Raw genomic sequence first — 55,306 nt, 5'->3', positions numbered from 1 at the left:
CGCCGCCTCCCGCTCCCCCGCATAGACTGTCGGTCATGGCGAAGTGGACACCCGTACATGAGGCACCCGAGCCCCTGGAGGGGCCCGTAGTCGCCACCGTCACCGGCGGCACGATCATCTGGTTCGTCCTCTTCCTGGGGCAGCTGCCCTTCTACGGCTGGTTCGACGACCATGGGCATCTGTGGTGGCTCTGGACCTGCGCGGCCGGCGGCGCTCTCGGGCTGGTCGGGATCTGGTACGTACGAGGGCGCGACGCCGCGCTCAAGCGGGCGGAAGCCCAGGCGAAGGCCGACGGCGACGGGCCTGACGCCGCGTCCGGGTCCGGGTCCGTACGGCCGTAGAACGAGGCCCGTCCCATCCCGTCTCCTCCCGAGGGCGGATCTTCCGGTATCTCGCCGGGTAATCGTGTGGTTCTGGCCTTACCGTCGGATCCATGACGCAAGGGCCGTATATCGACGCGGGGTCCGAGCTGGACCCCGTCCACCCCGTCGAGCTGCCGCATCCGGCCCGCGCCGCCGGGCTATCCACCGCCGAAGTGGCCGAGCGGGTGGCCAGGGGCGAAGTCAACGATGTGCCCGTACGGTCCAGCCGGTCCACGGCCGACATCGTCCGGGGCAACGTCTTCACCCGGTTCAACGCGATCATCGGGGTGCTCTGGGTGATCATGCTGTTCGTCGCACCGGTCCAGGACAGCCTCTTCGGTTACGTGATCATCGCCAACACCGGTATCGGCATCATCCAGGAGCACCGCGCCAAGAAGACCCTCGACGGACTCGCGGTGATCGGCGAGGCGAAGCCGACCGTACGGCGCGACGGGACAGCCGGTGAGGTCTCCACCTCCGACCTGGTACTCGGCGACCTCATCGAACTGGGCCCGGGCGACAAGGTCGTCGTGGACGGCGAGACCGTCGAGGCCGACGGCCTGGAGATCGACGAGTCGCTGCTCACCGGCGAGGCCGACCCGGTGCACAAGAAGCCCGGCGACCCGATGATGTCGGGGAGTTTCGTCGTCGCGGGCGGCGGGGCGTTCACCGCCACCCGGGTCGGCCGGGAGGCCTACGCGGCGCAGCTCGCCGACGAGGCGTCCCGCTTCACTCTCGTCCACTCCGAGCTGCGCAGCGGTATCTCCACCATCCTCAAGTACGTGACCTGGATGATGATCCCGACCGCGGCCGGGCTCATCATCAGCCAGCTGGTGCATGAGCGGCAGGACCTCAAGGACTCCATCGCCCGGACCGTCGGCGGCATCACCCCGATGATCCCCGAAGGGCTCGTCCTGCTCACCTCCATCGCCTTCGCCATCGGCGTCATCCGGCTCGGCCGCAAGCAGTGCCTCGTGCAGGAACTCCCCGCCATCGAGGGGCTCGCCCGGGTCGACGTGGTCTGCCTGGACAAGACCGGCACGCTCACCGAGGGCGGGATGAACGTCACCGGGCTGCGGATGCTGGACGGGGCGGTCGAGGCGGACGAGGCAGGCAAGGCGGGCGAGGCGTACGTACGGCAGGTGCTCGGCGCGTTCGGCGCGTCCGACCCGCGGCCCAACGCCAGCCTCCAGGCGATCGTCGACGCCTACCCGGACACATCGGGCTGGCGCTGCACCCGTGCGCTGCCCTTCTCGTCGGCCCGCAAGTACAGCGCGGCCGCCTTCAGCGAGGGGGCCGGCGAGTCCTCGGCCTGGCTGCTGGGGGCGCCCGACGTGCTGCTGCCCGAGCGGGATCCGGCGCTCCAGGAGGTCGGCAGGCTCAACGAGGAGGGGCTGCGGGTGCTGCTCCTCGCACGGGCGGCGGGCAGCCTGGACGGCGACGGAGACGTACCCGCGGAAAACGGCGGAGACGCACACCCGGAAGCGGACGACGGCGCCGACCAGGGCAGGGTGGTGGCCGGGGCGCGGCCCATCGCACTGGTGGTGCTCGAACAGCGGCTGCGGCCGGAGGCGGCCGACACGCTGGCGTACTTCGCCGACCAGGACGTCGCCGCCAAGGTGATCTCCGGCGACAACGCGGTGTCGGTGGGCGCGGTGGCCGCGAAGCTGGGCCTGGCCGGCGCCACGCACACCGTCGACGCCCGGCAACTCCCCACCGACCAGGACAAGATGGCGGATTCGCTGGACTCGCACTCGGTCTTCGGCCGGGTCTCGCCGCAGCAGAAGCGCGACATGGTCGCTGCGCTCCAGTCGCGCGGCCACACGGTCGCCATGACCGGGGACGGTGTCAACGACGTACTGGCCCTGAAGGACGCCGACATCGGTGTGAGCATGGGCTCGGGCTCGGAGGCGACGCGGGCGGTCGCGCAGATCGTGCTGCTGAACAACAGCTTCGCGACGCTGCCCTCGGTCGTCGCCGAGGGCCGCCGGGTGATCGGGAACGTCACCCGGGTGGCGACGCTCTTCCTGGTCAAGACGGTCTACTCGGTGCTGCTGGCCATCCTGGTGTCCTGCTTCCAGATCCAGTACCCGTTCCTGCCGCGGCACTTGACGATGCTCTCCACGCTGACGATCGGCATCCCGGCCTTCTTCCTCGCCCTGGCCCCGAACAGGGAACGCGCGAAGCCGCACTTCGTACGGCGGGTGCTGCGGTACTCGATCCCGTGCGGCACCATCGCGGCCGTCGCCACCTTCGTGGCGTACATGATCGCCCGGCACTACTACGTGGGGGCCGGGTCCCTGGACGCCGAGACGAGCGTCGCGACCCTGACCCTGTTCCTGGTCTCGATGTGGGTGCTGGCGATCATCGCACGCCCCTACAACTGGTGGCGGATCTGCCTCGTGCTGGCGATGACCGTGACGTTCCTGCTGGTCATGGCGGTCCCAGCGCTCCAGCACTTCTTCGCGCTGAAGCTGGTGGGGGCGGCCATGCCGTGGATGGGCGTGGGGATCGCGGTGATCGCGTCGGTGGGGATCGAGGTGGTGTGGCGGTGGGTGGACCGGCACCACCCGGGGTGACACGGGGCGAATACGGGGCCGGGCCCGCCCGCAGGGCTGGATGCCACTGCGGACGGACCCGGGCGGACAGGCCCTACTTCACGTCGACGAAGTCACCGGTGGCGATGGCCGCCGGAGTCGTGGTCGTCCCCGCGAAGTTGTAGCGCCAGTAACCGTCCTCGACCGCCTTCACGGTGGTCGTGAGGTTGCCGGTGCTGTTCGTCTTCAGCGTCTTGACGGTGGTGTACGTGTTGCTGTTCTTCTTACGGAACTGCAGCTTCACCGGCTGGCCGACGTAGCCCTGGTACTTGTACGTCTCCCAGTTGGCGCGGGCCAGCTTGCCGGTGACCGTGATGGTCTTGCCCTTCTTCACCGGCTCGGGGGCCGCGTTGACCGTCTGGGTCGACGCGCGCTGGACGTGCTGGGACTTGTACGCGTTGTACTCGACCCACTCCCCGTCCTTGGCCAGTGCGGAGACGTAGACCTTCCACGTGCCGGCGAGGCTGTTCTTGTACAGGTCGTTCTGCGAGCGCGGGTCCACCTTGAAGGAGACCTTGCAGGTGGACGTGGTGGTGTTCGCCTTGGTGCACTTGGAGACCTGCGAGGTGTTGTCGTCCACCTTCGGGCCCAGGTAGCCATCGACGTCGCTGTCGAGGTTGCTGCCGTGCCAGAGGAAGACCACGGCGTCCTGGATACCGGAGTTGTCGGTGGCCGTGACGCTCGCCGTGATGGTCTTCGCGGCGGTGGTACCGAGGACGATGTCCTTGCCGCCGTTCACGGTCACGCTGCTGACCCTGGTGTCGACGGCGGCCCGGGTGACATGGGCCTGCACGCCGTGGGGCGCGGTCTTGAACACGGAGCGGGCGGCATCCACGACACCCGCCCCGGGAGCCCCGTCCGCCTGGGCGGCGGCCGGGACAATGAAAGCGGAGAGAGCCAAGGCACCAGTGACGGCGGCCACTGTGGCACGTATACGCATGTTTTGTTCCCCATGTGGAGAAGGGGACCGGCGGAGGTTTCGACCATCCGCGTGGCCCATGTGGTCTGTGAAGCCTGGTGACTTCACCGACCAGACAAGCGACTTGGGTGAAAGGTTGTGCGTGATGTGAAGATTTTGAAACCGTCTGACACGACCGCGCCGCCGAGGCCCCGCCTCCCCAGCCGAACCAGTCGCCCCACCCCCTCAGTCGAACCAGCGGTCCCGCTCCAGCTCCTCCGTCCGCGACGGGTCCTCGATCAGCGCCGCCACCTCGAAACGGCGCGGCCACTGCCCCGCCGCCCAGGCGAGCCCCGCCGCCACCCCCTCCAGCGTGGCCGCGTGCAGCACCCCGTCACGGGTACGGTGCCAGTCCAGTTCGACGCCGTTCGCGAGCAGTTCCTCGTGCTCGACGTACGTACGCGGAGTGCTCGGCCCGAGCAGCGCCCGTACCGCCTCCGGGACCTGGTGTTCCTCCCCCGCCGTCGTCACCTCGGCCTCCACACTCTCGCTCAGCCGACCGACCTGGAGCAGCTCGGCCAGCTCGGCGGCCCGGTCGGGGGCGACCGGGAGCAGCGCGGCGCCGGACGTCAGCGGAAGCAGGTCGGGGGCGTCGGCGACCAGCGCGTCGGCGGCGTCCACCACCCGTACCTCGCCGTCCACCACGGCCCGCAACTCGTCAGGCAGCGTCACCTGTTCCGGGTCGAGCCGGGCCAACTCCCCGTACAGCGCGTGCAGCCGGCGCGCCGAGACTTCCCGGTCCGGGTCGGCCAGCCGGTTCAGCAGCTCGGCCGCGCCCCCTGGCTCGTCCAGCAGCGCGGCCACGGACGTCCGTACGCCCAGGGCGCGCAGCACCTGCTCGTCGTCAAAACCGGTCGCGTCCGCCTCGTCGTACAGACCGGCCAGCAGCGGGTCTCCGCCCGCGGCCCGCAGCCCGGCCGGGCGCCGGCCGTCGAGCACCGGGTGGCCGCGCAGCCACCAGGCGGTGTACGGGCGTACGGATTCGGTCGTACCGTCCGGCAGCAGCACCCGCACCGGCTGGGTCAGGGCGTCCCGCAGCGGCGGGCGGGAGAGCAGCGCGAGGGCCTGCGGCCAGCTGTCGTCGTCGACCAGTTCCAGATCCCGTACGGCGACGATCTCGGTCGCGACCGGCGGCACCGGGCCCTGCGGCAGCTGGTCGAGCACGTCCTCGCACCAGACGTCCACCGCGTCGAGCAGCCCGGCGTCGTCCGGCTCGGCGAAGTCGCCCTCGCGCGGTTCGAGTTCGTCGGGGTCCAGGACCACATCCGCTGCGCGGACCAGGGCGAACGTGGCGAGCACACCGCAGGCGGTCAGCGGCTGCTCGCCCCAGCGCTCGGCCAGTTCGCTGTCGCACAGGGCCAGTTCGCCGTCGCGCATGATCTCGGCGAACGGGCTGCCGGGCAGCACCAGTTCACCGGCCGGCGCGGACTCGCCGTCCTCGTCGGGGAGGGCGAGCGCCGCGAGCCAGGGCTCGTCGCCGGGCTCCAGCTCCGCCTCGCGCACGAGCGCGAGCACGACGTCGGCGAGGTCGTCGGCGTCCAGTGCGCCTTCGTCCTCCTCGTCGTACCAGATCTCCCCGGCGTCCATCGAAGCGGCGACGGCCGCCCGCACCTGGGGGGTCGTCAGGACAGCGCGTGGTGTCGCGGGCAGGGCGCCCAGCTTCTCCAGGAGCGGATGCGCGGCGTCCGGGTGGGCGACCTTCAGACCGAGGCGGGCCAGCTCGGCGGGGGTGTCGGCCAGCGGCAGCAGGACCTGCCGGGGGCCGACGGCGGTACGGCCCGACGCGAGCGGCACGGGCAGCCCGGAGAGCCGGTCCGGGTCGACCCCGGCCAGGGTCTCGTACAGCCGCCGCCACCAGGACGGCGCACGCTCGGCGCCGCCGATGCGGTCGATGGCGTCGCCGAGCGGCAGCCGGCCGACGCCCAGCGTGCGCAGCTCTGCGCGGCGCTCCAGACCGGCGGGCAGCAGCGTTGGCAGCACTTCGGCCAGCACCCGTACGGTGTCCTCGCCCGCGCCTTCGACGACTTCGGCCTCGAAGGGGCGTAGCGCGTGGCGGGGTTCGCCGCCCTCCTCGTCGGCCTCGCCGCCCACGTCCTCCAGCGGCGCGGCGGGAGCGAGGAACGCCACCCGGGCCAGCCGCTCCAGGATCGCGGCCCGCAGCGCGCCGTCGAGCTCGCCCTTGCCGAGCGGGCCCGGCACCAGGTCGATGGTGGCGACCGAGACGGGCTCCCAGCCGCCGAGCAGCTCCGCGTACGCGTCGGCCGCCCGCTGCACCAGGAAGCCCGTGAGCGGTCCGGGGGCGGGGTGGCGGCGGGTGGTGTCGAGCGGCAGCGAGGCGATGAGCAGCGCGGGTACGCCGAGCGGTTCGTCGGTCGGGGTCGGCGCATGCACGACGGGGGCGGTGGCGGGGCGTACGGGGGCGCCGTCGCCGTCGACCGGGATGGCCCAGGTGACCGACCAGTGCGGGCGCAGCCGCTCCTCGACGGGCCGGTCCGCGAGCAGCGCGCGCTCCAGTGGGCCATGGTGGGCGACGGTGCGCCAGCGATGGATCCCGCCGCCCGCGGCGCTGTCGTCGATGTGGACGTACGCCCCGTGTTCCGAACGGGTCAGGGTGCGGATGCCGTCCGGGGTCTCGACGATGATCTCGGTTAGACCGGGCAGTGTCAGCAGCAGCGCGTCGTCGATCGCGGCGACCAGGCGCCGGGCCAGGTCTTCGGCCCCCGCGTCGCGCAGCGGCAGGATGACGACGGTGTCGTACCCCTCGGGGGCGGTGCCTTCGGCGGGCAGCGGGAGGCGCAGCAGCGGTACGTGCCCCTCGCGGCGCCGCAACTCGTCGGCGAGGCCGTCGGAGGCGGTTCCTTCCGAGGGGGGCGTCGTACCGGCGGCCCGGGCCGCCAGTTCGCGGGCCTCGGTGAGGGACCACCGGACGCCACCGTGCCGGCCGACGACCGCCGGCTCGTCGCTCACCGCGAGGACGGCGGCGAATCCGACCCCGAAACGACCGACAGCGGCGTGTGTGTCGGCTGTTTCGGAGCCGGGTCGCTTGGCCGATGCGCGCAGCGTACTCAGCGACTCGACGCCGGTGGCGTCCAGCGGGGCGCCGGTGTTGGCGGCGACGAGCACGGCGGGGTCGCCGTTCTCGCCCGGGCGCAGCGTGAGCCGGAACCGTCCCGGCACACCGGCGCGGGCCGCCGCGTCGGCGGCGTTCTGGGCGAGCTCGACGACGAGGCGGTCACGGTAACCGCCCAGCGCGAGGTCCTCCTCGGCGTTGGCGTCCTCGCGGAAACGGGCGGGGGTGGTGGCCCAGGCATCGAGCACGCCACGCCGCAGGCGGGCCGTCCCGAAGGGGTCGGCGGCGTCTGTCGCTTCCACGATCACGGCTTGTGCTCCTCTGTGGGGCGGGGGGTGCGGGGGACCGTCCCGGTCCCGGGTGAAGGTACCGCGTGCGGGGGGCGGGGACGGGCGCGGGTGAGGCGGAACACCTGCGACTGGCTTGTTCCGGTCGCCGCCCCCTCCGCCCACTCCCTTCGCCCACTTCCTGCGCCCACTCCTTGTGCGCACTGACGCGCCGCGGGACGGGACTCAGCCCGGTGGAGTACCGGCGGCGTTTCGGGTCGGGAGCCGGGTAAGGACTTGCCGGGGCCCGAACGACCGCGGTCCGCAACAGCTGGGCGGACAACGGCTGTTGAGCTGCCCAGCGACTCCTAGTGGGTGAAGACCGTGCTGGCCGTGATGACGCTGACGGTGGTGCCGCCGAGGATGCTGAGCAGGGCGCTGCGACGCCACAGGTGCAGGCCGATGGTGGTGGCGAGCGCGGTGAGCGGTGCCAGGGCGCGAGCGTCGGTCACCGGGAGGTCGCGCAGGCAGTACACCACCAGGATGATCATGACTCCGGCCGGCATGCGGGTGCTGAGGTACTGCACGGTGGTACTGGCGCGCAGCGGGGCAAGCACGGCGAACGGCAGGGCACGCAGTGCCCAGGTGACGGCGGCGGCGACCACGATCGCGGCGACGGCGTAGGCGGTGTCAGGCATGGCGCGGCTTCCTGCCGTTGGTGAGATGGCGGGCCAGGAGCCCCGCGATGAACAGGGCGAAGGCGGTCGGCAGCATCTGGCCGGGGCAGAGGAGACGGGCGGCCAGGGCGCTCAGTGCGGCGAGCACGGGGGTGGGCAGGTCGCCGCGGAGATCGCGGACGGCGTCGAGCGCCAGGACGGTGAACAGGGCGGTCAGGGCGAAGTCCAGGCCCGTGACGCCGGCCGGGATGAGGGAGCCGAGGAGAGCCCCGGTGATCGCGCTCCCGGCCCAGTACAGGTGCAGGAGGAGCTGGAGCGACAGGATGCGCCGGCCCGACCAGGAGCGGCTCTGTTCGCCGCTGGTCAGTGCGTACGCCTCGTCGCAGAGCGCGAAGGTGCTGTACGTCTTGCCGAGGCGGCCCGACACCCGGTGCAGCGGGAAGGACAGCGCGTAGAAGACGTGCCGGACGTTCACCATGAATGCCGCGACGGCGATCGACGCCAGCGGAGCCGCCGCGACGACCAGGCCGATCAGCAGGAACTCGAACGAGCCGCCAAAGGCCAGCGCGGCGGACAGGCCCGCCCACCACCAGTCCAGACCGGACTGAACGCAGAGCGCCCCGAAGGCGAGGCCGAGCGGAACGAACCCCAGGCCGACGGAGGCGGAGTCCCGGAGCGCGCCACGGACATCGGAGAGCGCTCCGGCTGATGGAGGCGGCGCAGCGACGGCGGCCGTACGTATTCGCATACGGACATTTTAGAAGGATTACCGCCTCATTTGGTTGCGAATTGTGGCTCTATGATCAAGGTGTGAGCAATGAAGTGAGCCTTGATGCGACCGATCGCGAAATCTTGTTTCATCTGCGCCAGGACGGACGACTCACCAACGTCGAGCTCGCCAAGCGGGTCGGCCTGACGCCGCCCCCGTGCCTGCGCCGGGTCAAGCGCCTGGAGGAGGCGGGTGTCATCGCCGGCTATCGGGCCGTCGTCGACCCCGCGGCGACCGGGCGCGAGCTTGAGGTCCTCATCGACGTCGAGATCGCCGCCCAGGACCGCAAGAGTTTCGAGGAGTTCGAGACGACCGTCTCCTCATACGAGGAGGTCATCGAGTTCCGCCGCATGTACGGCCGCCCCGACTACTTCATTCGCGTCGCCGTGGCGGACCACGCCGCGTACGAAGCCTTCCTCACGGACAAGCTCAGTGGCCTGCCCGCCGTCCTGCGCCTCACTTCCCACCTCACGATGAAGAAGATCAAAACCGAGGGCTGAACCCGCGTCACAGACGACAGACGGAATGTGCGGGGATCGCTCGATCCACCGGCGGCGCTCTCAGGCCGAATCCGCCGGCAGTGCACACCACAGGCCGGCGCCACACCACACCCCAAGACACGCTGACGCACACCCGCCGACGCACACACGCCGTCCCGGCGGCGCGACCGGAGCGCCCCCCGCCCGTTCCGCGCCCGGTGGCCGGTGCGGGTGGCGTCCGCGGCCCGACAGGTCGGCGGCCGCAGGTACGTGGGGCCGCACCAGCCGCTACGAATGCCCCAGATCGTCCGCCCCGGACGCCGCCTCCGCCGAGACGGAACCGCCCTCCGGGTCCGGCCGCAGCGCGAACGGGTCCGCCCCCGTCGAGTCGAGCACCAGCGGCGCGGGACGCGGCGGTTTCGGCATGACCGCCGCCTCCGAGTGCCCGCCGCAGCCGTACGACAGCGACACCACATGCCCGTCCGCCGGGCCGAACTCGTTCCCGCAGACCCCGAAGGCCTGCCGCAGCGAACCGGAGAGCGGGATCAGGAAGGCACACGTCACACAGGACGCGGGGGCCGCCTGCGCCATCGGGGTCTTCGCCCCGTACTCCTCGTCCCAGCGGTCCGCCGCCTGGTGCAGCCCGTAGCGGGACAGCACCCGCGCCCGCCGCATCCCCAGCTCGTCGGCGACCGCGGCGACCGTGCCGCGGGCCGGGACCGCCGTGCGGTCGGTGACCTCGGCGTCCTCCGCCTCGACCCGCTCCGCCAGCTCTTCGGAGAGCACGGAGTTGGGCGGCGGCGCGTCCTCACCCGAGAAACCGGGCTCCAGGCGCAGATCCTCCGCCTCGGTGGGCAGCAGGTCGCCGGGCCCCATGTCGCCCGGGCGCAGCCGCTCGCTCCACGGCACCCACTCGGGGGCCAGCAGCGAGTCGGAGCCCGGCAGCAGAACCGTCTCGTCAAGCGTGACGAGCTTCGCCCGGGACGCCCGGGCGACCGTCACCGCCCAGCGCCAGCCCCGGTAACCCGGTTCCTTGCACTCGAAGTAGTGGGTGACCACCCGGTCACCCTCGGCCACCACAGAGACGTGTTCGCCGACCACCCCGGGGAAGGCAGCTTCCTCCGCCGCCTCGCGGGCGAGGCCGACCGCCTCGGCGCACAGGCGGTCAGGGGTACGGCTTCTCGTCGTCGCAGCACTCACAGGTCTCGCTTCTCTCCTACGCCGTCTCACGGGTGCGCCGGACGAACTTCGCGTACGAGCAACGGGCGGAGCGGACCGGAGGACCGCGTCAACGTCCGCGCCCGACATGCCCGGGGGCGCGCCTTCTCCCACCCATTCTGCGGGATAACGGAGAGGCGCACAGCCAAGGGCAACCGCCGGTGGCGCGCTGGAGGCTGCCGGCCGCACCCGGGCGGAGGAGCCCGCGGCGTCTGGCGCCGTGCATCGCAAGGCGGAGAACGCCCCCGTAACCGAAGTCACTGGGCGGTTCCGACATCGCAGCGAGGCGCGGTGACAGGCGTCGCGGGCCCGCCCGGGAGTGGTCGGCAGCCTCCGTGCACGCTACCCCTTCTCCGGCCCTCGTCCCACCTGCGCGTCCGAATCCCGGTTCGGGTCGTACGGGGTTGGGGCACTATGACGGGGTGACCACCGCAAGGTCGTCCGACGGATTCAGCCCGGCGCGCAGGGTGGGGCGGGCCGTCGGTCATGCCCTCCATCGGCCGTTCACTGGTACCGCAAAAGGGATCAGACGGGCGACGAACGCCCATGGAGCGGGCGAGTCGGGCCTCGGCAAACTGATCGAGCTGCACGCCGTGAACAGCGCCGGTGACGTGATGATCACGGTTGCGCTGGCCTCGACCGTCTTCTTCTCCGTACCGACCGATCAGGCCCGCGGCCGGGTCGCGCTCTATCTCCTGGTCACCATGGCGCCGTTCGCGCTGCTCGCCCCGGTGATCGGCCCCCTGCTCGACCGGCTGCCGCACGGCCGCCGGGCCGCGATGGCCGGCGCGATGCTGGCCCGAGCGGTCCTCGCGCTGGTGATGTCGGGGGCCGTGGCGACCGGCGGGCTTGAGCTGTATCCGGCGGCGCTGGGCGTACTGGTGGCGTCGAAGGCGTACGGAGTGGTGCGCAGCGCGGTGGTCCCACGGCTGTTGCCACCACGGTTCTCGCTGGTCAAAGCCAACTCCCGGGTCACGCTCGGGGGGCTGCTCGCCACCGGTGTGGGGGCGCCCATCGGGGCCGGGCTGCACAAGATCGGCTCCGCCTGGCCGCTCTACGGGGCGTCCGCCGTCTTCCTGTTCGGGGCGTTCCTGGCGTTCGCGCTGCCCCGCAAGGTGGACTCCGCGAAGGGCGAAGGCAAGGCCCGGCTGGTGGAGCGGACCGACGAGCGCAAGCCGTCGCTGCGCACGGTCGGCCCCTCCGTGCTGAACGGCCTGGTGGCGAACTCCGCGCTGCGCTCGCTCTCCGGCTTCCTGATCTTCTTCCTGGCCTTCCTGCTGCGCGAGCACCCGATGGCCGGGCAGAACGCCGCCGTGTCGCTGACCATCGTGGGTGTCGCGGCCGGCGGGGGCAATGCGCTGGGCACGGCCGTCGGTGCGCTGCTGCGCTCGCGCGGCCCTGAGATCATGATCGCCACCCTGCTCGGGGTGGCGCTGGGCACCGCGATTCTCACGGCTGCCTTCTTCGTCTCCTTCCTGGTGACGGTGCTGGCCGCGGTCGCCGGGTTCTCGCAGGCGCTGGCCAAGCTCTCGCTGGACGCGATGATCCAGCGGGATGTGCCGGAGACCGTACGGACCTCGGCGTTCGCACGGTCGGAGACGGTGCTCCAGCTGGCCTGGGTGGTGGGCGGCGCCATCGCGATGGCCCTTCCGCTGAACGGCACGCTGGGTGCGTCGGTGGGCGCGGCGCTGGTCGCGGTGGGTGTGATCACGACCGTACGGGGGCTCCTGACGGCCGCACGGCGCGGCTCACCGCACCCCCGCGTGGCGTGACCTGCGCCGGGCGATAGCCTTCGGCCCATGACCGTTGCGCTTCTTACTGGTAAGGGCCGCCGCACCGCCGCCGCTCTCGGTGCTGTGTCCGCCGGACTCCTCGTCCTGTCCGCCTGCGACAAGCCGACGCCGCTGGCGACCGTGACGGTCGGCACGAACACGGTGAACTCCGAGGCCGCCTGCTACAACGGCGGCAAGAGCCTGGACATGGCCGCGTCCAAGGCCTGCGCCGCGCAGAAGAAGGGCACCAAGTCCGTCAAGGTGGACCCGGACAAGACCGTGCGGATCGGCGTGGACCCGAAGATCGCCGACAAGGGCTGGGTGCTGCTACTCAACGGCCAGCAGCTGACCGGCGTCAGCAAGAAGACCTACACGACGGTCCCGGGCAACGTCTTCTTCAACTCCCAGTACGGCGCCAAGGGCAACTCCTCGACCATCGCCATCGCCGAGGGCGACGGCACCACCAAGGTCTTCGGGCTCTGGTCGTTCGTCTTCAAGAAGGACGCCTGACGCCTTGCGTGTACTCATCGTGACCGCGGTCCCCGCTGAGCGGGACGCGGTCACGCGCGCGTTGGGGCCCACCGCGGAGGGCGCGGGGACCGGCTGTTACGACGTGATCGCGGCCGGGGTCGGCCCTGCCGCCGCTGCCGCCGGGACGGCGACCGCGCTCGCGCTCGGCTCGTACGGCCTGGTGGTCTCGGCGGGTATCGGCGGCGGGTTCCACGCCGCGCCGGGCTCGCTGCTTGTGGCCGACGCGATCGTCGCGGCGGATCTGGGCGCCGAGACACCCGACGGTTTCGTGCCCGTCACCGGTCTCGGCTTCGGCACGGTGGAGCACCGGCCACCCGCCGCTCTCGTACGGGCCGTGGCCGACGCCACCGGCGCGACGACCGGCACCGTACTCACCGCATCCACCGTCACCGGCACCGCCGAGCGGGCCGCCGGGCTGCTGGCCGCCCACCCGGCGGCCGTGGCCGAGGCGATGGAGGGTTTCGGTGTGGCCGAGGCGGCTGCGCAGGCCGGCCTTCCGGTGCTGGAGATCCGGGCGGTCTCCAACGCCGTCGGCCCGCGCGACCGCGACGCCTGGCGCATCGGCGACGCGCTGACCGCGCTCACCACGGCTTTCGGGAAGCTCGCGCCCGTACTGGAAGGTTGGAACCGCATATGACCGACGACGCCCCGCAGACGGCCGGAGCTCCGCAGCAGGCCGACGCGCTGAAGATCGCGTTCTCGCCCTGCCCCAACGACACGTTCGTCTTCGACGCCTGGGCCCACGGCCGGGTGCCCGGAGCGCCCCGGATCGATGTGACGTTCGCGGACATCGACATCACCAACGGGATGGCGGAGCGCGGCGAGTTCGACATCCTGAAGGTGTCGTACGCGGTGCTGCCGTGGGTCCTCGGCGAGTACGCGCTGCTGCCGTGCGGCGGGGCGCTCGGGCGGGGCTGCGGGCCGCTGGTCCTGACGCGGGGCGGAGGCGTGGACCTCACCGGGAAGACGGTCGCGGTGCCGAGCGAGCGCTCGACGGCGTATCTGCTCTTCCGCCTGTGGGCGGCCGAGGTGGTGCCCGGCGGGGTCGGCGAGATCGTCGTGATGCCGTTCAACGAGATCATGCCCGCCGTGCGCGACGGCAAGGTCGACGCTGGTCTGGTCATCCACGAGGCGCGGTTCACCTACCAGGAGTACGGGCTGCACTCACTGGCCGACATGGGGCAGCACTGGGAGTCCACGACGGGCCTGCCGATCCCGCTGGGCGCGATCATCGCCAAGCGCTCGCTGGGCGAGGAGCGGCTGCGGGAGCTGGCCCGTACGGTGCGCGCGTCGGTCCGGCAGGCCTGGGACGAGCCCGAGGTGTCCAGGCCCTATGTGCTGGGCCACGCACAGGAGATGGACCCGGCGGTCGCGGACCAGCACATCGGGCTGTACGTGAACGAGTTCACGGCCGACCTCGGTGAGGACGGCTACGCGGCGGTCCGCGGGCTGCTCACGCGGGCGGCGGCGGAAGGTCTCGTACCGGCACTGCCGCCCGAGGCGCTGAGCTTCACCTGACGCCGAGGGGCGGCCGCCCACGCACCGGTGGACCGGGGCGGGCAGCTGCCCGCCCCGGTCCACCGGGAGACGACCGTGTCCGTACGGTCAGACGTCCAGCTGGTCGGCGACCGCCCGCAGCAGACCGGCGATCTTCGCGCCGGCCGCCTTGTCGGGGTAGCGGCCGCGTTCCAGGCTCGGCGTGATGTTCTCCAGGAGCGTTGTCAGGTCCTGCACGATGGAGGCCAGTTCGTCGGGCTTGCGGCGCTGGGCCGCTGCCACCGACGGCGTCGGATCGATGATGGTCACGGTCAGCGCCTGGTCGCCGCGCTGGCCCGCGACGACGCCGAACTCCACGCGCTGCCCCGGCTTCAGGGCGTCGACTCCGGACGGGAGCACCGACGAGTGGACGAAGACATCGCCCCCGTCGTCGCGGGAAAGAAAGCCGAAGCCTTTTTCCGAATTGAACCATTTGACCTTGCCGGTGGGCACCGTCTGTCCTCGTCCTCGTAGTCGTAGAAAACGGCTCTGGATAGCACTGCAGCGGGTCGCTCGACCCGCCGGGATCAAGGCTAGTGGTCCGGGACCCACTAATGAGACGTCACGGCGTAGTTCCTCCGGGCAGGGAACTACCCTGGCCGGGTGAGCAATGAAACCCAATCGGCCGGCGCCCGTGCCGGTGACCGTCTGGTCCAGGCCGGCGCGATCATCTTCTTCATCGGAGCCGTGGCCACACTGGTCACGGTGGCCCCGCTGTTCCTCGGCACGCACCCGTTCCCGTCCATCGCGTATGCCGTGTGCATGCTGATGGGCGTCGGCTTCATCGTCGCCGCGGCCGGCCTGCTGCGCTCCATCGCGGACCAGCGCCGCCGGGCGCGTGCCGCGATGGCGGGTCAGGCGCCCGCCGTGACCCCGGCGGCATAGCCCTCCAGCCACGCGGGGAATTCGGTGAGGTCCGTCAGGACCACATCGGCTCCGGCCGCGCGCAGTTCGTCCGCGCTGATCGGACCGGTCGGTACGGCGACGGAGAGCGCACCCGCCGTGAGCGCCCCGCGCACGTCGCCGATGTGGTCGCCGACGTACACCGACGCCCCGTGCTCGCGCAGCGCCTCCGCCTTGGCCTCCGCCCACAGCCAGCCGATGACGGCGTCCGGCTCGATGCCGAGGTGCTCCAGGTGGCGCACGGCGTCCGGCTGGTTCTTGGCGGTGACGACGATCGCCCGGCCGCCGAGCCCCCGCACCGCGGCCACCGCTTCGGCTGCGCCCGCCATCGCCGTGGTCGGCTCGATCGCGTATGTGGGGTAGATCTCACGGTAGCGGTCGCGCATCGCCGGAATCTCCTCCTCCGGGAACCACTCGGCGAGCTCCGTCTCCAGCGGCGGACCGAGCCGGGTGACCACGAGGTCGGCGTCGATGTACGTCCCGGTCTCGGCGGAAAGTACCTGGTAGGCGGCGTGGATCCCGCGCCGGGAGTCGATCAGGGTCATATCCAGGTCGAAGCCGACCGTCAGGGGGTGTGAAGACATGCCTTCCATCCTCCTCCCGCGCAGGACCTGGCCGGTTCGCGCGAAGGGGATCCAGGGCATCGGCTACACGGCCGCCGACAAGATCCTCGATGAGCTGCGGACGGATCTCACCAAGCGGTGACCGGCCGCCCCCGCCACCCAGCACTGTGCCGCCGTCCCATCGGGGGAACGGCGGCACTCGGGGTTTCGCGGGTACCTCAGGCCCCGGCCTGCAGGGCGCCGATCTGGGTACCGGCGTCGACGGAGAGCGAGCCGACCGCGGACGACTCACCGGGAATCGTGCCCCCGCCGGGGGTCTTGAGCGTGAACGTGACCTCGTTGGCCTTCGCGCCCGCGCCGGCGCTGGGAACCTGGATGTCGAAGTGGGCCGGGTGACCGGGACCGAAGGTCACCGCGGTGCTCTGCTTGCCGTACGCCTTCGCGGTCACCCCGTCCACGGAGCCGTGGTTGAGGAACCGCACCCCGCTGGGCGAACCGGCCAGCTTGCAGGACAGCGTGTTGGGCGCCGCGGTCAGCGTGACCCGGTAGTGGCGGTGCCCGGCGCTGGCGGCATCCGGGGTGATCTTCGCAGTGTGGTTCGCCGGGCGGCAGGCGGAGACAGTGGCACCCGTCGCGGCAGCCGTGTGCGACGTGGTGGATGCCTGCGCGGCTCCGACCCCGGCGGCTCCCGCCAGCGCGGTGGCGGCGACCGTCACGATGAACCTACGAGACATACCCATGGCCAGCTCTCCTTCGCATCTGCTCGCAGTCCGGCTGGTCAGACCCGCCGAACCCCTGTCTGCGAACAGCCTGCCCGATACACCGACCTGAGATCGTCACGGGAAAGCAACACGCCTGCTACAGAGGCGAACTGAGACAGAGTGGACACAGGTGGAGGCAGTGCGGCACGGCGGAGGCCGCCGACACGGCGGAGGCCGGCCCGCTCGTCAGGCCCGTACGACCGGCCGCTCGTCAGGCCCGTACGAGAGGCGTTACGGCAGCCGCCTCCGTGCCCGCCACACCAGGTACAGCGCCGAGGCACCGGCCGCCGCCCGCAGGACGACCGGCCACGCCCCGGAGATCGCGTCGCCCATCCCGTGCGCCGGGATCGGCGTGCCCCAGCGCCCGCTGGAGCGCCCCCACAGCCAGACGATCCCGCCCGTCAGGACCAGCCCCGGCAGGCCGAGCACCGCCCACTTCGCCTCGGCCCGGCTGAGTCTGCGCGAGACGTACGCGAGGAGCCAGCCGGCACCGAGCGGGATCAGCGACCCGAGGACGGCGCCGACGACCAGCAGCGCCGCAGCGAGCAGCAGGAACGGGCTGGAGAAGCCCACGGCCACGGCCCCCACCCGGCCGCCGCCCTCACCGGCCGGCCTGCGGCCGAGCAGCGACCGCCCACGGCGCGGCTGCGCCTCCACGAACTCACCGCCGGCGCCGTCCTCCCCGGCGTCGTCGACCGCGTCCGGACCGTCCTCGCCGTCCCCGGAGTCCGCGCCCGGCGGCGGTTTGAGTATCTCGGGGATCTCCACCCCGCCGGTGAAGCCGGGCACCCCGTCACCGGCCCCGAAGGGCCCCGCCTCGATGCGCCACCAGTCAGGTCCGGCGCCGGACGGGCCCAGTTCGTCCTCACCCGCGAGATGCGGCGGTGAGGCGGCCATCGAGCGCGGGGGCGGCGGCTCGGGCTTCCGGCCCTTGCCCAGCCCCCATCTGCCGCCCCCGGGGCCCGCCTTGCCGAGCCCCGCCTTGCCCAGCCCGGTCCGCCCCGGCGTGGAACCGCCGCTGCCGTCCTTCTCCGTACCGGCCGGCTCGTTCCGCCGCGGACGGGGCATCCGGCGCGCCCGGTCCCGTACGGGGTCGGGGTCCGGTTCCGCCGCGCCCGGCGGCGGGCCGCCGCCCGTCGCCGCCGCCACCTGCTCGGCCGGTGTGCCGAGCCGGCCGAGGATGCGGCGCACGGCGGCCTCACCGCCCGCGTCGGCCCCGGCGCGCTGCCGGTCGATCTCGCCGCGCAAGGAGGCGACGAGCCGCATCCGGTCGGCCGAGGTCAGTTGCCGTTGGGCCAGGTCACCGACCCGGCTCAGATAGTCGTAGACGAGCTGATCGCTTTCGATCCCCACGGACTCGCACCCCTTCACGCCGCTCTGCACCGACCGTAGCGCTCCCACCGCGCACCGTCCGTACCCCCGGGCCCCCTTCGCCGGCCTTTTCCCCAGCCTTTCCCCAGGCCCCTCTCCCACGCCCTGCCCCGACCGTTCGCAAGGTCTCTCCTCAGCCCTTACGCAGCCGATTTCCCGCCCGTACGGGGACGAAGTCATCGGGTCCAACGTGGGGCGGTGCGCCATCTGCCCGCAAATCTCAGTAACGTGGGCCGGATGGGGACCCGTCCGCACTATGGGAGGCGCACGTGCCGGAACGAACACGCAGCACGCCACCGCGCACCCTCGCAGAGTCCCTGCGCACCCGCGACGACGCATCTCTGACCGGGCTGCTGCGGGCGCGGCCCGATCTGCTGACGCCGGTGCCCAGCGATCTCAGCCAGCTCGCGACCCGGGCGGGCACCCGCGCCTCGGTCGTACGGGCGCTGGAACACCTCGACCGGTTCACGCTCCAGACCGCGGAGGCACTCGCGGTCGCGCCCGACCCCGCCCCGTACGAGACGCTCCTCGCCCTCATGGCCGGTGACGAGTGCGACCCGGAGGTCGCGGACGCGCTGCCCGGCGCGGTCGAGCGGCTCCGCGAACAGGCTCTGCTCTGGGGCACGGACGACCGGCTCCGGCTCGTCCGCACCGCCCGCGAACTCCTCGCCCCCTCCCCCACGCACCCTTCGCCGACCGGCCTCGGGCCCACCGTGACGGAGGCGACGGTCGGGATGTCCCCGGGCCGCGTCCAGGAGATCGTCGCGGCGGTCGGCCTCGCGGGTACGCATGACTCGGTCTCCGCGGTCGCCGCGCTGACCTCGCTGTTCACCGACCGGACCCGGATGTCGGCGCTGCTCGACGAGGCGCCCACCGAGTCGCTGAACGTGCTGAGCAGGCTCGTCTGGGGCCCGCCGTACGGCGAAGTGGCCGCCGCCCCGACCCGGCCCGTGCAGTGGCTCCGTGACCACGGGTTGCTGCTGCCCGCCAGCGCGCGCACGGTGGTACTCCCCCGGGAGGCCGCGCTGCATCTGCGCGCCGGGCGCGCGCACCAGAGCGCGGAGCCGCGGCCGCCCGCCGTGGTGCCCGCCCGCGAGTACAGTCCACAGGCTGTGGACGCGGCGGCGGCCAGCCAGGCGTTCACCGCGCTCTCCACCATCGAGGACCTGTTCAAGGACTGGGACGAGGGCGGCCCCGCCGTGCTGCGCTCCGGCGGCCTCAGCGTCCGCGACCTCAAGCGGACCGCCGCCGCGCTGGACATGAGTGAGCAGCTGGCCGCGTTCTGGGTCGAACTCGCTTACGCGGCAGGGCTGCTGGCGGCCGACGGCGAGGCAGACGAACGGTTCGCCGCCACCCCCGCGTACGACCTCTGGCTCGACTCGCCGGCCCAGGAGCGCTGGGCCGACCTGGTCACGGCCTGGCTCACCGCCACCCGTACCCCGGGACTCATCGGGGGCCTGGACCCCAAGGGCCGTGCCCTGTCCACCCTGGGCCCCGACCTGGACCGCGCCGCTGCCCCCGAGGTGCGCCGCAGGATCCTGGGCCTGATGGCGACCCTCCCGGAGGGCACAGCGCCCGACCCGGATTCGCTGCTGACCCGGCTGCGCTGGGAACGCCCGGTGCGCGGCACCGCCTCCGGCCGCAGTACGGGCCCGGCCACCACGGCGGACATCCCGACGGCCCGCCACACGCACGGCGCGAGCGCGGTCGGCGATCTGCGCTCGCGTATCGCCCAGTGGACGCTGAGCGAGACAGAACTGCTCGGCATTACCGGCCGCGGCGCCCTCTCGACGCACGGCAGGGCACTCATCGGCGACACCACGCCCGGCGCCGGCCCGCGCCCTGCACCGACCCCCGCCGAACTGGCCGCCGCCCGCGCCCGCGCCGCCGACGCGATCACCCCGCTGATCCCGGAACCGCTCGACCACGTCCTGCTCCAGGCCGACCTCACGGCCGTCGCCCCCGGCCCGCTGGAGCGCCCGCTCGCCGCGCTGCTCGGGGTCGCCGCCGATGTCGAGTCCAAGGGCGGCGCCACCGTCTACCGCTTCACGGCGGGCTCGGTGCGCCGGGCGCTCGACGCCGGACAGACTGCGGCCGACCTGCACGCCTTCCTCGCGGCCCACAGCCGTACGCCGGTGCCGCAGCCGCTCACGTATCTGATCGACGACGTCGCGCGGAAGCACGGCCACCTCCGGGTCGGCGCGGCCTCCTCGTACGTACGCTGCGACGACGACGCGGTCCTCAGCGAGATCCTGGCCGACACCCGGTCCCAGTCACTGCGGCTGCGCCGCCTCGCGCCCACGGTGCTGGCCTCCATGGCCGACCCGGCCGGGCTGCTCGAAGGGCTGCGCTCGATGGGCTTCGCCCCGGCCGCCGAGTCCGCCGAGGGTGACGTCCTGATCACCCGCGCCCACGCCTACCGCACCCCGCCGCGCGCCGCGCCGGCCCCGGTCCCGGAGGGCCCGCCGGTCCCCGACGACGTCCTGCTGGGCGCCGCACTGCGGGCGATCAGGGCGGGCGACACGGCGGCCACGGTGGTCCACGCACCGGTGCCGGAACACGGCGACCTGCCGCGCACCCCGTCCGCCGAGACACTGGCCACGGTCCAGGCGGCGGCGATGACGGGCGCGGCGCTCTGGATCGGCTACGTCAACGCGGACGGCGCGGCCAGCAAGCGCGTGATCGCGCCGGTCCGGGTCGAGGGCGGCTTCGTCACGGCGTACGACCACACGGCGGACGACGTCCGCACGTATCCGCTGCACCGCATCACGGGCGTCGCGGAACTGACCGACGACCCATCATCCTGACGGCGGCCCACCAGCGGGGCCCCTGGGCGCCCGACGGCGGCTTCTCGGCGGGGGTCTTCTTCACCGAGGTCTTCTTGGCGGAGGACTTCCTGGCGGAGGACTTCTTCGCCATCCTCGTCCGCAGCGCACCCGGCAGCGCAGGCCTGCGCGAGGGGCGGCCCGTAGCCCGCCCGGAGTCCCGGCGCGGCGCCCGGTCCGCCCGCTGCCACCAGTGCTTGCGCCGAGGATGCAGCGCCCGTCCCAGCCGCCGCCCGATCAGCAGATACCCGATCAGCGCGCCCGCCGTGTTGAGGATCACATCATCGATGTCGAACGCGCGTCCGGTGATCAGCAGCCCCTGCGCGGTCTCGACGAGGAGCATCACCAGAGCGGTCACCAGAACGACCCGCAGCAGCCCGCGCGCCTTGGGGACGAGCACGGGCAGCAGCACCCCGAACGGCATCCCGAGCAGCACATTGCCGCCGAGCTGTTTGACCGTGTCCTGGAAGGCCGGCTGGTCCACGTACGTCCGGATCGAATGACCGGGTGTGAGGTTGGTGTGCGTGAGATCCACGGAGGCCACGGAAGGCACAAGCGTCACCCTGGCCAGGGCGACGGCGAAGCCGACCATGCAGACGAAACCGACCAATAACACAAGGGCGCGGGCGACGGCCGAGGCCCACGTACGACGCTGTAGCCGCGGTTCGGGGTCCATGACGCAGCGTGTACCCCGGACGGAATGCGCGACACTGGTGGTTTGGCCGTATCGAAAGGCCTCACGGCGCGAAGGGACTCATGGCGTGAATGGACCTCTCATCGTCCAGAGCGATAAGACGCTGCTCCTGGAGGTGGACCACGAGCAGGCGGACGCCTGCCGTCGCGCCATCGCACCGTTCGCGGAGCTGGAGCGCGCGCCCGAGCACATCCATACCTACCGGCTGACCCCGCTCGGCCTGTGGAACGCTCGTGCCGCCGGGCACGACGCAGAGCAGGTCGTCGACGCGCTGGTCGAGTTCTCCCGGTACCCGGTGCCGCACGCGCTCCTGGTGGACGTCGCCGAGACCATGGCCAGGTACGGCCGGCTCACGCTCTCCAAGCACCCCGTGCACGGCCTGGTGCTCACCTCGACCGACCGGCCCGTGCTGGAGGAGATCCTCCGGTCGAAGAAGGTCGCCCCGCTGGTCGGCGCCCGTCTCGACCCCGACACGGTCGCCGTGCACCCCTCCGAGCGGGGGCAGATCAAGCAGACGCTGCTGAAGCTGGGCTGGCCCGCCGAGGACCTCGCCGGGTACGTCGACGGCGAGGCGCACCAGATCGATCTGGACCAGGACGGATGGGCGCTCCGGCCGTACCAGCAGCAGGCCGTGGAGAACTTCTGGCACGGCGGCTCCGGCGTGGTCGTGCTGCCCTGCGGCGCCGGAAAGACTCTGGTCGGGGCCGGTGCGATGGCCGAGGCCAAGGCGACGACGCTGATCCTGGTCACCAATACCGTCTCGGCCAGGCAGTGGAAGCACGAGCTGATGAAACGCACTTCCCTCACGGAGGAGGAGATCGGCGAGTACAGCGGTACGCGGAAGGAGATCCGCCCGGTCACCATCGCCACGTACCAGGTGCTGACGACCCGCAGGAAGGGCATCTACCCGCACCTGGAGCTCTTCGACTCGCGCGACTGGGGCCTGGTCATCTACGACGAGGTGCATCTGCTGCCCGCGCCCGTCTTCAAGTTCACCGCCGACCTGCAGGCGCGGCGGCGGCTCGGCCTCACCGCGACGCTCGTACGGGAGGACGGCCGCGAGTCGGACGTCTTCTCGCTGATCGGGCCCAAGCGGTTCGACGCCCCGTGGAAGGAGATCGAGGCGCAGGGTTACATCGCGCCCGCCGACTGCGTGGAGGTCCGGGTCAATCTGACGGAGACCGAGCGGCTCGCGTACGCCACGGCGGAGGCGGAGGAGAAGTACCGCTACTGCGCGACGACGGCGACCAAGCGGAAGGTCACGGAGGCTCTGGTCCGCAAGCACCGGGGCGAGCAGACCCTGGTCATCGGCCAGTACATCGACCAGCTCGACGAGCTGGGCGAGCATCTGGACGCGCCGGTCATCAAGGGCGAGACGACGAACGCGCAGCGCGAGAAGCTCTTCGGGGCGTTCCGTGAGGGCGAGATCAGTGTGCTGGTCGTCTCGAAGGTCGCGAACTTCTCGATCGACCTTCCCGAGGCGACGGTCGCGATCCAGGTCTCGGGGACGTTCGGCTCACGTCAGGAGGAGGCGCAGCGGCTGGGCCGGGTGCTGCGCCCGAAGGCGGACGGGCACGAGGCACGGTTCTACTCGGTGGTCGCGCGGGACACGATCGACCAGGACTTCGCCGCGCACCGGCAGCGGTTCCTGGCCGAGCAGGGGTACGCGTACCGGATCGTGGACGCGGACGAACTGCTGGCGGAGAAGGACACGGAGAAGGATTCGGACGCCGACGACGGGACGGCTTCCTGAGCGGGCTGGTTTCAGCCGGCCTGCTCAGCGGGCCGGCTCAGCAGCCCACTCAGCGGCGGCCGTGTTCGCCGAGGATCATGACGCTGAAGGCGGCGGACGCGAAGGCCCCGACCGCGCGGACTGCGCTGCGGACGGGGTGGGCCGCGGGGGCACGGGACGCGGGGGTACGGGGCGCGGTGGCGGTTGCTGTGGTCATGTATCCATGATGGTTTTCCGGCGGTCCTGAGGCGTCAGGCTGTGGTCGGAACGCGCAGGGGGGACGTCTACGACTCAGGGCCCATCCGATCCCCTACGGGACGGACTCGCGACGTACGGAGACTCGGACGTACGGAGACTCGGGACGGTCCCCGCGGACGAGTGGAACGACGGCGCCTACCTGTCCCACCCGAACGGGACCGCCCCAAGCAGAGTGTCGGCCACGGCCAAGGAACTGCCGGTCAAGCGGTCCGCTCCCCGCTGCCCGGATGGACCAGGTTCCGGAGCTGGTCGACGGCGGTTCGGAGTGCTTCCAGCTCGGCGACGCGTTCCGCGTTCCGCTCGGCGACAGCGGCGTTGAGTCCGGCGAAGAACCGCGTGCGGTAGGCCAGGTCGGACTCGATGCGTTGCAGTTCCGCGAACAGGGCTGGCAGGCCGGGCCGTTGGGGGGCGAGTACGCGCATGATGCGGGGCAGGTGCCGTCGCAGGCGGATCTGCACGACTCCTGCGGCGAGGACGAGCCGGATCAGTGAGTACGTCACGATGACTGCCCTCCGTGGGCCGCCTGCCGGTGCCGCCTGCGCAGAACCCGGCAGTCGGTTTCCCTGCTCGCGTCGCCCTCGGCCTTGGCGACGGCTTCGGCGAGGTCGAACTCCTCGCACCGCGTGCATGGTTCGTCATCAGGTGTGGGTGTGAGTGTCACGATCCCAGCCTCCTGCGGCTCCGGCTCCGGGCATTGACCCGTGCGATCTCAACGGCAAGAAGCTCTATGCGAGTCGGTGTCCGAACCTCCTCGGGGACGGCCTCCCATTCGGCTCCGCCGCTCACCGGCCGAAGCGACCAGTACGGGCCGGCCAGCCCCCGAAACTCCCCGGTTCTATTGCCGTGCCCCGTATCGACCACGACCGTGCCGGGATCCGGGACGTATGAAGGTTCCTGCTCGTCCGGGGTGCTGTTCTGTGCAGCCACCACCGCTCCTCTCCGTAGTCATTCCACTACCAAGCGGGCTCAGCGTGACCTACAGTCGGGCTGTCTTCAACTTATGTGGCTTGTTAGATGAGTTGGGTGGGAGCCGTTGAACAGGAAAGAGTTGGACCCCAAAGAATCGCCGGGGGCGGCATTCGGACAGCGTTTGCGCACGTTACGGGATGAGCGCGGCTGGACGCAGGACGAACTGGGCGAGCGGATGGGGTGCACTGGAGCCCACATTTCTGCAGTCGAAACTGGTCGCCGCCCACCAACTAATCGCTTTTCGGCGAGCGCTGACAGAGTGTTCGGCACCGGAGACAGGTTCGAGCGTCAGGGGCGTGCAGCGCGGAACACGGCGCTGCTGGAGGGATTCCCGGAGTACGTCGCCCAAGAGGCACGCGCGGCGGAGATTCGGCTCTACGAAGTCGGCGTGATACCGGGCTTGCTCCAGACGCCGGAGTACGCATCAACGCTCGGGGACAGCACCGTGAAACGCGGCGTCACCTCGCCCGACCAGGCGAACGAGCGGATCCTGCTCGTTGCAGAGCGCCAAGCCTCGCTGATCCGGACACCGCCCCCACTGGTCTTCGTGGTACTTGACGAGAGTTGCCTCAGAAGACCCATCGGGGGTAGCTCCGTCATGGATGGCCAGTTGGCGCGGCTGGTCGAGTTCGCCGAGTTGCCGAACACCGTGCTCCAGATCGCTCCGTTTGACATGGGAGTCCGTCGCCCTCTCAGCCTGCCGGTAACCGTGCTCACGATGCCGGATCGGTCGCTCATGTCGTACGCCGAATCCGCCCAACGAGGCCACCTCGAAAGGGAAAGCACGTTCGTGCTACCGATGCTGACCGCCTACCATCAGCTACAGGCCGAAGCTGCCTCCCAAGCAGCATCCGTGGCCATGATCAACCAGTTACGAAAGGGCACCCCGTGACGACCGATCCTTCCCCCCGCTGGTTCAAGTCCTCGTACAGCGAGAACGGCGGTCAGTGCATCGAGGTCGCCACCAACCTCATCACCCCGCGCGGCCTGGTCCCCGTCCGCGACTCCAAGAACCCGAACGGCCCGGTCCTGGACTTCCGCACCAGCTCGTTCGCCTCCTTCGTGGCAGGCGTCAAAGCCGGAAAGTTCGGCACCGTCTGACCGCCCCCAGCCCGACTGACGCGTGAGCGGGGGGGCGCACCTCCCGTTCACGTGTCAGGGCGCGAGCGAGCGTGGTCGGCGCCGACCACTCCCGAGCTCAGCGGTCGGATGCCTTGTGGTGGGCGACGACCGAATCAGGACCCGGCGACATAAGCGTCTCGTGACCGTTCTCGGCGCGCACACGGTACGGCGGCGTCCCGTCCGGGCCGAGCACCTCCACAATCTCTACGACGTGGTCCTCCTTGCCCACGACCCGACCGTGGACGACAAGTCGGTCACCCTTGCTGGCGTGCATATCGGCTCCTTTGTGACGAGGTAGGGGCCTCAGCCCCCGCGCAGACCAATAATATCCATGGGTGACCGTTCGGCCACTGTGCGTTATCGCATCCGTCAGGCCGGTCGCCAGTCGCCGTCGGCGATGAAATCGGCTATGACGGCAGCAACGGCTTCGGGCTGCTCATCGGGGATGAAGTGGCCGGCGTCGGGCACGACGACTCCGGTGACATTGTCGGCCCACGGGCTGATGGAGGCCGCCATGTCCGGAATGGAGCCGTGGCTGCTGGAGATTCCGAGGATGGGGACGGTCAGGTGCTGCCGCTCGGCCGCCTCCTGGTTCTTGCGCGCCGACTCGGCGGCGGCCCGGTAGTAGGCGAGCGAGGCACGGAGGCCACCATCGGCGGCGACGGACGCCGCGTAGTGGTCGAGCTCGGCCTGGTCGAACGTGTCGGGAGAGTGGGCCTTCACCTTCAGGAACCAGCCGACGTACTCCCGTTCACGGCCGGCGAGCAGCAGCTCGGGCAGGTCGGGCACGGTGTGGAACGCGAAATGCCAGGTCTTCCACGCCCGGTCCGGGTCGGTGGGAATCGCCTCCGGGAGAGTGATGCCGGGGATCCCGGCGTCGAGCAGAGCGACCCCGCGCAGCCGGCCCTCGAAGTTGAGGGCGAGGGAGAACGCGACCCAGGCGCCGATGTCGTGGGCGACCAGCCAGTACGTCGACACTCCGAGAGCCTGCACGGCGGCGTGGACGTGCGCGGCGACTGTGTGTGTGTCGTAGCTGCCCTCCGGACGCTCGGAGTGGCCCTGCCCCGGCAGGTCGATGGCGATGACGTGGAACCGGTCGGCGAGGCTGGGCATCACATTTCGCCAGGCCCACCAGGTTTGCGGGAATCCGGCGAGCAGGACAACAGCTGGGCCGGTCGGCCGGCCGCCTTCGACGGCATGAAGCCGGACGCCGTCCGCGTCGACCCAGCGGTGAGTGAACCCGGCCAGATCGTGCACGGGCAGGTCGCGGACAGGGTTACGTTCCGAAGCATCGCCACCGCTGGTCGCAAAGTCGGTCACGGGTTCCTCCATCGGTGTCAGGTGTGCTGGTTCGGTTCGCCCGAGCACCGGGCCTTTCCGGTGCGGGAACCACGTCGTGGCGTCACGCTAACCATCTTGGATCGTTCAGTCAAAGATAATGTGACCGATCGATCCAAGATGCGCGTAGGATCACAACAGAGGGCACGAAAACGGGAGGTGCGCGGCATGTCGGGTCGGAAGCAGTTCGATGTCGGTGCGGCCCTGGACCAGGCAATGAGAGTGTTCTGGGAACGCGGGTACGCGGATGCCTCGCTCGACGCGCTCGGTTCCGCCACCGGCCTCGGCCGGGGCTCCCTCTACGGCGCCTTCGGCAACAAGGACGCCCTGTTCCGCCAGTGCCTCGACCACTACGCGTCGATCTACGGCTCGCAGTTCGAGCAAGCGCTCGCGGTGTCCGCCGGTGATCCGGTGCGCGCGGTGAAGGCATTCTTCGATGTCATCCTGGCGCGCATCGCCGACCCAACGGTTCCCACAGGCTGCCTCATCGCCCAGTCCGCCGCCCAGTCAATGACCCTGAACGAGGAGAACCGCACCCGGGTGCGTGGCCTGCTCGACACCCAGCGCCAGCGGGTGCGCGGGGCCCTGGCGGGCTCCTCGGTCAGCGCCCAAGTACTCGATGAGGTAGCGGAGTTCGTCGTCGCCGTAAACCAGTCGCTGGCCGTACTGAGCCGTACCGGCGCGTCGGACTCGCAGCTGCGCTCGGTGGTCTCCCTCACCTGCACAACCGTGGCCGAGACCCTCGCCCGGGCGAGCTCCTAGGACCGCGCTTACCTTGACGGAGGCCGGATCAGCCCCCGTCGGCCTTCCGGCCCGCCCCTTCGTGGAACTGGGGCGTGTAACAGACGGCGATGAGGAGCCCCTCCGGGCTGAGCAGTCGCGCGGTCACCTGCGTCCACGGCTCCGTCCGGGCTTCGTGGATCAGGCGGTACCCGCGCTGCTTCAGTTCCTCGGCTGCCCCGGCGACGTCCAGGACCTCGAACTCCACACTCGCTTGAGGGATGGGAACGTCCGTCGGCCACTCATCGGTTCCGAAGCAGGCGCGAGCGGCCTCGGCGAGCGGCCACAGCCCGAAGTGCTTGACGCCGTCCAGCCTGTGGGTGAAGACGTAGTCGCCCTCACCGCCTTCGAACGTCAGGTTCAGAGCGCCCTGATAGAACGCTCGCGCAGCCTCGCGGTCCCGCACGATCGGCGCGATACTCGTAACGAATTCGACCTGCAACGGCCTACCCTTCCGCTGGACACCCTGACAGACATCAGGATCAGCAGCCTTCCTCGGGAAGGACGTCAGCCACACCACCCACGCACCCGTTCGGTGCAACGGCGCGCCACCGTACCGTCTCAGTCCTCACAGAGGGTGGTGTGGCCTGGCGAAACGGACCAGGGGCGCCAAGACGCCCGAAGGCGGCGTACCCAACGACCGGTTCGCCACCGTGCTCACCCGCGCCCTCGCCGGGGCGCTGGGCTGGCTCCGCAGCCGGTATCAGCGGGTGGCTCAGCGGCGGGTTTCGACCTCCAGCTCGCCGTGGATCAGCGTACGGGCCAAGTCGCCGGCGAGCATGTCGTGCGGGAAGCCGAGTTCTATCGCGCTGGCCTCGTCGAGGCGGGCCAGTTGGGCGGCGGTGAAGTCGACCTCCAGGGCGCCCAGATTGTCCTCCAACTGCGCGGGGGTGCGGGCGCCGATGGTCGGTGCGGTCACGCCCGGGTTCTGCAAGGTCCAGGCCAGCGCGACCTGGGCGGCTGTGCGGCCCAGCTCCGCAGCGACCTCCTTCACGGCGTCCACGATCGCGAGATTGCGTTCGGTGAGCGCGCCGCCTGCGATGGTGACGCTTCTGCGGGTGCCGTCGCCGGATGCGACGTCAGCCGCGGTCAGGTCGTCGCGGCTGTACTTGCCGGTGAGCACCCCGCCTGCCAGCGGTGACCACGGGGCCACCCCAAGACCCATCTCGCGCGCCATGGGGATCAGGTCACGTTCCCCGGCACGCTCGATCAGGCTGTATTCGATCTGCAGCGCGACCAGCGGCGACCAGCCGCGCAGATCGGCGATCGCCTGCATGCGCGACACCTGCCAGGCCGGGGCGTTGGAGATCGCCACGTACAGGACCTTGCCCTGCCGGACCAGATCGTCCATGCCGCGCAGGATCTCCTCGACCGGCGTCGTGGGATCCCACATGTGTAGGTAGAGCAGATCGATGTAGTCCGTATTCAGCTGTCGCAGACTGGATTCCACCGAAGCGAACAGGCTCTTGCGGTGGCTGCCCCCGGAATTCGGATCGCCGGGCCTGCGCAGCGTCGAGTATTTCGTCGAGAGCACCAGGCTTTCGCGGTTGTCGCGGGTGAATTCGCCCAGCAGGCGCTCTGAGCTGCCATGGGTGTAGGTGCTGGCGGTGTCGATGAAATTGCCGCCGCGCTCCACGTAGAGGTCGAACAGCTTGCGCGCCTCGTCCTGTTCGGCGCCCCAGCCCCATTCGGTACCGAAGGTCGCCGCGCCCAGCGCCAGCGGTGAGACCCGCAGCCCGGAGCGGCCCAGCAGTCGGTAAGTTCCGAGGGTGAGCGACATCGTGTCCTCCTGTGCTTGTGATCCGTTGCCGGAAACAAGTCTGTGACCGCCGCGAGCCCGGGATAAGGGAGAGAAGTTCCTGGGAATGCCAGTCCTACCCTGACTGTTGATCGAACGTGATGACCCGAACCGCGGACACGACAACCGTGGACACGACACAGGAGTTGGCTGCGTTTCTGCGGGCCCGGCGCGAGCGCCTGGATCCGGACGACTTCGACCTGCCGTCGCGTCGGCAGGCCCGGCGGACCCCGGGCCTGCGCCGCGAAGAGGTCGCCGAACTGGCCGGGGTCAGTACCGACTACGTCGTACGGCTGGAACAGGGCCGCGGGCTGCGGCCCTCAGCGGACGTGGTGGAGGCGCTGGCCCGTGCGCTGCGCCTGGCCTCCGGCGAACGCGCCTACCTCTTCAACCTGGCCCGACAACGCCCCCGCAACGCCGACAAGCTCGCCACCACTGCCGCGCCTTCGCTGGCCCGGTTGGTCGCCGATCTGTCGCCGCTGCCGGCCATGCTGATGAACCACCGCTACGACATCCTGGCCTGGAACGGCGAAATGGCGGGGCTGCTACTGGATTTCGACACCCTGCCGCCGTCGCAGCGCAATTCGATGTGGCTGTGCCTGATGCATCCGAAGGTGCGTGAGCTCTATGTCGACCGCGAACGCGTCGTACGGGAGGGGGTCGCTCACCTGCGCGCCGCGTGGGCCGCCTATCCGGAGGACCAGGCGTTGACCGACCTCATCGCCGAATTCATCGCCCATGACGAGGAATTCGCGCGATTGTGGGCCGAGCGGGACATCAAGGTCAACGGCCGTGGGCACAAAGTGCTGCGACATCCTGACATCGGTGTGATCGCGGTGGATTTCGAAGTGCTGATGCCACTTCAGGATCCGGACCAGCGGTTGGTGATCTACCGCGCCGCGGACGATGACAGCCAGTCGGCATTGGACCGGTTGTGCGCACACCCTCGGGACAGGAAGCCGTGATCAATTGACCACCGGGGCCGGCCTCGGGCGCCACCCCTACTTGGTCGTGTGCGTGGGGTAGACCTCGACGTCCGTGTAGGCGCCCTTGATAGCCCCCGCGCCCTCAGGCCAGTTCAGGGTCACGGTGTGGGTCTCGTTCGGGGGCGTCACCAGGATGTTGGTCGGGCGCGAGAGGCTGTTGCCGGTCTTGAGGACGGTGTAGGCGATGTCGAAGACAGCGGCGTCGCCGGGCTTGAGGGTGGTGATACGCGGCTGGGCGTGGCCGCGCTCGATGGGGTTCGAGGTGTGGTCCTCGTCCTTGATGTCGACGCCCGCGAAGCCCGTCGCCGAGCAGGTGGTCGCCCCCCGGTTGATCATGGTGATGTTGACCCTGCCGGGGTCCGCCGCGTCGGGCGCGGCGTCTATGGCCAGGTCCTTCGTCTTGCAGAACGTGGCCTTGCCGCCGGTCGTCGTCGCACCGTTCGAGGTTGTCTCCGCCTCGGTGCCCTGACCCGAGCCCGACTTCGTAGTGCCGGCCTCCGAGCCGGAACCCGAGCCGGCCTCCGACTTCGAGCCCCCGCCCGAGGCCGAAGAACCCGTGGCCGAAGAACCCGTGGCCGAAGTATCCGAGGCCGAAGTGTCCGAGGTGCCCTTGGAGGACGAGTCCTGCCCGGAGTTGTCGCTGCCACAGGCGGTGAGCGAGAGAGTGGCGGCGAGGCTGACGGCGGCGAGAGCAGTGATGCGGGTGTACTTCATGGTGTTCCCCGAGGTGTAGTGCGGTGCAGGTTGTTGGAACCATTTCTATCTCGCACCGAGTTACAGGGGGTCCTCCACGACGTCTTCGTTCTGTCACAGGCGTTCTGTCACAGGCGTTCTGTCACAGGCGTTCCGCCAGAGGCGTATGACCTCACCGTCCGCCGAGGCGCCGTCGTACGGTCAGTCCTGATCCTGGTCCCGCCGCGAACCCGGCAACCCGTCGATCATCAGGCCGACGGTGAAGTCGAAGCGGTCGTGGATGGTTCCGGCGGTGAGTTCGGCGGCGTAGCGCTTGGTCTGGGGGAAGGTATCGGGCAGTGCGGCGAACCGGCGCAGCAGTTCGTCGCGGCTGACGACCCAGTTGCCGTCACTGCTGTTGTCGCCACTGCCGTTATCGTCACTGCTGCTGAGCCGTCTGCCGGCCAGGGAGACTTCGAGGCTGTACGCGTTGACGTAGAGCGACAGCGAGTCGATCGCCCAGGCGGCAGCCTGCGGGTCGATGCCCCCGGCGAGCAGGAGGGCGAGCATTCCCTCGCTGAAGCGCAGCGTGTCGAGGTTGGACGGAGCCGCGGCGAAGGCCGCCTGGGAGATGCCCGGGTACCGCAGGTACTGGTCGCGCAGCTGGGTGCAGACGCCGATGAGCTGCTGCCGCCAGAGGGCGGGGTCCGGCTCGGGCAGGTCGACCTCGGCGCACAGACGGCCGATGAGCAGCTCGTCCAGGTCTTCCTTGTTGACCACATGGGCGTAGAGCGACGACGGTCCCGTCTCCAGCTCGGTGGCCACGCGCCGCATCGTCAGGGCTCCGTAACCCTCTCTCTCCACGATGCCGAACGCGGTGCTGATGATGGCATCGACCGTGATCGGCTTCTTGCGCCCGCCGGACGGCCCACGCCGGGCCGCGGGTGCGCTGGAGCCGGTGGAGAGCTGGTGCCGCGCTGCGCGCCGTTGCTGCGGGGTCGGTGACATACGGGCAAGTCTAGCGATCGGGGAACGGTGTTCTACAACACAAAGAACGGTGTTCGTATTGGCAAGAACATTGCTCGGATGTAGAACAGTGTTCGTGTCCATTACCCAACGCACCTCTCAAGCACCCGCCACCACCGAACTGCCGATGCGCACCGCATGGCTCGTCCTGGTCGTCGTGGTCACGGCCGACATCATGGATCTGATCGACTCCAGCGTCGCCAACCTCGCAGGCCCGTCCATCCGCGCCGACCTCGGCGCCGGCCAGGTGACCGTGCAGTGGGTGCTGAGCGCCTACACCGCGACCTTCGCGCTCGGCCTGGTCACCTCGGGGCGGCTCGGGGACCTGCTCGGGCGCCGACGACTGTTCCTGATCGGCATGACCGGCTTCACCCCGGCCTCACTGGCCTGCGGTCTCGCCCCCCACGTCGTCTTCCTGATCGTCGCCCGCACGCTGCAGGGCCTGTGCGGGTCGGTCATGATCCCGCAGGGGCTGGCCCTGGTGAAGGTCGTGTTCCCGCCCCGGCACCTGCGCAAGGCGCTGACCCCCGTCGGCCCGCTGATGGGCCTGACCATGGTGGCCGGGCCCATCCTGGCGGGCTGGCTGCTCCACCTGGACCTGTTCGGCAGCCAGTGGCGCTCCATCTTCCTGATCAACGTGCCGTTCGGCATCGTCGCCGCCGTGCTCGCCTGGCGTGTGCTGCCCCGTCGCGGCGGGGAGGACCCGGCCGCCCGCCTCGACCTCACCGGCGTCGGCCTGCTCACGGCGGCCTCGGCCCTGCTCATCGTTCCGCTCATCCAGGGGCGCGACCTCGGCTGGCCCGCCTGGACCTACGTCATGATGGCCGCCGCGGTCGTCCTGCTCGGACTCTTCGTCGTCTCCCAGCGGCACAGTGAGCACCCGGTCATCACACCGTCGCTGTTCCGCAAGCGCAGCTTCGTCGTCGGCCTGGTGATCGTGGCCGGGTTCTACGCGTCACTGAGCGCGTTCGTCCTCGTCATCAACCTGCTGCTGCAGCAGGGCATGCACTGGACGCCGCTGCGCACCGGCCTCACGCTGATCCCCTGGGCCCTCGGTACCGCAGTCGCCGTCCTGCTCGCGGGCGCGGTGCTCGCCGAGAAGCTGGGCCGCGCCACCCTGCACCTGGGGCTGGCCATCTCCGTCATCGGCCTGCTGGCCCTGTGGTGGTCCGTCGCCCACTGGGGCGCCGGCATCACCGTCTGGAACCTGGCGCCCGCGCTGCTGCTCACCGGGTTCGGCTCCGGGCTGGTGTTCGTCCCGCTGGTCGACTTCATCATCGGCGACGCCACCCCCGAAGAGGTCGGCACGGGCGCCGGCCTGCTCAACGCCGTCCAGCAGTTCGCCGGCGCCATCGGCGTCGCCGCCCTCGGTACGGTGTTCTTCGCCCGGGCCGGACAGCTGTCCGGCCAGTCCTGCCTCGCCGCCGCCGAACTGGTCTTCGGCATCGCCGCGGGCCTGGGCCTCCTGACGCTGCTGCTGGTGGGCCTGCTGCCCAAGCACGCACAGCAGGCGCACGGCTGAGCCACCCGCCCAGGGGACGCGGTCCCGCGAAAAGGCCCCCGTAACCAGAGAGGCCCCTGAAAAACCCGTTGGCCCCCACCTCCACCAGGTGACTACAATCGTCGCTTCCCCGCCTCCCTCAGGGAGCGTCGCCGTCCGGCTGGTACCGGAGGCTGTCACGCCGCGATCAGCCGTACCCGCCCGGAGGCCACACCGTGCCCACGCACGTTTCGCAGGACATTCCCGAGGACATTCCCGACGACGTACTCGACGGCGTACTCGATGACGAGCCCGCCGACCCGCTCGGCCGGGAACGGGCGCACCTCTCCGGCTCCCGCGCGGCCCTGCGCGCGATGCGTGCGGACGTCGAGGGGCTCGACATCCGCGACGTCACCGCGAACTGGGTCAACGCCGCCGTCCTGCAAGCGCAGATCGACGACCGCATCAAGGCGCTCGCCGACCTCTCGCACACCCCGCTCTTCTTCGGCCGGCTCGACTACCAGCACGCCCCCGGCGCGGACCTCGCCGAGGGCGGGGAAGGCGAGCGCTTCTACATCGGGCGCCGCCATGTGCACGACGCCGAGGGCGACCCGATGGTCATCGACTGGCGCGCCCCCGTCTCGCAGCCGTTCTACCGGGCGTCCACCAAGAACCCGATGGACATCGGGCTGCGCCGCCGCTTCGGCTACACCGGCGGTGAACTGACCGCGTACGAGGACGAGCACCTGACCTCCCCGGCCGCGTCCGACCAGCGCACCACCAGCAAGCTGCTTCAGGCCGAGATCGAGCGGCCCCGTGTCGGACCGATGCGGGACATCGTGGCGACCATCCAGCCCGAGCAGGACGAGATCGTACGGTCCGACCTCGGCGGCACCGTGTGTGTCCAGGGCGGCCCCGGCACCGGGAAGACCGCCGTGGGACTGCACCGGGTCGCGTACCTCCTGTACGCGCACCGCGAGCGGCTGGCCCGCACCGGCACCCTGGTCATCGGACCGAACCGGTCCTTCCTGCACTACATCGAGCAAGTCCTGCCCGCCCTGGGCGAGTTGGAGGTCAAGCAGGCCACGGTCGACGATCTGGTCGCGGGCGTCGAGATCCGGGGCACCGACACCGCCGATGCCGCCGTCATCAAGGGCGACGCCCGGATGGCGGAGGTGCTGCGCCGGGCCCTGCGCTCGCATGTGACGCTGCCGACCGAGCCCGCGATGGTCGTACGGGGCTCGCGCCGCTGGCGGATCCCGGCGTACGAACTGGAGGAGATCGTCAACGAGTTGCTGGCCCGCGACATCCGCTACGGCGCCGCCCGCGACGCGCTCCCGCAGCGCATCGCGCACGCCGTCCTGGTCCGGATGGAGCAGGCGGGCGAGGCGCCCGACGACCGGGTGCAGGACGCGGTGGCCCGCAACCCCGCGGTGAAGGCCGTGGTCAAGGCGGCCTGGCCGCAGGTCGATCCGGGCAAGCTGGTGCTGCGGCTGCTCTGCGACGCGGAGTTCCTCGCCACGCACGCGGAGTCCATCCTGACCGGCGACGAGCAGCGGACGATCCTGTGGGCGAAGCCGGCCCGGTCGGTGAAGTCGGCCAAGTGGTCCCTGGCGGACGCGGTACTGATCGACGAGGCGAGCGATCTGGTCGCCCGTACGCACTCTCTCGGCCATGTCGTCCTCGACGAGGCGCAGGACCTCTCCCCGATGCAGTACCGCGCGGTCGGCCGCCGCTGCACGACCGGTTCGGCGACGATCCTCGGCGACCTGGCACAGGGCACCACGCCCTGGGCGACGTCGGGCTGGGCCGAGGCGCTGCACCACCTGGGCAAGGGCGACGCGCATGTGGAGGAGCTGACGGCCGGCTTCCGCGTACCGCGCGAGGTCATCGCGTACGCGTCCCGGCTGCTGCCGCACATGTCACCGGGGCTGGCGCCCGTCTCCTCCGTACGGGAGAACCCCGGTTCGCTGGAGGTGCGGACGACGGAGGATCTGGACACGGCGGCCGTCACCGCATGCCGGGACTCGCTGCGCCACGAGGGCTCGACGGGCCTGATCGCGGCCGACGCCCGCATGCCCGCCCTGTCGGCGGCGCTGACGGCCGCGGGCCTCGCCCATCTGGAACCGGGGCAGGAGACCAGCGCGGATTCCCGGCTGACGCTGGTGCCGGCCTCGCTCGCCAAGGGCCTGGAGTACGACTACGTGGTCCTTGACGAACCGGCGGCGGTGGTGGCGGGCGAACCCGACGTACGAACTGGCCTGCGCCGCCTGTACGTTGCGCTCACCAGGGCGGTGTCGGGCCTGATCGTGACGCACACACTGCCGCTGCCGGAGCAACTGGGCTGAGGCGGTCGCCGGCCTCACGGTCGGACCGCCGAGCAGCCTCAGCCACCGTCCAGCGCGCCCCGCCACCTCCGCACCGCAGCCGCGTCGACCGGCAGCTCCCAGCCACCCGGCCGGGCCGCGCCCCCGATGTGTACGGCGTCGACCCCCGCGCCCAGCAGCCGCGGAAGGTGTTCGAGCCGCAGCCCGCCGCCGACCAGGATCTGCGCCTCGTACCCCGGCTGGCCGCTGCGCGCCGCCTCGGCGAGCAGGGTCGGCATCCCGTCGGAGACCCCGGTGGCCGAGCCCGCCGTGAGGAAGGTGTCGAGCCCCGGCAGGTCGGCGAGCTCCTTGCGGAGCGCGTCGCGGTCGGCCGCGCGGTCGATCGCCCGGTGGAACGTCCACGGGCAGCCCTCGATCTCGGCGACGATCCGCTCGACCGCCACCAGGTCGGGGTTGCCGTCGGCGTTCAGGAAACCGAGTACGAACTGGTCGGCGCCCTCGGCCCGCAGATTCCGTGCCGCCGCCACGAGCGCGTCGATGTCACCGGCGGCGAACCCGTCGGTGAGCCGCAGCATCACGCGCAGCGGGAGGTCGACGGCCGCACGGATCGCGGCGAACGTCTCACGGGACGGTGTCAGCCCGTCGGCCGCCATGTCGGTGACCAGTTCAAGGCGGTCGGCACCACCGGCCTGGGCGGCGATCGCGTCCTCAGCGGAGAGCGCGATCACCTCCAGAACTGCACGGTTGCTCATCAATTCCCCATCTTCGCGGGCTACGGGACTTCCAGGACTACGGCTTCGAGGGCTACAGGTCTAGTCCAGTGGACACCCTACGGCCCGGCCCCGCGCCTCCGCAGCCCGCATCCGGACCCGCGAGGCGGTACCTCCACGAGGCGGTACCTCCGGCTCCACGAGGCGGTACCCAGGTCATACGAAGCGGTGCCCGGCACCGGCACAATGGCCCCATGCCCCAGGACGCGCCCCACGACCTCACCACCCGCTGGCACCAGGCCCTCACCGCCGCCCGCGAAGGCGCCGCCGTACCCGAGGCGCCCGACCCGGGGCCGTACGCCGAGAACCTGCTCGCCCGCTGGGCCGAGCCACACCGCAGGTACCACACGACCGCCCACCTCACCGCCGTGCTGGACCACATCGACACCCTCGCCGGCCACGCGGCGGACCCTGCGGCCGTGCGGCTCGCCGCCTGGTTCCACGATGCGGTGTACCGGCCGGACCGCTCGGAGAACGAGGAGCGCAGCGCCCAGCTGGCCGAGCGGGCGCTCACCGAGGCGGGGGTGCCGGAGGCCCGTACGGCGGAGGTGGCCCGTCTGGTCCGGCTGACCGTCGGCCACGATCCGCAGCCCGGCGACACCAACGGGGAGGTGCTGTGCGACGCGGACCTGGCGATTCTGGCCGCGACCCCCGCCGCGTACGGCCAGTACGCGGCCGCTGTACGGGAGGAGTACGCGTTCGTGCCCGACCCGGCCTTCCGTGAGGGCCGCTCGGCGGTGCTGCGTGAACTGCTCGGGCTGCCGAGGTTGTTCCACACGGATCACGGACAGACGCAGTGGGAACCGAGAGCACGCCAGAACCTGGCCACGGAACTGGAACTGCTGACGCTCTGACAGCCGGGGCAGGGGGTGAGCCGGGGCAGCCGGTCACCGGCAGACGTCGCCCCGGCTGCGCGCGTTGGCCAGCGCGTTGCGCGCGATCAGCTGCTCACGCGCTGTGACCGCCCGGAGTGCGCCCTCGGGGCACTTCCATTCGGCGCCGCCCGCCGGCGGACGCAACCGTACGAACCCGGCGTCGTACCCAATGACCTCGCCGACCTGGCCAAGCCGGGTGTCCATGACGTACGCGCCGTTCACCGGCCCGTCGTCCGCCTCCTGGGCATCTGTGCTCACCGTCATGCCTGTGCTCCTCCCCCAACTCCCCCGTGACATGCACAGAGTGACCATGCACCACCCACCCGCACCACCTGGGAACACCAGACCTGCACCACTCGGCCACATCATCCGGCCACACCGCCCCCCGCCCCGGCCCGCCCCGGCCCGCCCCAGCACGGGCCCCCGGACGGGCCTCCGGACGGGCCCCCGGACGGGCCCAAGCGTGGGAATGTGATCTCCTACGCCGTCGTTGGCACCTGGTATGCCCGCTACCACCGAACGTGCCCGTATGCCGCTAGCCGTCCACATCCTGGGGCTCGCGGTCTTCGCGCTGGGCACCAGTGAGTTCATGCTGTCCGGGCTGCTGCCCGACATAGCCGACGACATGAACGTGTCCATCCCGCAGGCAGGGCTGCTCATCTCGGCCTTCGCGATCGGCATGGTGGTCGGCGCCCCGCTGCTCGCCGTCGCCACCCTGCGACTGCCCCGCCGCACCACCCTGATCTCCCTCATCACGGTCTTCGGCCTGGGGCAGGTGGCGGGCGCGCTCGCCCCGAACTACGCGCTGCTCTTCGCCTCACGCGTCATCAGCGCCTTCGCCTGCGCGGGCTTCTGGGCCGTCGGCGCGGCGGTGGCCATCGCGATGGTGCCGGTGAACGCCCGTGCCCGCGCCATGGCCGTGATGATCGGCGGCCTGTCCATCGCGAACGTCCTCGGGGTCCCCGCCGGCGCGTTCCTCGGCGAGCACCTGGGCTGGCGCTCGGCGTTCTGGGCGGTCGGCGCGGCATCGGCCATCGCCCTCGTCGGGGTCGCCACGCTGATCCCCCGGATCCCGCTGCCCGCCGAACGGCCCCGGCTCCGTACCGAGCTGAGCATCTACCGCGACCGCCAGGTCTGGCTGTCCATCGTGATCACGGCGCTCGCCGCCGGCGGCGTCTTCTGCGCGTTCAGCTATCTGGCACCGCTGCTCACGGACGTGGCGGGGCTGGCCGACAGCTGGGTCCCGACGGTGCTGGCGCTCTTCGGCGTGGGAGCGCTGGTCGGTACGACGGTGGGCGGCCGGGTCGCGGACGCGCACCTCTTCGGTGTGCTGCTGACCGGCATCGCGGCTTCGACGATCTTCCTGGTGGCCCTGGCCCTGCTGGCCCACAACCCGGCCGCCGCGGTGGTCCTCTCGTTCCTGCTGGGGACTTCGGCCTTCTACACGGCCCCCGCCCTGAACGCCCGGATGTTCAACGTGGCGGGCGCGGCCCCCACCCTGGCGGGCGCCACCACCACGGCCTCGTTCAACCTGGGCAACGCCGGCGGCCCCTGGCTGGGCGGCGCGGTGATCAGCGGAGGCTTCGGCTTCGCGGCTACGGCGTGGGCGGGCGCGGCCATGACAGTGGTGGCGATCATCGCGGTGACGGCTTCACTGCGGCTGCACAGGTCCCAGTCGCGAGTGGTGGCCCGCTCGTCGGACCTCACCCTGGCAGCGGAAGCGGTGGCTACGGAGGCGGTAGCTACGGAGAACGTCTGACCTGGCGGGGTCAGGGGTTACTGCGGTGTTCACTCGTCCGTGGGACGCTGAGCGAAGCGGCGCGAGGTGATACCGCTGTCGATCTACGCTCGCCCCGTCGGGCCACCGAAGAAGGGAGTCGCGATGACCGCCGCGATGGCCGAGAACGACCGGATGCCGCACCGTCGTCCGTGGGACGACCTGCTGCGGGCCTGGCGGGAGCTGGACGTGCCCGAGGGGTGGCGCGCAGAGATCGACGGAGGGCAGATCCTCGTAGTACCGCCGCCACACGCACATCACAACGGCATCGCAGCCAAGGTGCAGCGGTCGCTGTACCGGACCCTGCCCGAAGAGCTGGAGATCTACCAGACGCTGGGCATCCACATCGCCCGCCTGGACAAGCTGTACGTACCCGACCTGGTCGTCATGCCGGCCGCGCTGATCGCCGCCGCCGATCCCGACACCAGCGACCCCGTGGACGCCGCCGAAGCGCTGCTGGTCGTCGAGATCACGTCGAAGAGCAATGCCAAGGACGACCGGACCAAGAAGCTCTGGGCCTACGCGCACGCGCCCGTGCCCGCCTATCTTCTGATCGACCGGTTCGACGAGCACGGCCCGACGACCACCCTCTTCAGCGCCCCCCTGAACGGTGCGTACAAGCACAGCGAGCGCATCCCGTTCGGCGACCAGGTGAAGCTTCCGGACCCCTTCGGCGGGGTCCTGGACACGGGCACCTTCCCTCTCTGACCGAGTCGGCCGGACGCCCCGAAGGCCCCGCGCGCCACGTCCGCCCTACGCCGGCCGTCCCTTCGGGCGGCGCAGCCCGGCTCCCGTGAGTCTGCGTACCAGTTCCTTCGAGCCGATCTCGACCGCTCCCGCCGCCACCGCGTCCGCGTACCGGTGTGACGGCAGGTCGTAGTGGTCCCGTTCGAAGGCGCGGGCCGGGCAGCCGATCGACGCGGCGAACGTGTGCAGTTCCTCGTACGAGACGTCGCTGACCAGGTGCGACCACATCCTGCCGTGACCCGGCCAGGTCGGCGGGTCGATGTACAGAGTCATGAGAGCGCGCCGACCGGGGCCACGATCACGGCCTCCTTGGCGCAGACCCAGTGCGGGTCGGGGCCCAGCTCCGGCTCGACCTCCAGTGCGTGCGGGTCCTGGCAGACGGGGCAGAGCGGCCAGCGGCCGTACCGTTCGAGGAGCGCGTCCTGGACGTCCTGGGCCACCAGACCGGCGACGAACTCGGCGCCCTGCGGCCACTGCTCCACCCACCAGCGGCGATGCGTCACCGCGTCCTCCACCAGCGAGACCACATCGGCCTCGGCCACATCGCGGGACGCGAGATCGGCGAGCACCAGCGCCCGCGCTTCGTGCAGGGACTGTTCCAGGGGAGTCACGGGATCCATGGCTCCATTGTCCCCGGTCGGGAGAGAACCGGCCGGGCGGTCACAGGTGAAGCGAGCGGATGGGGTCGGACGGAGGGGCTTGACGCCTCATGGGTGCGAAAATATCTTTCACATGTGACCAACAACGTGAAGGAAATTTTCACTGGCGCTTCCGCCCCTCCCGCGCCCGCCGCCCTCGCCGCCAAGGTCCGTACCCTGGCACCCTCCATGACCCGCTCGATGCAGCTGGTGGCCGAGGCCGTCGCGGGCGATCCGGCAGGCTGCGCGGCCCTCACGGTCACCGGCCTCGCCGAACTCACCGGCACCAGCGAGGCCACCGTTGTCCGTACCGCCCGCATACTCGGTTACCCCGGTTACCGGGACCTCCGCCTCGCCCTCGCCGGGCTCGCCGCCCAGCAGCAGTCCGGCCGGGCTCCCGCCGTCACCGCGGACATCGCCGTCGACGACCCGATCGCGGACGTCGTCGCCAAGCTCGCCTACGACGAGCAGCAGACCCTCGCCGACACCGCGGCCGCCCTGGACACCGTCCAGCTCGGCGCCGCGGTCTCCGCGCTCGCGACCGCCCGCCGCGTCGACATCTACGGCGTCGGCGCCTCCTCGCTCGTCGGCCAGGACCTCGCCCAGAAGCTGCTGCGCATCGGGCTGATAGCGCACGCGCACAGCGACCCGCACCTCGCGGTCACCAACGCCGTGCAGCTCCGCTCCGGCGACGTGGCCATCGCGATCACCCACTCCGGCGCCACCGGTGACGTCATAGAACCGCTGCACACCGCCTTCGAGCACGGGGCGACCACGATCGCGATCACCGGCCGCCCGGACGGCCGCGTCTCGCAGTACGCCGACCACATCCTCACCACGTCCACCGCCCGCGAGAGCGAACTGCGGCCCGCCGCGATGTCCTCCCGTACCAGCCAGCTGCTGGTCGTGGACTGCCTGTTCATCGGGGTCATGCAGCGGACGTACGACCGGGCGGCCCCGGCGCTCGCCGCCTCGTACGAGGCACTCGCCCACCGCCACACCCCCCGCACCAACGGCACCCGCTGAGCCGGACCACGTCACCCCTCACCGCATCACCGCACCGCACGACCGCAGAAGCGCTGAACCGGAAAGAGCCGCACACCATGACCTCCACCGCCTCCAACAACTACGGAGCGCTGCGCGCCCAGCTGGCCACCCTCACCACCGAGGCGTTCCGGCCCGAGCTCGCCGAGATCGACCAGCTGCCCACCGAGGAGATCGCCCGGCTGATGAACGGTGAGGACACCACCGTTCCCGCCGCCGTCGCCGGCCAGCTCCCGCAGATCGCCGCCGCCATCGACGCCACCGCCGAGCGGATGGCACGCGGTGGCCGGCTCATCTACGCGGGCGCCGGGACCGCCGGCCGGATGGGCGTACTGGACGCCAGCGAGTGCCCGCCGACCTTCAACACCGACCCGTCCGAGGTGCTGGGTCTGATCGCGGGCGGCCCGTCCGCGATGGTCAAGGCGGTCGAGGGCGCCGAGGACTCCAAGGAGCTGGCGGCGGCCGACCTGGACGCGCTGCACCTCACCGCCGACGACACCGTGGTCGGCGTCTCGGCTTCGGGCCGCACCCCGTACGCGATCGGCGCGGTCGAGCACGCCCGTGCGCTCGGCGCCCTCACCCTCGGCATCTCCTGCAACGCGCAGAGCGCGCTGGGGGACGCCGCCGAGCACGGCATCGAGGTCGTCGTCGGACCCGAGCTGCTCACCGGATCGACCCGGCTCAAGGCGGGCACCGCGCAGAAGCTCGTCCTCAACATGCTCTCGACGATCACCATGATCAGGCTCGGCAAGACGTACGGGAATCTCATGGTCGACGTCCGGGCGTCGAACGAGAAGCTCCGGGCCCGCTCGCGCCGCATCGTCGCCCTCGCGACCGGCGCCGACGACGCCGAGATCGAGAAGGCACTGACCGAGGCCGAGGGCGAGGTGAAGACCGCCATCCTCATCATCCTGGGCACCGTGGACGCCCCCACCGCCACGCACCTTCTCGAAGAGACCGGGGGACATCTGCGCGCCGCGCTCCAGTCCACGGCCCGCAACAGTTGACTCTGGTTCTCCCGCTCCGCTGGAGCGCCACCTGAACCAGAGGCACCACGCACCATGAACACTCCCAGTACGCCAAGCACTCCCGAGAACCCAGACACCCCGGGCACCCCGGTGGACAAGAACCGCGCCACCGCCGCCGCGATCCTGCCGCTCGTGGGCGGGGCGCGGAACGTCACCTCCGCCGTCCACTGCATGACCCGCCTTCGGCTCGGCCTCGCCGACCGCTCGCTCGTACAGGAAGAGGCGCTGAAGGCGCTGCCCGCCGTCATGGGTGTGGTCGACGACGGCACGTACCAGATCGTGCTGGGCCCCGGCGCGGTCGCCCGTGTCACGCCGGAGTTCGAGGCGCTGGTGGCCGAGGGCCGGGTGGCGGCGCCCGAAGCGGAACCGGCCGGGGCGGGCGCCCCCGCCGGCGGGGCCGCCACCGCCACCGCCGATGAACTGGCCGCCCGGGGCGCGGCCATCAAGGCGGCGCGGAAGGCGAAGAACGCGACGCCGTTCAAGCTCTTCCTGCGGAAGATCGCGAACATCTTCGTACCGCTGATCCCCGCCCTCATCGGCTGCGGCATCATCGCCGGCATCAACGGCCTGCTGGTCAACGCGGGCTGGCTGCCCGGCATCACCCCGGCGCTCGCCGCCATCGCGTCCGGCTTCATGGCGCTCATCGCGGTCTTCGTCGGCTACAACACGGCGAAGGAGTTCGGCGGGACGCCCATCCTGGGCGGCGCGGTAGCGGCCATCATCGTCTTCCCGGGCGTGACGAACGTGACCGCCTTCGGCGAGAAGCTCTCCCCCGGCCAGGGCGGTGTCCTCGGCGCACTGGGGGCGGCGGTACTGGCGGTGTACGTCGAGAAGTGGTGCAGGCGCTGGATGCCGCAGTCCCTGGACGTACTCCTCACCCCGACCATCACGGTGCTGGTCTCGGGCCTGGTCACGCTCTTCGGCCTGATGTACGTGGCAGGCGAGGTGTCCGCCGCCATCGGCACCTGCGCGACCTGGCTGCTGGCGAACGGCGGCGCGGGCGCGGGCTTCATCCTCGGCGGACTGTTCCTCCCGCTGGTGATGCTGGGGCTGCACCAGGCGCTGATCCCGATCCACACGACGCTGATCCAGCAGCAGGGTTACACCGTGCTGCTCCCCATCCTGGCCATGGCGGGCGCGGGCCAGGTCGGTTCGGCCATCGCGGTCTATCTGCGCCTCCCGGGGAACAAGTCGATCCGCAAGACGATCAAGTCGGCGCTCCCGGCGGGCTTCCTGGGCGTGGGCGAACCGCTGATCTACGGCGTCTCGCTCCCGCTGGGCCGCCCGTTCATCACTGCCTGCATCGGGGGCGCGTTCGGCGGCGGCTTCGTCGGCCTCTTCAACCAGCTGGGCACCACGGTCGGCTCCACAGCGATCGGCCCCTCGGGCTGGGCGCTGTTCCCGCTGCTCAAGGGCGACCACACACTGACCACATCGATCGCGATCTACGCGGGCGGCCTGCTGGCGGGCTATGTCGCGGGCTTCGTGGCGACGTACTTCTTCGGCTTCAGCAGGACGATGCTGGCGGAGCTCAACGCAGAGGCGGAGGAAGCAGCGAGCGGGTCGGCGGCGGCCCCGGCAGCCACCCCGGCAAGCCCTGGACCGACGGCACCGGAACCCGAGAACGCACCGAGCACGGCCTGATCCGAACGGGGGGTTGCAGCGGGCGGGGGCGACGGGGTTACGGTCGCCCCCCCTTTCGCGTTGTACGAAGCGTGGGCCCGGGGCCGGAGAAGGCCCGCCTCACGCAGTCATCCAGCACCGCCCCGAACGCTGCGGCATCACGGGGGCTGGGGCACTCGCAGACGGGCTCCCACACAGTGAGCGCCGAGCCGAATACGACGTCCGAACAGAGACAGACCGCGATCGATCACCGACGTCAACACCAACGACCGAACCTCACTGGAACAGGTCAAACCCGCCTTGCACTGGTAATATGTCGTGGACGACATACTACGGTCGGCCGCATGATTGATCTGCACGTGATCGAAATTGAGCCGGAGGTACGCAGGTGGCTGGAGCTCTTGCCCATCAAGCACCACCGGAAGGTGGAGGAGTATGCAGAACTGCTCGCCACCATGGGCGTCCGGACTCCCATGCCCTTCGCCCGGCCCCTTCGCAATGGCGTGTACGAGCTGCGCCCCACATTCGACGGTCAAGCCACGAGAGTCACCTACTGGTTCGCGCCCGAGCACCGCATCGTGCTCCTCACCGTCTTCCGCAAGACACGGATACACGAAGAGAACCAAGTGGTCCGCGCCGTAGCCGCCCGTACGACATGCGAGAACGAACACGACCCGGCCCACCTGTCGTACGACCGCAGCGACAAGAACGAGAAAAGCGAGGAGGGAGACGCCTCATGAATCACGCCCGATGGAAGCTCACCCAGGAGCGGAAGCTCACCGAGGGATACGTCGAGTCGCCGGAGGCCGCAGCCGACCGGGCCGAGATCCGGCTCGCGATGGCCTTTGCCAAGGCCGCGTACGACCGGCGCCGGGAACTCGGCCTCTCCCAGACGGAAGTCGCCGAACGCTCCGGGCTCACCCAGGCCAAGATCTCCCGTGTCGAAGGCGCCGACGCCGTACCGACGTTGCCGCTGCTCCGACGGCTCGCCCGCGCGCTGGACGCCTCTCTGAACATCGCGCTGGACGACGACCACGAAGAAGTCGCGTTCGTCGCTCACTCAGCGGCCTGAGGTCCGCAGCCGGGTCCTGACGGGGATGGACGGGTAGTTGCCGGAGCCCCGGCCGGCGTGTCAGTGTCGGGGGACGTAGATGTAGGTGCCCCGCGAGCGGCACCGATGGTTGTGCCGCCGGGGCGGAAGCCACCGCCTCAGTCGGCTGACCGGCCGGGCCACCTGGTGAAGCGCCGCAGCCCCCTTCGGGTGGGCGCGAGAGGCTTGTCCTCGGGGGCGACCGGTCCATGAGCCGGTCCCCGCGCCGGTACCTGAGCTGCGGTCAGGGCCGCAGCCGGGGCGGTGGCCGGCCCCTCCACGTACTGGCTGCCCCGTTCGAGCCGGCTCCGGACGGCCTGGGCCATGACGTGGTGCGACGCTTCCTGCAACAGGCCCTCCGCGGCCAACCGCTCCCACATGTGCAGCAGTTCCTGCCCCCGGGCCCCCACCTGCCCCTCGCCCGACATCCGCTGCCATGCCGCGGTGGCACGGGCCACCTCGGGGGCGGCCCGGTTCAGGTCCGTGCGGCAGCGGATGCGCGCCACGGTCAGCGCGAGGACGGTGGAGGTCGTGTAGTCGCCGCGCAGATAGGCGATGTACGCCTCGATCGCCCTTGCCTCCATGGACAGTTCGTCCTCGGCCCCCCTGCGCAGCGTCAGGTGCTCCCGCAGCGCGCCGGCGACGACGAACGCGGCGTGCAGCTCCTCGCGCTGCGCGTGCTGGATGATCCGCTCGACGCGGGCGAGCGGCGGAAACGCCGCCTCCTCCGCGGCGGTGCGCTCGGGTCCCGGCGGCAGGTCCTCGTCCTCGGCGATGCTCCGGCTGGAGCCGTCGGGGTACACCCGGAGCCGCGCCACCTGCTGCACGCTGCGGTCGATGACGGTCGCCGCGACCGGGGCCCCCAGGGTGCGGGCGAACATGGTGATGGCGTCGAGGATCGCCTCGTTGGGCGGCCGCACGCCGCCCCCCATCTCCACCAGATGGCCGTTGACCACCGTCGACCCGTCCTCAGCCACGTACGCGTCGAGACGGATCAGCGGCGGTGCGGCGAGCTCGGGCAGGTTCCCCTCGTCACGGGGCGTCAGCGAGTGGGACATCTGCTCAGACTCCGGGTCGGACGACGCCGAGGATGGGCATGGAGGCGGCCGGCGCGGTCGTGATCATGCGTCCGGGCCGTGGGGCGTGGACGATCTGTCCGCCTCCGATGTACATGCCCACGTGCGTGGCGTCGTAGTAGATGATCAGGTCGCCGGGGCGCGCGGATGCCAGGCTGACCCGGGTCAGCCCCTGCCACTGCGCCTGCGAGGTACGGGGGATGGGGTGCCCGGCTGCCGCCCACGCCGCGGAGGTGAGTCCCGAGCAGTCGTACGACGAGGGGCCCACCGCGCCCCACACGTACGGCTTACCGATCTGGGCCATGGCGAAGCCGACGGCCTTCCCGGCCGCGCCGCTCACCTTGGTCCCGTTGCCCGAGCCACCTCCGCCGCCCGAACCGGAACCGGGCCACTTGGACTTGGACTCCTCCGCCCGCTGCTTCTCCAACTGGGCCAGCTTGCGGGTGTCCTTCTCCTCCAGGCCCGACTCGATCCGCTCGGCCTCGGTGATCTTCTTCTCGATCTCCTTCTTCGCCCCGGCCTTGTCCTCGCGGGTGCGCGTCAGCTCCCGCAACTCCTTCGCGGCTGCCTCGGTCCGCCCGTCGAGCTCCGCGCGGGCCGACTTCTGGGTCTCGGTGGCGTTGGTGATGCCCAGCATGGCCTGGCGGGTCTGGGCGGCCTCGTTCAGCGCCTGGTCGGGATGGTCACCGAGCAGCAACTGGATGCCTGTGGAGGCGAGATAGCCCCCGCGGTACTGCGTCCGGGCCGCCGCACCCACGAGGTCGCGCAGGTCGTTCACCCGGCCCTCGGCGCGGGCGAGTTCCGTCTGCAACGACGCCAGCCGCTTCGTCTGCCTGGTCGCCTTCACGTTGGCGGCGTCGTACGCCTCGGTGGCCACTTCCGCCTGGCGGTAGAGGCCGTCCAGTTCGGTACGGATTCGCTCGATCGATGAGTCGTTGCCTGGCCCGGGGTCGTTCGGAGCCGCGTAACTCGGCCCGGGTATCAGGGCGATCGCGCAGACAAGGGCTGCCACGGTGGCCCGGCCTCGCAGCCGTCCGCCGGTCGACACATTCATCGGTGCCACTTTCAGAGGTCACGTGCGGGAGCTCGGACGGACGACCTGCCCTCGCAGCCGCCACCACCAGGCATACGGAGATCTATCTTCAACGTATGAACACACTACCCTCACCCGAACAGCCGATCCCAGCGTCCCCGCGTGTGTCTACGTCCCCGTAAGCAACTCGCCATCTCCCGTATTAATTCCTGACGGAGCCTCGCCAACAGCCATCCCCTCCCGCCCGCGCGATCACGGATGCTTCTCCGACAGACTTCGCCGGGCGGAACACCCATCGGGACTGCCCAATTCACGCCAGGCAGCGACGAGACAGGCGCGGGCTTCCATACCGCATCGCGATCACTGCCGTACGCATTCCGGTTTCGCGGCAACTCGGCGCCTGGATCCTGGACCGTCTGCCGGACCAGCAGCAACCGTCGAGCCCCGCAGCGGAACCCAGAATGCCGCCGCGGGGCTCCCGCGTATCACGGCAACCGCCCCGCCCGGTTCAGCTCAGCGACCCGGGCCCGCAGCACCTCACCCGGCAGCGCCGGATCAATCGCGTCCGGCGGACAGCCCCACTCGCGACCCCCGCCCGGCGGCCGCAGTTGTACGTTGCCGCCCTCCCGCGCCATGACCTGCCCGACCCGACCGCTGCGGGAGTCGATGACGTACTCGGCCGCCCCGCTCATGACCGCGCCTTCTGGAGTACGGCGGCCAGCCGCAGCGCCGTGTCCAGATTGCACCGGCCGAGATCCACCAGCGCGATCGCTCCTCGGTGCAGAACTCCGCTTCGCCCGCGAGAAGGCGGGCCTCAGCCAGGAGGAGCTGGACGCCCCGCTCTTCGTCAGCGGCTCGTTCATCGGCCAACTGAAGGCCGGCACCCGGCGAGTGGACACGCGGCGCTCAACGGGTCCCTGAGGCTGATGTCCTTCGAGAACGCACCCCCGCTGGCCTACTTCGAAGGCCCGGGGGCAGGCCAGTTGCTCGATGACCCGGCAACCGTCGCCCGACACGCACTGACCTACGATCTCGTGGCGGCCAGCGCATTGTCACCACAAGAATCCCTGGCCCTGATCGAATCAGTGGCGCAGGATTACGAGCATGACGAGGACCGTTGATTGCGACCTGTCCACAGCCACCTGGCAGAAGTCCAGTTATAGCGACGGCAGCGGCGGCGACTGCCTAGAAGTAGCCCACGACTTACCCGGCGCAGCCACTTGGCGTAAGTCCACCCATAGCGGCGGAGACGGCGGCAACTGCCTCGAAGTAGCCGACCATTTCCCCGGCATCGTCCCCGTCCGCGACTCCAAGAACCCCGGCGGCCCGGCACTCGTGTTCCGGGCCTCCGCCTGGGCCGCGTTCGTAACGAACCTCACGAACCCCTGATCCCACTGTCCCCCGGAGGAAACGTCATGGCAGCCGAACCGTTCGCGGTGGGCATCAGCGTGCGCGGGTACGAGACCGACTCGCAGGGCCACCTCAACCAGAGCGTCTACCTCCAGTACGCCGAGCACGCCCGGTGGTCGCTGCTCCGACACGGTGGCATTCAGCAGAGCGACCTGCTCGACAAGGGCGTCGGGCCCGTGACGCTGGAGACCACCATCCGCTACCGGCGTGAACTCCGCGCGGGCGACGACGTGGAGGTGACCTGTGCCTTCGTGTTCGGCGAGGGGAAGACGTTCCGGATCGAGCAGGTCATCCAGAAGGCGGACGGAACCGTGGCGGCCGAAGTGACCGCCACGTCCGGGCTGATGGACCTGACCGCGCGCAAGCTCGTGGAGAACCCACGCGAGTACTTCCTGTCCCTCGCCACCGCCCCCGCCGCCTTCGGCCTATGACCCGCCGAGGCGGCCGTCCTCGTAGAAGTAGCGGCCGGGCTCCCCATGAATGCCAGGCGGCGGAGTACGTGGGCCTGGTCGGCCTCGACGACGCCGTTCGGCGCACGCCCCGGACTGCGGGCCCGACGACCTTCCGATACGCAAGAACGGCCGGGAGGGAGCCGTTACTGCTCAGCGATGCCCTCGAAGGCGACAACGCGGTCAATGGTGGCCCGGACCAGATACTCCCCGGGCACCGAGTTGCGCTCGCCGTACGCATGGGCCAGTTCGTCGCCCATGTAGCGGGCGCCGATCCGGGTCGCCCAGGCCCGCAGGCCGGGATCGTCCTGGGCGAGGCGGGCGGTGCACTCCAGCATCACGTATCCGTAGGGCGGGACCTGATCGTCCACACACAGCGCGAAGTGCGGGTCGCGCAGCAGGGCCTTGGCCTTGACCGAGGCGTGCCAGGTGGTGAACACGATGTCCGGGCGGCTCCCGGCGCCGCTGTCGTCCAGCAGGAACCACACCGGGGTGACATGCGCCCGGCCGTTCTTGCGCTGGGTCGCCAGCTTCGCGGTGCGCGTGCCCGACAGGACGAACGCCTCCCACTGGCCGTCTGGCATGGGCTTCATAGGGTGCGGTCTCCTTGCGAAGAGGTAAGAACGGAACAGGCCGGCGGGAAGCGTACTCCCGTCGGCCTGACCGAATCAGCTACCGGATCAGCTACCGAAATCAGCTACCGGACCACCTGCCGGATCAGCTGCTGAGCGGGAAGAAGTCGATCAGCATCATGTCGCGTACGCCGGTGGTGGCACCTGCGGCGGGTGTCACCGCGGAGACGCCGTGGAAGACCCGGCGGTCGTCGATGACGATGGACTCGAAGGGCTCCAGCAGCAGCGTGTTGAAGACCGGCACCCGCTCGCGGTCGTACAGCTGCGATTCACCGCCGGTGACATCAAGACGGTTGATGAGGATCTGGGCGACATAGTGGTGCCCGTCCTCGTGGATGCCCTCGGGGGCGGGCGGCCACGCCTCGTCGCGGCGGGCGGTGATACGTATCTGGTGGACGCCGATGCCGGCGGTCGCCGGGTCGAACGGTCCGGGCAGCACCTCCAGGAAGGCGGAGACCAGCGACTGGAGGACCGGTGAGGCGGCGATGTCGGCGCGCATCGGCTCGAAGTGCCGCTGCACACCGCCGAACAGGGCGTTCACCTCGGCTGACTGCTCGAAAGCGGTGACGGCGGCGGGCACGATCCGGTCACCGTCGAGCCGGAACTGGCTGTAGCGCCGTCGGCGGAAGGTCGCACCGCCCTCCAGATAGGCGTCGACCGGCATATCCTCCCAGGACGCGGTGAACTCCTTCACCTGCCAGGCCGCGTGCGCGCTCAGCGCGCGCGTCAGGAGTTCCGGCGAAGAGTGACGGAACGGTGTGGTCGTGGTGGTTGCGGGCATGGAACTCTCTCCTCTTCGATACTGACGTACGTACGGGTGCGGGACAGAGGGAACTCAGGCGTGCGCTGCTGCGCTCTGCAACCGCCGCGTGCCGTCGGGCTCCTGGGGCCCGGATGCCGGCACGGCGGAGACCCGGAACGCCGCCGCGGTGGCGATCAGCGTCTGCTCCACCTCCCGGCTGGACGTGCCGCGGAAGCGGAACCGGCCGCCGACGTGCTCGTAGTACGCGTCCGCGAGCGGCAGGATGTCGCCGACCCGCAGCAGGGCCTCGGCATAAGGGCCAGGCGTTCGGTCGGTCATCGAGGTGACCTCGGTGATGCGGCAGGGCCGCTCCTCCGGGGCCGGGATCAGCAGATAGCCGCCGACCTCGCCGCCCTCGCGCAGCGGCCCGTCCGGCACCGCCCGCCCCAGCTGGAGCTGGAACGCGGCGTCCATCAGGTCGTAGCCGTGGATCTCGCGCCAGACGAAGGGGATCTCCGCCCCGCCGACCCGGGCGCCGACTTCGAGGAAGCTGCACCGGGGCGGGCCGTCCGACGATTCGACGAACACTTCGAGATGGAAGACCAGCGGCTCGTCCGAGAGCGCCCGCAGATACTCCGCGGCGCTCTGCCCGATGGCCCGGTTGATCTCCTCGTCGTCCTCCTCCACCGACCCCAGGAAGTCACCGGTCCTGAAGCCCAGGCAGGTGTTGACATAGCGGGAGGCCCGCCAGTGCTGGATATCGCTGCCGGTGAAGACACCGTCGACGTGGTAGATCTGCCCGGAGTTGAAGCCCTGCACCATCATCGGTGTGTCGGTCAGCCGCACGGCCGGCACGTCATCGGGGCCGTCCAGCCGCACGACGCCCTCGCTCGAACTGCCCATCACCGGCTTGACGATGACCGGCCAGCCCTGGGTGCGGCCGAACTCCAGGACGACCGAACCGTCGACGGCCAGGGCGAACTCCGGCAGCTCAAGACCGGCGGCCGCGACGGCGGACGCCATCAGGTACTTGTCCCGGAAGTGCGCCAGCTGCTTGACCCGCTGGCCGGGGACGTCCCACTCCTCGCGCAGCTGCGCCGCGATCAGGAGATCGTCCTCCTTGAGCGCCACGATCCGGTCGGGCCTGCCGTGACGCACGGCGAGCACCCGCAGGGCGGCGCGCACCTCCTCCAGGTCGTCCGTCGCGGTGACGACGGTGACGTCGCCCGCAGCCGCGGGCACGGAGGGCCGGCCCACCTCGGTGGTGATGTAGGAGACCTGGTGGGTCTCGTGGTCCAGATAGTCGGCGTAGCGGGCGTAGCTCTCCCGCCAGCGGTTGATGACGACGATGTGCGGACGCGGGGCACTGGTTCCGTTCATGGGGTCACGCCTTCTGCTCGGAGAGCTCGTACATTCCGTCGCCGTCGAGGTAGTGGAGGGTGTTGGTGTCCCTGCGTACGACTTCCTCCGCCTCGTGGAACAGCCGCACGAAGCCCACGTACGTGCTGTCGTTGGTGGTGGGCACGACCTGTCCGCCCACCGGCACGAACTGGGACAGGTCGTGGAAACTCTCCAGCTCCTGCACGGCCTTGAGGTGCCGCAGCGAGCGCAGGGTGCCGGAGGTGCCGGAGACCAGCCCGACCGAGGAGAAGTACCGGTCGATGTGGTACTCGTCGTCGCACCGCTCGTGGAAGCGCTCGGGCCGTACGTACGCCTCGGCGGTCCAGTCGAACGGTGACTCGCCCGTGGCGACCTGGACGTAGTGCGGGAGATCGCCGCCGCAGATCCGGGCGCCCATCTCGATGAGGACCGGTCCGGTGGCGGTCATCTTGATCTCGATGTGGGACGGGCCGTGCCGCACCCCGAGCGCGTCCAGTACCTCGAAGGCGTACGCGACGAGCTGGTCCTGGACCTCGCCCCGGCGGGGCAGCAGGAAGACCGAGTTGCTGATGTCGTGGACGCCGTTCACGGAGATCCGGGTGGTGCCCATGACATCGGTGACATGGTGGCGGCCGTCCCGGCTGACGGTGTTGACCATGTACTCCCCGCCGAAGAGGTGTTCCTGCGCCACCACCCCTTCGTTGCGCTCGGAGAACAGGTTCTCCGAGCCGACCAGCTCGCGGAACGCGGCCACGCTCTCCTCGGGCGTCGCACAGAACCTGACACCGTCGTTGCCCGCGCTCTTGAGCGGCTTGATCACCGCACGGGTGCCCAGTTCCTCGTGCCAGCGGCGGAGTTCGTCCTCACTGCGGGCCAGGAGCTGACGGGCGCCGCGCACTCCGGCGGCCTTGACCGTCTCGATCATCGTGAACTTGTCCCGGCGGGCGGCGCTCAGGGCGGTCCCGTTGCTGGGCAGGCCCATCGCCTCACTCAGCCGGTCGGCGAACTCGACGCCGAACTCACTGCCCGAGAAGACGGCCACGGGCTCGTAGACACCGGCCGCGCGCACCGTTTCGGCAAGGTCTCCGGTGTGGATGATGTTGTCCGCGTAGAGCGTCAGGTCGAGCGAGCCCGCGAAGGCCTCCGGGACCTGAGGGGTGCTCTGGACCCGTACACACTCGTACCCCGCCTTGCTGAACTCCGGGGGGAAGAACCGAGCGGGTGCGAAGGCGTCGACGATGACGACGTAACCCTTGGTGTTCACAAGTCTCTCCAACAGCTTGTCTACGGAACGCCGGACAGATGCAGGTAGGCGGCGTGTCGAGCGGGTCTGTCATGCAGCCGTGTCGGCAAGGGCGGGGGCGACCTCGCCGTCCCGTACGGCGCTCCTGGCCAGGTAGGTGCTGCGGGCCAGGCCGAGCAGGGCGAGCCCGGCGCTCGCAAGGCCGATGACGGTGAAGGCCCAGACGGGGCTCCGGGCGTCCAGGACCGCACCGGACAGCGGGGCGCCGACGCTGTTGCCCAGCGTCATCGCGGCGCTGTAGACGCCCATCACGAGCCCCCGGGCGCCGGCCGGGGCAAGTGCGCTGGCAGCTGCGCCCGTTGACGCGAACGAGGGTGAGCACAGGCCGGCGGGCAGCACCATGGCGAGGCAGAGCAGCCGCCAGTCACTCGTGGCGAACCCACCGATGAGCGTGGTGAGCCCCACCAGTGCAGCCAGGCCGGCCGCCGGAAGCGGCGGCTTCTTCAGCATGCCGAACGTGAGTGCTCCGAGCAGCGAGCAGAAGCCGCAGACGGTCAGGACAAGACCGGACCAGGCGACCTGCCCCGACTCACGCAACCCGCCCACGATCGCGGTCTCGTAGCCCGATGTGGCCAGTGTGGTGGCCGTGGTCGCGGCGAGCACGGGGATCAGCCCGCCCTTGAGCCAGTCGCGCACCGGAACCTTCGGCGGCTTGCCGTCCGCCGTCTTCGTCGCGTCGCGCACCTGGGGGTTGAGCAGCCACAGGCCCACTCCCGCGATGGCGACGACCAGACCGAGGCCCCGCATCGAGACATTGCTGGAGATGGACGTCGCGATGGTCACGCCCAGGGCCGGGCCCACCATGTAGGAGATGTTGGACGTCATGGCGTCCAGGGCGAAGGCGGTGTGCCTGAGCTCCTCCGGAACCGCGACGGCGAGCCTGAGGCGCACGATCGAGAAGCCCGGGAGATTCAGCAGTCCGGACACCACCGCACCGGCCATGAGCAGGCCGTACGGCATGCTCGGCCCGAGGCCCCAGAAGAGCAGCTGCCCCACCAGGCACACAGCGAGTACCGGTCGTGCGCCGTACCTGTCCATCATCCGGCCCTGGATCGGGCCGCCGACCGCTACGCCCACGGTCCACACCGCGATCACCAGTCCCGCGGCGCCGAATCCGCGGTGCAGTCCGAAGACGACAGCCAGGTTCATGACCACGGGGATCGCCACGACAGCGATCTTCGAGAAGAACCCCAGCAGCATGAGCAGGGCGATCCCCGGCTGGGCGAGAACCTGCCGATAGGTTCCGGTACGCATGTCAGGTGTCCAATTCCGTCGTATGGGCTTCCGCGGCACCGACCGCCACCGCGATCTGCTCCAGGAAGGAGCGCTCAGTGAACCGGTGCCGCTGCCAGAGCGATTCGAGCCTGGCGGGCAGTGCCGCCCGAGCGTCGAGCTCGCAGGTGATGATCATGTTGGGGTGCTCGACGCCGTCGATCGTGAGCGTCTGGGTCCTGACGACATCGAGTTCGCGCCGGGCGTCCTCGACGAACTGCGGGCTCAGTTCACGTACCGGAAACTGAAGAGCCACCCGCTTGAGATCCCGGCCGTGGTCCGTACCAATAGGCCAGGTACCGTCCAAAATGGACACGAGGCAGTCGTAGGTGTTGAAATCCGTGGCCGCTATGCAGGGGGTAGTCGTTCCGGTTACCCGCGGATTGATTTCGAGGATCCGGTACACGCCGTCCTCGTAAATCATGTCGAGTCCGACAGCACCCTGGAGATTGAGGACCCGGCCGAGCCGCTGCAGCTTGACGGCGATGGGGGCGAAGGCCCGGTCGGCGGCTTCGCGGGGCGCCACCGAGCGCAGGCGGCCGAAATTGAATACAGGACCTTCTTCGGCCGGGCCCTG

The 55,306-nt window shown here is 70.6% G+C and carries 58 protein-coding genes and 2 pseudogenes (1 of these 60 only partly in view); 28 read left to right on the top strand and 32 right to left on the bottom strand.

From position 1 onward, the window contains the following. The first annotated feature begins 35 nt into the window (after positions 1–35). Entirely contained in the window at positions 36–341 is a 306-nt protein-coding gene (locus OG452_RS19675) for a DUF2530 domain-containing protein (protein ID WP_327296885.1), read from the top strand. 92 nt (positions 342–433) lie between these two features. Then, positions 434–2,941: a cation-translocating P-type ATPase gene (locus OG452_RS19670; RefSeq protein ID WP_327296884.1), complete on the top strand. Its 2,508-nt coding sequence runs from the start codon at positions 434–436 to the stop codon at positions 2,939–2,941. A 73-nt stretch (positions 2,942–3,014) separates the two neighbouring features. Here OG452_RS19670 and OG452_RS19665 read toward each other — a convergent pair whose 3' ends face one another. From OG452_RS19665 to OG452_RS19650, 4 genes are all read right to left on the bottom strand, one after another. After that, positions 3,015–3,899: a DUF5707 domain-containing protein gene (locus tag OG452_RS19665; RefSeq protein ID WP_327296883.1), complete on the bottom strand. Its 885-nt coding sequence runs from the start codon at positions 3,897–3,899 to the stop codon at positions 3,015–3,017. Positions 3,900–4,103: 204 nt separating this feature from the next. Then, positions 4,104–7,289 carry a sacsin N-terminal ATP-binding-like domain-containing protein gene (locus tag OG452_RS19660; RefSeq protein ID WP_327299697.1) on the bottom strand — a complete coding sequence of 1,062 codons (3,186 nt, stop codon included), beginning with the start codon at positions 7,287–7,289 and terminating at the stop codon, positions 4,104–4,106. 332 nt (positions 7,290–7,621) lie between these two features. Continuing rightward, positions 7,622–7,951: a branched-chain amino acid transporter permease gene (locus OG452_RS19655; protein WP_327296882.1), complete on the bottom strand. Its 330-nt coding sequence runs from the start codon at positions 7,949–7,951 to the stop codon at positions 7,622–7,624. Beyond that, positions 7,944–8,678, bottom strand: a complete 735-nt coding sequence (locus OG452_RS19650; protein WP_327296881.1) for an AzlC family ABC transporter permease — start codon at positions 8,676–8,678, stop codon at positions 7,944–7,946. The genes OG452_RS19655 and OG452_RS19650 overlap by 8 nt, the downstream gene beginning before the upstream one ends. Positions 8,679–8,740: 62 nt before the next feature. On the opposite strand from OG452_RS19650, the gene OG452_RS19645 reads away from it, so the two are divergent. Then, positions 8,741–9,199 (top strand): Lrp/AsnC family transcriptional regulator, encoded by a 459-nt coding sequence (locus tag OG452_RS19645; protein WP_327296880.1) that lies wholly within the window; start codon positions 8,741–8,743, stop codon positions 9,197–9,199. Positions 9,200–9,466: 267 nt separating this feature from the next. On the opposite strand, the gene OG452_RS19640 is transcribed toward OG452_RS19645, so the two are convergent. Continuing rightward, positions 9,467–10,378 (bottom strand): DUF3027 domain-containing protein, encoded by a 912-nt coding sequence (locus OG452_RS19640; RefSeq protein ID WP_327296879.1) that lies wholly within the window; start codon positions 10,376–10,378, stop codon positions 9,467–9,469. Positions 10,379–10,818: 440 nt separating this feature from the next. Between OG452_RS19640 and OG452_RS19635 the strand changes: the two genes are divergently transcribed. Genes OG452_RS19635 through OG452_RS19620 form a run of 4 tightly spaced genes read left to right on the top strand, consistent with a single transcriptional unit; the run spans position 10,819 to position 14,217 of the window. Beyond that, positions 10,819–12,168 carry an MFS transporter gene (locus tag OG452_RS19635; protein WP_327296878.1) on the top strand — a complete coding sequence of 450 codons (1,350 nt, stop codon included), beginning with the start codon at positions 10,819–10,821 and terminating at the stop codon, positions 12,166–12,168. A 27-nt stretch (positions 12,169–12,195) separates the two neighbouring features. Next, positions 12,196–12,678, top strand: a complete 483-nt coding sequence (locus OG452_RS19630) for a DUF2771 domain-containing protein (RefSeq protein WP_327296877.1) — start codon at positions 12,196–12,198, stop codon at positions 12,676–12,678. 4 nt (positions 12,679–12,682) lie between these two features. Beyond that, positions 12,683–13,336 (top strand): futalosine hydrolase, encoded by a 654-nt coding sequence (locus tag OG452_RS19625; protein WP_327296876.1) that lies wholly within the window; start codon positions 12,683–12,685, stop codon positions 13,334–13,336. Continuing rightward, positions 13,333–14,217, top strand: coding sequence for a 1,4-dihydroxy-6-naphthoate synthase (locus OG452_RS19620; protein WP_327296875.1), 885 nt, complete (start codon positions 13,333–13,335; stop codon positions 14,215–14,217). Before OG452_RS19625 ends, OG452_RS19620 begins: the two co-directional genes overlap by 4 nt. An 87-nt stretch (positions 14,218–14,304) precedes the next feature. Here OG452_RS19620 and OG452_RS19615 read toward each other — a convergent pair whose 3' ends face one another. Beyond that, positions 14,305–14,688, bottom strand: coding sequence for a cold-shock protein (locus OG452_RS19615; RefSeq protein ID WP_323183791.1), 384 nt, complete (start codon positions 14,686–14,688; stop codon positions 14,305–14,307). A gap of 150 nt (positions 14,689–14,838) precedes the next feature. On the opposite strand from OG452_RS19615, the gene OG452_RS19610 reads away from it, so the two are divergent. After that, a complete protein-coding gene (locus tag OG452_RS19610) occupies positions 14,839–15,120 on the top strand; it encodes a hypothetical protein (protein ID WP_327296874.1) in 282 nt (93 codons plus the stop codon). On the opposite strand, the gene OG452_RS19605 is transcribed toward OG452_RS19610, so the two are convergent. Further along, the gene (locus OG452_RS19605) at positions 15,090–15,722 is read right to left on the bottom strand and encodes an HAD family hydrolase (RefSeq protein ID WP_327296873.1); all 633 of its coding nucleotides are present in this window, start codon (positions 15,720–15,722) and stop codon (positions 15,090–15,092) included. The genes OG452_RS19610 and OG452_RS19605 overlap by 31 nt on opposite strands. Between OG452_RS19605 and OG452_RS19600 the strand changes: the two genes are divergently transcribed. Beyond that, positions 15,721–15,843 (top strand): hypothetical protein, encoded by a 123-nt coding sequence (locus OG452_RS19600; protein WP_327296872.1) that lies wholly within the window; start codon positions 15,721–15,723, stop codon positions 15,841–15,843. The genes OG452_RS19605 and OG452_RS19600 overlap by 2 nt on opposite strands. A gap of 76 nt (positions 15,844–15,919) precedes the next feature. Here OG452_RS19600 and OG452_RS19595 read toward each other — a convergent pair whose 3' ends face one another. Beyond that, complete coding sequence (locus OG452_RS19595) at positions 15,920–16,441, bottom strand: DUF4232 domain-containing protein (RefSeq protein WP_327296871.1); 522 nt, start codon at positions 16,439–16,441, stop codon at positions 15,920–15,922. 252 nt (positions 16,442–16,693) lie between these two features. Next, positions 16,694–17,815 carry a hypothetical protein gene (locus OG452_RS19590; RefSeq protein WP_327296870.1) on the bottom strand — a complete coding sequence of 374 codons (1,122 nt, stop codon included), beginning with the start codon at positions 17,813–17,815 and terminating at the stop codon, positions 16,694–16,696. A 287-nt stretch (positions 17,816–18,102) separates the two neighbouring features. Here OG452_RS19590 and OG452_RS19585 point away from each other — a divergent pair, with 287 nt between their 5' ends. Then, positions 18,103–20,640: a helicase C-terminal domain-containing protein gene (locus tag OG452_RS19585; protein WP_327296869.1), complete on the top strand. Its 2,538-nt coding sequence runs from the start codon at positions 18,103–18,105 to the stop codon at positions 20,638–20,640. Positions 20,641–20,839: 199 nt separating this feature from the next. Here the strand turns inward: OG452_RS19585 and OG452_RS19580 are convergent. Beyond that, a pseudogene (locus OG452_RS19580) lies at positions 20,840–21,334 on the bottom strand (VanZ family protein); the annotation flags it as partial. An 85-nt stretch (positions 21,335–21,419) separates the two neighbouring features. On the opposite strand from OG452_RS19580, the gene OG452_RS19575 reads away from it, so the two are divergent. Further along, complete coding sequence (locus OG452_RS19575; RefSeq protein WP_327296868.1) at positions 21,420–23,105, top strand: DNA repair helicase XPB; 1,686 nt, start codon at positions 21,420–21,422, stop codon at positions 23,103–23,105. Positions 23,106–23,154: 49 nt separating this feature from the next. Here the strand turns inward: OG452_RS19575 and OG452_RS19570 are convergent, their stop codons facing one another. The 3 genes from OG452_RS19570 to OG452_RS19560 form a co-directional block, all read right to left on the bottom strand. Continuing rightward, positions 23,155–23,301, bottom strand: a complete 147-nt coding sequence (locus tag OG452_RS19570) for a hypothetical protein (RefSeq protein ID WP_327296867.1) — start codon at positions 23,299–23,301, stop codon at positions 23,155–23,157. Positions 23,302–23,542: 241 nt separating this feature from the next. Next, positions 23,543–23,842, bottom strand: a complete 300-nt coding sequence (locus OG452_RS19565) for a hypothetical protein (RefSeq protein ID WP_327296866.1) — start codon at positions 23,840–23,842, stop codon at positions 23,543–23,545. Continuing rightward, a complete protein-coding gene (locus OG452_RS19560) occupies positions 23,839–24,003 on the bottom strand; it encodes a hypothetical protein (protein WP_327296865.1) in 165 nt (54 codons plus the stop codon). Before OG452_RS19560 ends, OG452_RS19565 begins: the two co-directional genes overlap by 4 nt. 372 nt (positions 24,004–24,375) lie before the next feature. Here OG452_RS19560 and OG452_RS19550 point away from each other — a divergent pair, with 372 nt between their 5' ends. Together OG452_RS19550 and OG452_RS19545 are read left to right on the top strand one after the other, a co-directional pair. Then, positions 24,376–25,203 (top strand): helix-turn-helix domain-containing protein, encoded by an 828-nt coding sequence (locus OG452_RS19550; protein ID WP_327296863.1) that lies wholly within the window; start codon positions 24,376–24,378, stop codon positions 25,201–25,203. Next, complete coding sequence (locus tag OG452_RS19545; RefSeq protein WP_327296862.1) at positions 25,200–25,412, top strand: DUF397 domain-containing protein; 213 nt, start codon at positions 25,200–25,202, stop codon at positions 25,410–25,412. Before OG452_RS19550 ends, OG452_RS19545 begins: the two co-directional genes overlap by 4 nt. Before the next feature lie 97 nt (positions 25,413–25,509). On the opposite strand, the gene OG452_RS19540 is transcribed toward OG452_RS19545, so the two are convergent. Continuing rightward, on the bottom strand, positions 25,510–25,707 hold the full coding sequence (locus OG452_RS19540) for a DUF1918 domain-containing protein (RefSeq protein ID WP_327296861.1): 198 nt from the start codon (positions 25,705–25,707) through the stop codon (positions 25,510–25,512). Between the two features lie 95 nt (positions 25,708–25,802). Next, positions 25,803–26,765 carry an alpha/beta fold hydrolase gene (locus OG452_RS19535; RefSeq protein ID WP_327296860.1) on the bottom strand — a complete coding sequence of 321 codons (963 nt, stop codon included), beginning with the start codon at positions 26,763–26,765 and terminating at the stop codon, positions 25,803–25,805. Positions 26,766–26,939: 174 nt separating this feature from the next. On the opposite strand from OG452_RS19535, the gene OG452_RS19530 reads away from it, so the two are divergent. Further along, on the top strand, positions 26,940–27,533 hold the full coding sequence (locus OG452_RS19530; protein WP_327296859.1) for a TetR/AcrR family transcriptional regulator: 594 nt from the start codon (positions 26,940–26,942) through the stop codon (positions 27,531–27,533). 28 nt (positions 27,534–27,561) lie between these two features. On the opposite strand, the gene OG452_RS19525 is transcribed toward OG452_RS19530, so the two are convergent. After that, positions 27,562–27,993, bottom strand: a complete 432-nt coding sequence (locus tag OG452_RS19525; protein ID WP_327296858.1) for a VOC family protein — start codon at positions 27,991–27,993, stop codon at positions 27,562–27,564. A gap of 273 nt (positions 27,994–28,266) precedes the next feature. After that, entirely contained in the window at positions 28,267–29,331 is a 1,065-nt protein-coding gene (locus OG452_RS19520) for an aldo/keto reductase (RefSeq protein ID WP_327296857.1), read from the bottom strand. A 146-nt stretch (positions 29,332–29,477) separates the two neighbouring features. Between OG452_RS19520 and OG452_RS19515 the strand changes: the two genes are divergently transcribed. Continuing rightward, positions 29,478–30,314, top strand: coding sequence for a helix-turn-helix transcriptional regulator (locus OG452_RS19515; protein ID WP_327296856.1), 837 nt, complete (start codon positions 29,478–29,480; stop codon positions 30,312–30,314). A 36-nt stretch (positions 30,315–30,350) separates the two neighbouring features. Here OG452_RS19515 and OG452_RS19510 read toward each other — a convergent pair whose 3' ends face one another. Then, complete coding sequence (locus tag OG452_RS19510; RefSeq protein ID WP_327296855.1) at positions 30,351–31,049, bottom strand: DUF4232 domain-containing protein; 699 nt, start codon at positions 31,047–31,049, stop codon at positions 30,351–30,353. A gap of 180 nt (positions 31,050–31,229) precedes the next feature. Continuing rightward, positions 31,230–32,015 carry a TetR/AcrR family transcriptional regulator gene (locus OG452_RS19505; protein WP_327296854.1) on the bottom strand — a complete coding sequence of 262 codons (786 nt, stop codon included), beginning with the start codon at positions 32,013–32,015 and terminating at the stop codon, positions 31,230–31,232. A gap of 94 nt (positions 32,016–32,109) precedes the next feature. Between OG452_RS19505 and OG452_RS19500 the strand changes: the two genes are divergently transcribed. Then, positions 32,110–33,555 (top strand): DHA2 family efflux MFS transporter permease subunit, encoded by a 1,446-nt coding sequence (locus tag OG452_RS19500; RefSeq protein WP_327296853.1) that lies wholly within the window; start codon positions 32,110–32,112, stop codon positions 33,553–33,555. Between the two features lie 230 nt (positions 33,556–33,785). Then, positions 33,786–35,861, top strand: a complete 2,076-nt coding sequence (locus OG452_RS19495) for a HelD family protein (RefSeq protein WP_327299696.1) — start codon at positions 33,786–33,788, stop codon at positions 35,859–35,861. Positions 35,862–35,899: 38 nt separating this feature from the next. Here the strand turns inward: OG452_RS19495 and OG452_RS19490 are convergent, their stop codons facing one another. Then, positions 35,900–36,592: a copper homeostasis protein CutC gene (locus tag OG452_RS19490; protein ID WP_327296852.1), complete on the bottom strand. Its 693-nt coding sequence runs from the start codon at positions 36,590–36,592 to the stop codon at positions 35,900–35,902. Between the two features lie 212 nt (positions 36,593–36,804). Here OG452_RS19490 and OG452_RS19485 point away from each other — a divergent pair, with 212 nt between their 5' ends. After that, positions 36,805–37,464, top strand: coding sequence for an HD domain-containing protein (locus OG452_RS19485; protein ID WP_327296851.1), 660 nt, complete (start codon positions 36,805–36,807; stop codon positions 37,462–37,464). 33 nt (positions 37,465–37,497) lie between these two features. Here OG452_RS19485 and OG452_RS19480 read toward each other — a convergent pair whose 3' ends face one another. Next, positions 37,498–37,749 (bottom strand): hypothetical protein, encoded by a 252-nt coding sequence (locus OG452_RS19480; protein WP_327296850.1) that lies wholly within the window; start codon positions 37,747–37,749, stop codon positions 37,498–37,500. Between the two features lie 265 nt (positions 37,750–38,014). Here OG452_RS19480 and OG452_RS19475 point away from each other — a divergent pair, with 265 nt between their 5' ends. Both OG452_RS19475 and OG452_RS19470 read left to right on the top strand, forming a co-directional pair. Beyond that, a complete protein-coding gene (locus OG452_RS19475) occupies positions 38,015–39,244 on the top strand; it encodes a Cmx/CmrA family chloramphenicol efflux MFS transporter (protein WP_327296849.1) in 1,230 nt (409 codons plus the stop codon). Positions 39,245–39,367: 123 nt separating this feature from the next. Beyond that, positions 39,368–39,970 carry a Uma2 family endonuclease gene (locus tag OG452_RS19470; RefSeq protein ID WP_327296848.1) on the top strand — a complete coding sequence of 201 codons (603 nt, stop codon included), beginning with the start codon at positions 39,368–39,370 and terminating at the stop codon, positions 39,968–39,970. 45 nt (positions 39,971–40,015) lie between these two features. On the opposite strand, the gene OG452_RS19465 is transcribed toward OG452_RS19470, so the two are convergent. Then, on the bottom strand, positions 40,016–40,282 hold the full coding sequence (locus OG452_RS19465) for a DUF4031 domain-containing protein (RefSeq protein WP_327296847.1): 267 nt from the start codon (positions 40,280–40,282) through the stop codon (positions 40,016–40,018). Continuing rightward, entirely contained in the window at positions 40,279–40,629 is a 351-nt protein-coding gene (locus OG452_RS19460) for a hypothetical protein (RefSeq protein WP_164262680.1), read from the bottom strand. Before OG452_RS19460 ends, OG452_RS19465 begins: the two co-directional genes overlap by 4 nt. A gap of 114 nt (positions 40,630–40,743) precedes the next feature. Here OG452_RS19460 and OG452_RS19455 point away from each other — a divergent pair, with 114 nt between their 5' ends. The 5 genes from OG452_RS19455 to OG452_RS19435 all read left to right on the top strand — a co-directional run bounded on the left by OG452_RS19455 (position 40,744) and on the right by OG452_RS19435 (position 45,414). Beyond that, positions 40,744–41,673 (top strand): MurR/RpiR family transcriptional regulator, encoded by a 930-nt coding sequence (locus tag OG452_RS19455; RefSeq protein WP_327296846.1) that lies wholly within the window; start codon positions 40,744–40,746, stop codon positions 41,671–41,673. A gap of 77 nt (positions 41,674–41,750) precedes the next feature. Then, positions 41,751–42,698: an N-acetylmuramic acid 6-phosphate etherase gene (gene murQ / locus OG452_RS19450; RefSeq protein ID WP_327296845.1), complete on the top strand. Its 948-nt coding sequence runs from the start codon at positions 41,751–41,753 to the stop codon at positions 42,696–42,698. Positions 42,699–42,752: 54 nt separating this feature from the next. Further along, positions 42,753–44,363 carry a PTS transporter subunit EIIC gene (locus OG452_RS19445; protein ID WP_327296844.1) on the top strand — a complete coding sequence of 537 codons (1,611 nt, stop codon included), beginning with the start codon at positions 42,753–42,755 and terminating at the stop codon, positions 44,361–44,363. A 323-nt stretch (positions 44,364–44,686) separates the two neighbouring features. Beyond that, complete coding sequence (locus OG452_RS19440; RefSeq protein ID WP_327296843.1) at positions 44,687–45,082, top strand: type II toxin-antitoxin system RelE/ParE family toxin; 396 nt, start codon at positions 44,687–44,689, stop codon at positions 45,080–45,082. Then, on the top strand, positions 45,079–45,414 hold the full coding sequence (locus OG452_RS19435; RefSeq protein ID WP_327296842.1) for a helix-turn-helix domain-containing protein: 336 nt from the start codon (positions 45,079–45,081) through the stop codon (positions 45,412–45,414). The genes OG452_RS19440 and OG452_RS19435 overlap by 4 nt, the downstream gene beginning before the upstream one ends. A 137-nt stretch (positions 45,415–45,551) precedes the next feature. Here the strand turns inward: OG452_RS19435 and OG452_RS19430 are convergent, their stop codons facing one another. From OG452_RS19430 to OG452_RS19420, 3 genes are all read right to left on the bottom strand, one after another. Further along, positions 45,552–46,490 carry a hypothetical protein gene (locus OG452_RS19430; protein WP_327296841.1) on the bottom strand — a complete coding sequence of 313 codons (939 nt, stop codon included), beginning with the start codon at positions 46,488–46,490 and terminating at the stop codon, positions 45,552–45,554. A gap of 4 nt (positions 46,491–46,494) precedes the next feature. After that, positions 46,495–47,562, bottom strand: a complete 1,068-nt coding sequence (locus OG452_RS19425; RefSeq protein ID WP_327296840.1) for a C40 family peptidase — start codon at positions 47,560–47,562, stop codon at positions 46,495–46,497. Between the two features lie 464 nt (positions 47,563–48,026). Continuing rightward, on the bottom strand, positions 48,027–48,233 hold the full coding sequence (locus tag OG452_RS19420; RefSeq protein WP_327296839.1) for a hypothetical protein: 207 nt from the start codon (positions 48,231–48,233) through the stop codon (positions 48,027–48,029). Between the two features lie 195 nt (positions 48,234–48,428). Between OG452_RS19420 and OG452_RS19415 the strand changes: the two are divergent. The 3 genes and pseudogenes from OG452_RS19415 to OG452_RS19405 form a co-directional block, all read left to right on the top strand. Next, positions 48,429–48,662: pseudogene (locus OG452_RS19415) on the top strand (Scr1 family TA system antitoxin-like transcriptional regulator); the annotation flags it as partial. Beyond that, positions 48,646–48,930: a DUF397 domain-containing protein gene (locus tag OG452_RS19410; RefSeq protein ID WP_327296838.1), complete on the top strand. Its 285-nt coding sequence runs from the start codon at positions 48,646–48,648 to the stop codon at positions 48,928–48,930. The pseudogene OG452_RS19415 and the gene OG452_RS19410, both read left to right, overlap by 17 nt. 26 nt (positions 48,931–48,956) lie before the next feature. Further along, a complete protein-coding gene (locus OG452_RS19405) occupies positions 48,957–49,382 on the top strand; it encodes an acyl-CoA thioesterase (protein ID WP_327296837.1) in 426 nt (141 codons plus the stop codon). 164 nt (positions 49,383–49,546) lie between these two features. Here OG452_RS19405 and OG452_RS19400 read toward each other — a convergent pair whose 3' ends face one another. The 6 genes from OG452_RS19400 to OG452_RS19375 all read right to left on the bottom strand — a co-directional run. Continuing rightward, on the bottom strand, positions 49,547–49,993 hold the full coding sequence (locus OG452_RS19400) for a PPOX class F420-dependent oxidoreductase (protein WP_405561733.1): 447 nt from the start codon (positions 49,991–49,993) through the stop codon (positions 49,547–49,549). 124 nt (positions 49,994–50,117) lie between these two features. After that, the gene (locus OG452_RS19395) at positions 50,118–50,813 is read right to left on the bottom strand and encodes a 2OG-Fe dioxygenase family protein (RefSeq protein WP_327296836.1); all 696 of its coding nucleotides are present in this window, start codon (positions 50,811–50,813) and stop codon (positions 50,118–50,120) included. A 54-nt stretch (positions 50,814–50,867) separates the two neighbouring features. Beyond that, positions 50,868–52,154 carry an ATP-grasp domain-containing protein gene (locus tag OG452_RS19390; protein ID WP_327296835.1) on the bottom strand — a complete coding sequence of 429 codons (1,287 nt, stop codon included), beginning with the start codon at positions 52,152–52,154 and terminating at the stop codon, positions 50,868–50,870. A gap of 4 nt (positions 52,155–52,158) precedes the next feature. After that, positions 52,159–53,418: an ATP-grasp domain-containing protein gene (locus OG452_RS19385; RefSeq protein WP_327296834.1), complete on the bottom strand. Its 1,260-nt coding sequence runs from the start codon at positions 53,416–53,418 to the stop codon at positions 52,159–52,161. 69 nt (positions 53,419–53,487) lie between these two features. After that, positions 53,488–54,711, bottom strand: a complete 1,224-nt coding sequence (locus OG452_RS19380; protein ID WP_327296833.1) for an MFS transporter — start codon at positions 54,709–54,711, stop codon at positions 53,488–53,490. 1 nt (position 54,712) lies between these two features. Further along, positions 54,713–55,306 carry the final stretch of an ATP-grasp domain-containing protein gene (locus OG452_RS19375; RefSeq protein ID WP_327296832.1) on the bottom strand. It continues 687 nt past the right edge of the window, so 594 of the gene's 1,281 nt are visible here — the last part of the coding sequence; its start codon lies beyond the right edge, outside the window; it ends in the stop codon at positions 54,713–54,715.

It is taken from the genome of Streptomyces sp. NBC_01197, assembly GCF_036010505.1.
Lineage (GTDB): Bacteria > Actinomycetota > Actinomycetes > Streptomycetales > Streptomycetaceae > Streptomyces.
This window is presented reverse-complemented; position numbering and strand designations above follow the sequence as displayed.

What these genes read in the sequence shown, in the direction of transcription:
- OG452_RS19485 (WP_327296851.1), top strand. Translation starts at nt 36,805, where the DNA reads ATGCCCCAGGACGCGCCCCACGACCTCACCACCCGCTGGCACCAGGCC.
- OG452_RS19410 (WP_327296838.1), top strand. Translation starts at nt 48,646, where the DNA reads ATGACGAGGACCGTTGATTGCGACCTGTCCACAGCCACCTGGCAGAAG.
- OG452_RS19650 (WP_327296881.1), bottom strand. Translation starts at nt 8,678, where the DNA reads ATGCGAATACGTACGGCCGCCGTCGCTGCGCCGCCTCCATCAGCCGGA.
- OG452_RS19395 (WP_327296836.1), bottom strand. Translation starts at nt 50,813, where the DNA reads ATGCCCGCAACCACCACGACCACACCGTTCCGTCACTCTTCGCCGGAA.
- OG452_RS19475 (WP_327296849.1), top strand. Translation starts at nt 38,015, where the DNA reads ATGCCGCTAGCCGTCCACATCCTGGGGCTCGCGGTCTTCGCGCTGGGC.
- OG452_RS19540 (WP_327296861.1), bottom strand. Translation starts at nt 25,707, where the DNA reads ATGCACGCCAGCAAGGGTGACCGACTTGTCGTCCACGGTCGGGTCGTG.
- OG452_RS19600 (WP_327296872.1), top strand. Translation starts at nt 15,721, where the DNA reads ATGCCTTCCATCCTCCTCCCGCGCAGGACCTGGCCGGTTCGCGCGAAG.
- OG452_RS19460 (WP_164262680.1), bottom strand. Translation starts at nt 40,629, where the DNA reads ATGGATCCCGTGACTCCCCTGGAACAGTCCCTGCACGAAGCGCGGGCG.
- OG452_RS19520 (WP_327296857.1), bottom strand. Translation starts at nt 29,331, where the DNA reads ATGTCGCTCACCCTCGGAACTTACCGACTGCTGGGCCGCTCCGGGCTG.
- OG452_RS19420 (WP_327296839.1), bottom strand. Translation starts at nt 48,233, where the DNA reads ATGAGCGGGGCGGCCGAGTACGTCATCGACTCCCGCAGCGGTCGGGTC.
- OG452_RS19620 (WP_327296875.1), top strand. Translation starts at nt 13,333, where the DNA reads ATGACCGACGACGCCCCGCAGACGGCCGGAGCTCCGCAGCAGGCCGAC.
- OG452_RS19430 (WP_327296841.1), bottom strand. Translation starts at nt 46,490, where the DNA reads ATGTCCCACTCGCTGACGCCCCGTGACGAGGGGAACCTGCCCGAGCTC.
- OG452_RS19670 (WP_327296884.1), top strand. Translation starts at nt 434, where the DNA reads ATGACGCAAGGGCCGTATATCGACGCGGGGTCCGAGCTGGACCCCGTC.
- OG452_RS19490 (WP_327296852.1), bottom strand. Translation starts at nt 36,592, where the DNA reads ATGAGCAACCGTGCAGTTCTGGAGGTGATCGCGCTCTCCGCTGAGGAC.
- OG452_RS19405 (WP_327296837.1), top strand. Translation starts at nt 48,957, where the DNA reads ATGGCAGCCGAACCGTTCGCGGTGGGCATCAGCGTGCGCGGGTACGAG.
- OG452_RS19665 (WP_327296883.1), bottom strand. Translation starts at nt 3,899, where the DNA reads ATGCGTATACGTGCCACAGTGGCCGCCGTCACTGGTGCCTTGGCTCTC.
- OG452_RS19530 (WP_327296859.1), top strand. Translation starts at nt 26,940, where the DNA reads ATGTCGGGTCGGAAGCAGTTCGATGTCGGTGCGGCCCTGGACCAGGCA.
- OG452_RS19390 (WP_327296835.1), bottom strand. Translation starts at nt 52,154, where the DNA reads ATGAACGGAACCAGTGCCCCGCGTCCGCACATCGTCGTCATCAACCGC.
- OG452_RS19435 (WP_327296842.1), top strand. Translation starts at nt 45,079, where the DNA reads ATGAATCACGCCCGATGGAAGCTCACCCAGGAGCGGAAGCTCACCGAG.
- OG452_RS19535 (WP_327296860.1), bottom strand. Translation starts at nt 26,765, where the DNA reads ATGGAGGAACCCGTGACCGACTTTGCGACCAGCGGTGGCGATGCTTCG.
- OG452_RS19465 (WP_327296847.1), bottom strand. Translation starts at nt 40,282, where the DNA reads ATGACTCTGTACATCGACCCGCCGACCTGGCCGGGTCACGGCAGGATG.
- OG452_RS19605 (WP_327296873.1), bottom strand. Translation starts at nt 15,722, where the DNA reads ATGTCTTCACACCCCCTGACGGTCGGCTTCGACCTGGATATGACCCTG.
- OG452_RS19425 (WP_327296840.1), bottom strand. Translation starts at nt 47,562, where the DNA reads ATGAATGTGTCGACCGGCGGACGGCTGCGAGGCCGGGCCACCGTGGCA.
- OG452_RS19595 (WP_327296871.1), bottom strand. Translation starts at nt 16,441, where the DNA reads ATGGGTATGTCTCGTAGGTTCATCGTGACGGTCGCCGCCACCGCGCTG.
- OG452_RS19655 (WP_327296882.1), bottom strand. Translation starts at nt 7,951, where the DNA reads ATGCCTGACACCGCCTACGCCGTCGCCGCGATCGTGGTCGCCGCCGCC.
- OG452_RS19630 (WP_327296877.1), top strand. Translation starts at nt 12,196, where the DNA reads ATGACCGTTGCGCTTCTTACTGGTAAGGGCCGCCGCACCGCCGCCGCT.
- OG452_RS19510 (WP_327296855.1), bottom strand. Translation starts at nt 31,049, where the DNA reads ATGAAGTACACCCGCATCACTGCTCTCGCCGCCGTCAGCCTCGCCGCC.
- OG452_RS19440 (WP_327296843.1), top strand. Translation starts at nt 44,687, where the DNA reads ATGATTGATCTGCACGTGATCGAAATTGAGCCGGAGGTACGCAGGTGG.
- OG452_RS19400 (WP_405561733.1), bottom strand. Translation starts at nt 49,993, where the DNA reads ATGAAGCCCATGCCAGACGGCCAGTGGGAGGCGTTCGTCCTGTCGGGC.
- OG452_RS19380 (WP_327296833.1), bottom strand. Translation starts at nt 54,711, where the DNA reads ATGCGTACCGGAACCTATCGGCAGGTTCTCGCCCAGCCGGGGATCGCC.
- OG452_RS19470 (WP_327296848.1), top strand. Translation starts at nt 39,368, where the DNA reads ATGACCGCCGCGATGGCCGAGAACGACCGGATGCCGCACCGTCGTCCG.
- OG452_RS19505 (WP_327296854.1), bottom strand. Translation starts at nt 32,015, where the DNA reads ATGTCACCGACCCCGCAGCAACGGCGCGCAGCGCGGCACCAGCTCTCC.
- OG452_RS19675 (WP_327296885.1), top strand. Translation starts at nt 36, where the DNA reads ATGGCGAAGTGGACACCCGTACATGAGGCACCCGAGCCCCTGGAGGGG.
- OG452_RS19445 (WP_327296844.1), top strand. Translation starts at nt 42,753, where the DNA reads ATGAACACTCCCAGTACGCCAAGCACTCCCGAGAACCCAGACACCCCG.
- OG452_RS19570 (WP_327296867.1), bottom strand. Translation starts at nt 23,301, where the DNA reads ATGACCACAGCAACCGCCACCGCGCCCCGTACCCCCGCGTCCCGTGCC.
- murQ (WP_327296845.1), top strand. Translation starts at nt 41,751, where the DNA reads ATGACCTCCACCGCCTCCAACAACTACGGAGCGCTGCGCGCCCAGCTG.
- OG452_RS19480 (WP_327296850.1), bottom strand. Translation starts at nt 37,749, where the DNA reads ATGACGGTGAGCACAGATGCCCAGGAGGCGGACGACGGGCCGGTGAAC.